53 protein-coding genes (2 of these 53 only partly in view) are annotated in these 56,376 nt (G+C 71.9%); 33 read left to right on the top strand and 20 right to left on the bottom strand.

Features of this window, described 5'->3' with window-relative positions:
* Positions 1-264: the start of a Nif3-like dinuclear metal center hexameric protein gene (locus ACZ4S3_RS04580; RefSeq protein WP_467925614.1), read on the bottom strand. 621 nt of this gene lie to the left of the window's left edge; the window shows 264 of its 885 coding nt (coding positions 1-264); it begins with the start codon at positions 262-264; its stop codon lies off the left edge, out of view.
* A 199-nt stretch (positions 265-463) separates the two neighbouring features.
* On the opposite strand from ACZ4S3_RS04580, the gene ACZ4S3_RS04575 reads away from it, so the two are divergent.
* Positions 464-1,864, top strand: coding sequence for a hypothetical protein (locus ACZ4S3_RS04575; protein WP_467925612.1), 1,401 nt, complete (start codon positions 464-466; stop codon positions 1,862-1,864).
* A gap of 8 nt (positions 1,865-1,872) precedes the next feature.
* On the top strand, positions 1,873-2,040 hold the full coding sequence (locus ACZ4S3_RS04570) for a hypothetical protein (RefSeq protein WP_467925610.1): 168 nt from the start codon (positions 1,873-1,875) through the stop codon (positions 2,038-2,040).
* Between the two features lie 111 nt (positions 2,041-2,151).
* Here the strand turns inward: ACZ4S3_RS04570 and ACZ4S3_RS04565 are convergent, their stop codons facing one another.
* From ACZ4S3_RS04565 to ACZ4S3_RS04555, 3 genes are read right to left on the bottom strand one after another with little or no spacing between them, the layout of a single operon-like run.
* Positions 2,152-3,108, bottom strand: a complete 957-nt coding sequence (locus ACZ4S3_RS04565; RefSeq protein ID WP_467925608.1) for a 3-oxoacyl-ACP reductase — start codon at positions 3,106-3,108, stop codon at positions 2,152-2,154.
* Positions 3,109-3,138: 30 nt separating this feature from the next.
* The gene (locus ACZ4S3_RS04560; RefSeq protein WP_467925606.1) at positions 3,139-4,215 is read right to left on the bottom strand and encodes a Zn-dependent alcohol dehydrogenase; all 1,077 of its coding nucleotides are present in this window, start codon (positions 4,213-4,215) and stop codon (positions 3,139-3,141) included.
* A gap of 37 nt (positions 4,216-4,252) precedes the next feature.
* On the bottom strand, positions 4,253-5,140 hold the full coding sequence (locus ACZ4S3_RS04555) for a MaoC/PaaZ C-terminal domain-containing protein (RefSeq protein ID WP_467925604.1): 888 nt from the start codon (positions 5,138-5,140) through the stop codon (positions 4,253-4,255).
* Between the two features lie 513 nt (positions 5,141-5,653).
* On the opposite strand from ACZ4S3_RS04555, the gene ACZ4S3_RS04550 reads away from it, so the two are divergent.
* From ACZ4S3_RS04550 to ACZ4S3_RS04535, 4 genes are all read left to right on the top strand, one after another.
* The gene (locus tag ACZ4S3_RS04550) at positions 5,654-6,562 is read left to right on the top strand and encodes an ABC transporter ATP-binding protein (protein WP_467927280.1); all 909 of its coding nucleotides are present in this window, start codon (positions 5,654-5,656) and stop codon (positions 6,560-6,562) included.
* Positions 6,562-7,290 (top strand): ABC transporter permease, encoded by a 729-nt coding sequence (locus ACZ4S3_RS04545; protein WP_467925602.1) that lies wholly within the window; start codon positions 6,562-6,564, stop codon positions 7,288-7,290. Before ACZ4S3_RS04550 ends, ACZ4S3_RS04545 begins: the two co-directional genes overlap by 1 nt.
* An 84-nt stretch (positions 7,291-7,374) precedes the next feature.
* Positions 7,375-8,703, top strand: a complete 1,329-nt coding sequence (locus tag ACZ4S3_RS04540) for a sensor histidine kinase (protein ID WP_467927277.1) — start codon at positions 7,375-7,377, stop codon at positions 8,701-8,703.
* The gene (locus ACZ4S3_RS04535) at positions 8,700-9,305 is read left to right on the top strand and encodes a response regulator (protein ID WP_467925601.1); all 606 of its coding nucleotides are present in this window, start codon (positions 8,700-8,702) and stop codon (positions 9,303-9,305) included. The genes ACZ4S3_RS04540 and ACZ4S3_RS04535 overlap by 4 nt, the downstream gene beginning before the upstream one ends.
* Before the next feature lie 70 nt (positions 9,306-9,375).
* Here the strand turns inward: ACZ4S3_RS04535 and ACZ4S3_RS04530 are convergent, their stop codons facing one another.
* The 3 genes from ACZ4S3_RS04530 to ACZ4S3_RS04520 all read right to left on the bottom strand — a co-directional run bounded on the left by ACZ4S3_RS04530 (position 9,376) and on the right by ACZ4S3_RS04520 (position 14,349).
* On the bottom strand, positions 9,376-10,821 hold the full coding sequence (locus ACZ4S3_RS04530) for an MFS transporter (RefSeq protein WP_467925599.1): 1,446 nt from the start codon (positions 10,819-10,821) through the stop codon (positions 9,376-9,378).
* A 103-nt stretch (positions 10,822-10,924) separates the two neighbouring features.
* Positions 10,925-12,118, bottom strand: coding sequence for a lipid-transfer protein (locus tag ACZ4S3_RS04525; protein WP_467925597.1), 1,194 nt, complete (start codon positions 12,116-12,118; stop codon positions 10,925-10,927).
* A gap of 41 nt (positions 12,119-12,159) precedes the next feature.
* A complete protein-coding gene (locus ACZ4S3_RS04520) occupies positions 12,160-14,349 on the bottom strand; it encodes an acyl-CoA dehydrogenase (protein ID WP_467925595.1) in 2,190 nt (729 codons plus the stop codon).
* Positions 14,350-14,729: 380 nt separating this feature from the next.
* On the opposite strand from ACZ4S3_RS04520, the gene ACZ4S3_RS04515 reads away from it, so the two are divergent.
* From ACZ4S3_RS04515 to ACZ4S3_RS04500, 4 genes are all read left to right on the top strand, one after another.
* A complete protein-coding gene (locus tag ACZ4S3_RS04515) occupies positions 14,730-15,398 on the top strand; it encodes a class I SAM-dependent methyltransferase (protein ID WP_467925592.1) in 669 nt (222 codons plus the stop codon).
* A 35-nt stretch (positions 15,399-15,433) separates the two neighbouring features.
* Positions 15,434-16,375, top strand: coding sequence for an N-acetylmuramoyl-L-alanine amidase (locus tag ACZ4S3_RS04510; RefSeq protein WP_467925590.1), 942 nt, complete (start codon positions 15,434-15,436; stop codon positions 16,373-16,375).
* A 214-nt stretch (positions 16,376-16,589) separates the two neighbouring features.
* Positions 16,590-17,501, top strand: coding sequence for a hypothetical protein (locus ACZ4S3_RS04505; RefSeq protein WP_467925588.1), 912 nt, complete (start codon positions 16,590-16,592; stop codon positions 17,499-17,501).
* Between the two features lie 229 nt (positions 17,502-17,730).
* The gene (locus ACZ4S3_RS04500) at positions 17,731-18,741 is read left to right on the top strand and encodes an LLM class F420-dependent oxidoreductase (protein ID WP_467925586.1); all 1,011 of its coding nucleotides are present in this window, start codon (positions 17,731-17,733) and stop codon (positions 18,739-18,741) included.
* Positions 18,742-18,757: 16 nt separating this feature from the next.
* On the opposite strand, the gene ACZ4S3_RS04495 is transcribed toward ACZ4S3_RS04500, so the two are convergent.
* From ACZ4S3_RS04495 to ACZ4S3_RS04480, 4 genes are all read right to left on the bottom strand, one after another.
* Positions 18,758-19,327 carry a hypothetical protein gene (locus ACZ4S3_RS04495; RefSeq protein WP_467925585.1) on the bottom strand — a complete coding sequence of 190 codons (570 nt, stop codon included), beginning with the start codon at positions 19,325-19,327 and terminating at the stop codon, positions 18,758-18,760.
* Between the two features lie 122 nt (positions 19,328-19,449).
* Positions 19,450-20,520 (bottom strand): prenyltransferase/squalene oxidase repeat-containing protein, encoded by a 1,071-nt coding sequence (locus ACZ4S3_RS04490; RefSeq protein WP_467925583.1) that lies wholly within the window; start codon positions 20,518-20,520, stop codon positions 19,450-19,452.
* A complete protein-coding gene (locus ACZ4S3_RS04485; RefSeq protein ID WP_467925581.1) occupies positions 20,517-21,356 on the bottom strand; it encodes a class I SAM-dependent methyltransferase in 840 nt (279 codons plus the stop codon). Before ACZ4S3_RS04485 ends, ACZ4S3_RS04490 begins: the two co-directional genes overlap by 4 nt.
* Positions 21,357-21,409: 53 nt before the next feature.
* The gene (locus ACZ4S3_RS04480) at positions 21,410-22,762 is read right to left on the bottom strand and encodes a glycosyltransferase family 4 protein (RefSeq protein WP_467925579.1); all 1,353 of its coding nucleotides are present in this window, start codon (positions 22,760-22,762) and stop codon (positions 21,410-21,412) included.
* 248 nt (positions 22,763-23,010) lie between these two features.
* On the opposite strand from ACZ4S3_RS04480, the gene ACZ4S3_RS04475 reads away from it, so the two are divergent.
* Positions 23,011-23,643 (top strand): TetR family transcriptional regulator, encoded by a 633-nt coding sequence (locus tag ACZ4S3_RS04475; protein WP_467925577.1) that lies wholly within the window; start codon positions 23,011-23,013, stop codon positions 23,641-23,643.
* 50 nt (positions 23,644-23,693) lie between these two features.
* Here ACZ4S3_RS04475 and ACZ4S3_RS04470 read toward each other — a convergent pair whose 3' ends face one another.
* Both ACZ4S3_RS04470 and ACZ4S3_RS04465 read right to left on the bottom strand, forming a co-directional pair.
* Positions 23,694-23,927: a ferredoxin gene (locus ACZ4S3_RS04470; RefSeq protein ID WP_467925575.1), complete on the bottom strand. Its 234-nt coding sequence runs from the start codon at positions 23,925-23,927 to the stop codon at positions 23,694-23,696.
* Complete coding sequence (locus ACZ4S3_RS04465) at positions 23,927-25,381, bottom strand: aldehyde dehydrogenase (RefSeq protein ID WP_467925573.1); 1,455 nt, start codon at positions 25,379-25,381, stop codon at positions 23,927-23,929. Before ACZ4S3_RS04465 ends, ACZ4S3_RS04470 begins: the two co-directional genes overlap by 1 nt.
* Before the next feature lie 209 nt (positions 25,382-25,590).
* Between ACZ4S3_RS04465 and ACZ4S3_RS04460 the strand changes: the two genes are divergently transcribed.
* From ACZ4S3_RS04460 to ACZ4S3_RS04435, 6 genes are all read left to right on the top strand, one after another.
* A complete protein-coding gene (locus tag ACZ4S3_RS04460) occupies positions 25,591-26,691 on the top strand; it encodes an MBL fold metallo-hydrolase (RefSeq protein ID WP_467925571.1) in 1,101 nt (366 codons plus the stop codon).
* Positions 26,692-27,202: 511 nt separating this feature from the next.
* Positions 27,203-28,483: a prenyltransferase/squalene oxidase repeat-containing protein gene (locus ACZ4S3_RS04455; protein WP_467925569.1), complete on the top strand. Its 1,281-nt coding sequence runs from the start codon at positions 27,203-27,205 to the stop codon at positions 28,481-28,483.
* Entirely contained in the window at positions 28,480-29,187 is a 708-nt protein-coding gene (locus ACZ4S3_RS04450) for an SCO2322 family protein (protein ID WP_467925567.1), read from the top strand. Before ACZ4S3_RS04455 ends, ACZ4S3_RS04450 begins: the two co-directional genes overlap by 4 nt.
* Entirely contained in the window at positions 29,184-30,410 is a 1,227-nt protein-coding gene (locus ACZ4S3_RS04445; RefSeq protein ID WP_467925565.1) for a CbiQ family ECF transporter T component, read from the top strand. Before ACZ4S3_RS04450 ends, ACZ4S3_RS04445 begins: the two co-directional genes overlap by 4 nt.
* Positions 30,407-32,062 carry an ABC transporter ATP-binding protein gene (locus ACZ4S3_RS04440; RefSeq protein ID WP_467925563.1) on the top strand — a complete coding sequence of 552 codons (1,656 nt, stop codon included), beginning with the start codon at positions 30,407-30,409 and terminating at the stop codon, positions 32,060-32,062. The genes ACZ4S3_RS04445 and ACZ4S3_RS04440 overlap by 4 nt, the downstream gene beginning before the upstream one ends.
* Entirely contained in the window at positions 32,059-32,955 is an 897-nt protein-coding gene (locus ACZ4S3_RS04435; RefSeq protein ID WP_467925561.1) for an ECF transporter S component, read from the top strand. Before ACZ4S3_RS04440 ends, ACZ4S3_RS04435 begins: the two co-directional genes overlap by 4 nt.
* A gap of 94 nt (positions 32,956-33,049) precedes the next feature.
* On the opposite strand, the gene ACZ4S3_RS04430 is transcribed toward ACZ4S3_RS04435, so the two are convergent.
* Positions 33,050-34,219, bottom strand: coding sequence for a steroid 3-ketoacyl-CoA thiolase (locus ACZ4S3_RS04430; RefSeq protein ID WP_467925558.1), 1,170 nt, complete (start codon positions 34,217-34,219; stop codon positions 33,050-33,052).
* A gap of 258 nt (positions 34,220-34,477) precedes the next feature.
* Here ACZ4S3_RS04430 and ACZ4S3_RS04425 point away from each other — a divergent pair, with 258 nt between their 5' ends.
* Positions 34,478-35,710: a cytochrome P450 gene (locus ACZ4S3_RS04425; protein ID WP_467925556.1), complete on the top strand. Its 1,233-nt coding sequence runs from the start codon at positions 34,478-34,480 to the stop codon at positions 35,708-35,710.
* Between the two features lie 124 nt (positions 35,711-35,834).
* On the opposite strand, the gene ACZ4S3_RS04420 is transcribed toward ACZ4S3_RS04425, so the two are convergent.
* Together ACZ4S3_RS04420 and ctaD are read right to left on the bottom strand one after the other, a co-directional pair.
* Positions 35,835-36,173, bottom strand: coding sequence for a hypothetical protein (locus ACZ4S3_RS04420; RefSeq protein ID WP_467925553.1), 339 nt, complete (start codon positions 36,171-36,173; stop codon positions 35,835-35,837).
* A 14-nt stretch (positions 36,174-36,187) separates the two neighbouring features.
* A complete protein-coding gene (ctaD, locus tag ACZ4S3_RS04415; RefSeq protein ID WP_467925550.1) occupies positions 36,188-37,861 on the bottom strand; it encodes an aa3-type cytochrome oxidase subunit I in 1,674 nt (557 codons plus the stop codon).
* A gap of 81 nt (positions 37,862-37,942) precedes the next feature.
* Between ctaD and ACZ4S3_RS04410 the strand changes: the two genes are divergently transcribed.
* From ACZ4S3_RS04410 to ACZ4S3_RS04395, 4 genes are all read left to right on the top strand, one after another.
* Positions 37,943-38,482, top strand: a complete 540-nt coding sequence (locus tag ACZ4S3_RS04410; protein WP_467925548.1) for an RNA polymerase sigma factor — start codon at positions 37,943-37,945, stop codon at positions 38,480-38,482.
* Entirely contained in the window at positions 38,475-39,482 is a 1,008-nt protein-coding gene (locus tag ACZ4S3_RS04405; protein WP_467925546.1) for a CU044_5270 family protein, read from the top strand. The genes ACZ4S3_RS04410 and ACZ4S3_RS04405 overlap by 8 nt, the downstream gene beginning before the upstream one ends.
* 427 nt (positions 39,483-39,909) lie before the next feature.
* Positions 39,910-41,394, top strand: coding sequence for a glycine betaine/L-proline transporter ProP (gene proP, locus ACZ4S3_RS04400; RefSeq protein ID WP_467925543.1), 1,485 nt, complete (start codon positions 39,910-39,912; stop codon positions 41,392-41,394).
* Between the two features lie 223 nt (positions 41,395-41,617).
* Entirely contained in the window at positions 41,618-42,766 is a 1,149-nt protein-coding gene (locus ACZ4S3_RS04395) for a DUF2330 domain-containing protein (RefSeq protein ID WP_467927274.1), read from the top strand.
* 25 nt (positions 42,767-42,791) lie between these two features.
* On the opposite strand, the gene ACZ4S3_RS04390 is transcribed toward ACZ4S3_RS04395, so the two are convergent.
* Positions 42,792-43,679, bottom strand: a complete 888-nt coding sequence (locus tag ACZ4S3_RS04390) for an AraC family transcriptional regulator (protein WP_467925542.1) — start codon at positions 43,677-43,679, stop codon at positions 42,792-42,794.
* A 67-nt stretch (positions 43,680-43,746) separates the two neighbouring features.
* On the opposite strand from ACZ4S3_RS04390, the gene ACZ4S3_RS04385 reads away from it, so the two are divergent.
* From ACZ4S3_RS04385 to ACZ4S3_RS04375, 3 genes are all read left to right on the top strand, one after another.
* Positions 43,747-44,244, top strand: a complete 498-nt coding sequence (locus tag ACZ4S3_RS04385; protein WP_467925541.1) for a DUF2000 family protein — start codon at positions 43,747-43,749, stop codon at positions 44,242-44,244.
* Between the two features lie 63 nt (positions 44,245-44,307).
* Positions 44,308-44,637, top strand: coding sequence for an antibiotic biosynthesis monooxygenase family protein (locus ACZ4S3_RS04380; RefSeq protein ID WP_467925538.1), 330 nt, complete (start codon positions 44,308-44,310; stop codon positions 44,635-44,637).
* A gap of 100 nt (positions 44,638-44,737) precedes the next feature.
* Positions 44,738-45,283: a GNAT family N-acetyltransferase gene (locus tag ACZ4S3_RS04375; RefSeq protein ID WP_467925536.1), complete on the top strand. Its 546-nt coding sequence runs from the start codon at positions 44,738-44,740 to the stop codon at positions 45,281-45,283.
* Between the two features lie 198 nt (positions 45,284-45,481).
* Here the strand turns inward: ACZ4S3_RS04375 and ACZ4S3_RS04370 are convergent, their stop codons facing one another.
* Positions 45,482-47,560 (bottom strand): MFS transporter, encoded by a 2,079-nt coding sequence (locus ACZ4S3_RS04370; protein WP_467925534.1) that lies wholly within the window; start codon positions 47,558-47,560, stop codon positions 45,482-45,484.
* A gap of 239 nt (positions 47,561-47,799) precedes the next feature.
* Between ACZ4S3_RS04370 and ACZ4S3_RS04365 the strand changes: the two genes are divergently transcribed.
* The 3 genes from ACZ4S3_RS04365 to ACZ4S3_RS04355 all read left to right on the top strand — a co-directional run bounded on the left by ACZ4S3_RS04365 (position 47,800) and on the right by ACZ4S3_RS04355 (position 50,161).
* Positions 47,800-48,771 (top strand): peptidoglycan-binding domain-containing protein, encoded by a 972-nt coding sequence (locus ACZ4S3_RS04365; RefSeq protein ID WP_467925532.1) that lies wholly within the window; start codon positions 47,800-47,802, stop codon positions 48,769-48,771.
* Positions 48,772-49,034: 263 nt separating this feature from the next.
* Positions 49,035-49,697 (top strand): HAD-IA family hydrolase, encoded by a 663-nt coding sequence (locus ACZ4S3_RS04360; RefSeq protein ID WP_467925530.1) that lies wholly within the window; start codon positions 49,035-49,037, stop codon positions 49,695-49,697.
* Complete coding sequence (locus tag ACZ4S3_RS04355) at positions 49,607-50,161, top strand: SRPBCC family protein (protein ID WP_467927272.1); 555 nt, start codon at positions 49,607-49,609, stop codon at positions 50,159-50,161. Before ACZ4S3_RS04360 ends, ACZ4S3_RS04355 begins: the two co-directional genes overlap by 91 nt.
* Before the next feature lie 45 nt (positions 50,162-50,206).
* On the opposite strand, the gene ACZ4S3_RS04350 is transcribed toward ACZ4S3_RS04355, so the two are convergent.
* Together ACZ4S3_RS04350 and ACZ4S3_RS04345 are read right to left on the bottom strand one after the other, a co-directional pair.
* A complete protein-coding gene (locus tag ACZ4S3_RS04350; protein ID WP_467925528.1) occupies positions 50,207-50,788 on the bottom strand; it encodes a TMEM165/GDT1 family protein in 582 nt (193 codons plus the stop codon).
* Positions 50,789-50,964: 176 nt separating this feature from the next.
* Positions 50,965-51,723 carry an ABC transporter permease gene (locus tag ACZ4S3_RS04345; RefSeq protein WP_467925526.1) on the bottom strand — a complete coding sequence of 253 codons (759 nt, stop codon included), beginning with the start codon at positions 51,721-51,723 and terminating at the stop codon, positions 50,965-50,967.
* 210 nt (positions 51,724-51,933) lie between these two features.
* On the opposite strand from ACZ4S3_RS04345, the gene ACZ4S3_RS04340 reads away from it, so the two are divergent.
* The 5 genes from ACZ4S3_RS04340 to ACZ4S3_RS04320 all read left to right on the top strand — a co-directional run.
* A complete protein-coding gene (locus ACZ4S3_RS04340) occupies positions 51,934-52,578 on the top strand; it encodes an HNH endonuclease family protein (protein ID WP_467925524.1) in 645 nt (214 codons plus the stop codon).
* 320 nt (positions 52,579-52,898) lie between these two features.
* Positions 52,899-54,824 (top strand): FAD/NAD(P)-binding protein, encoded by a 1,926-nt coding sequence (locus tag ACZ4S3_RS04335; protein ID WP_467925522.1) that lies wholly within the window; start codon positions 52,899-52,901, stop codon positions 54,822-54,824.
* 69 nt (positions 54,825-54,893) lie between these two features.
* A complete protein-coding gene (locus ACZ4S3_RS04330; protein ID WP_467925520.1) occupies positions 54,894-55,358 on the top strand; it encodes a DoxX family protein in 465 nt (154 codons plus the stop codon).
* A 249-nt stretch (positions 55,359-55,607) separates the two neighbouring features.
* Positions 55,608-56,261 carry a DedA family protein gene (locus ACZ4S3_RS04325; protein WP_467925518.1) on the top strand — a complete coding sequence of 218 codons (654 nt, stop codon included), beginning with the start codon at positions 55,608-55,610 and terminating at the stop codon, positions 56,259-56,261.
* Between the two features lie 64 nt (positions 56,262-56,325).
* On the top strand, positions 56,326-56,376 hold the beginning of the coding sequence (locus ACZ4S3_RS04320) for a GNAT family N-acetyltransferase (RefSeq protein ID WP_467925516.1). 540 nt of this gene lie beyond the right edge of the window; 51 of the gene's 591 nt are visible here — the first part of the coding sequence; its start codon is at positions 56,326-56,328; its stop codon lies beyond the right edge, outside the window.

Here is a 56,376-nt window from a genome sequence, read left to right as displayed (position 1 = left end):
GGTGTGGACGACCTTGCCCTTGAAGGTCGAGGCCGCGACCGTCGTCGTACCGCGCAGATAGAGCGGGTGGTGGGTGACGAGCAGATCGGCGTCGAGCCGCACCGCCTCGTCGACGATTGCCTGGACCGGGTCGACGGCGAACAGCACACGGCGGACCTCGGTGCCGGGTTCTCCGCAGACCGTGCCGACGGCGTCCCACCCTTCGGCCCGCTCGGGGGGCCAGAGGGCGTCGAGCGCGGTGAGGACTTCAGACAGTACGGGCACGGGTGGAAGGTTACCCCCCAGCTGTGACAGGACGCGGGGCCGATGCCCCAACACCGGACGCATGGGCGAAGCACAACCGCCCCACCCATGACCGGCGAACCGGACATCTGCCACCCTTATGCGTGAAGTGCGGCAACTCGCGTTGATCGGCCGGAAGTGCGAAAACTACCGTCGCTTCCTGACTGGAGGTGACCACTCGATGACGATCTGTGCCACTGAGGACGCCACGGCGCTCGGGAGCCCGTACCGCGCGGCGCTGACCATCGCCGCCGACGGCTCGTACGCCGCCCGGCTCGCCCGTCACGACGACGCCGCCGGGAGCCGGTTTCCGGAGCGCTGGACGCTGAGCGGCCCCGAGCCGTATGCCGTACCGCTGCCCGGCAGCCAGCCCGAGGAGCCGGACAGCGAACTGCTGCCGCTCGCCGACGGCCGGGTGCTGATCCTGCGCCGGGTCGCCGACCGCTTCGCCCTGTCCCTTCTCTATCCGACCGGCCCGGGAACGGGCGAACTCCTGCTGGGTGCCGTGCCGGCGCACGAGCTGACCCTGCTGCCGCCCACGCCGGGCGGCGCGCTCGGCTACGCCCTGGCGCCCGGCGAGCACAGCACCGTCCTGTGGCTGGTGCACGGCGGGGCGTACGGCCCCGAGCGGGTCACCGAGATCCCGGGGCGCTGCAAGGGCGGCGTCTGGCTGGATCGCGACGGCCGGCTGCTGGCCCTGGACCGGGAGCTGGCGGGCCGCACGAAGACCGTGGTGCTCGATCTGGAACGGGGCGGCGAGGCCAGCCCGCTGCTGCAGATCACCGAGGAGAGCAACGACCGTCTGCTGCTGGCCGATCCGGACAGCGGACTGCTGCTGCTGCGGTCGGACGCCCCCGGGCACGACCGGCTCGGCTGGGGCGTGCTGGGCAGCAGCCTGCCGGTGCGCTTCCCCGAATGCCTGCGTCCGGCCGACGGGTTCGTCACACCGTTCGCCGTACAGCCCGGCCAGATGCTGATGCCGGAGAGCTGCGCGGTGGCGTTCCGGATCGATACGGCGGACGGGACGCGGCTGGGCGTCTGGCGGCCCTCGGGACGGCAGTTGCGGCAGCTGCCGGTGCCGGAGGGGTGGCTGGCGGGGAGCGGGCTGTGGACAGCGGGCGGCGAACTGCTGCTGCCGTGCGCGACGGAGGCGGCGCCGTGCGGGGTGGCGCGGATGGCCGTACCGCCGGGGCCGGTACCGGGTTCGGGTTCGGGTGCGCGGCCGGGGCCGGGGCCGGGTTCCGGCTCGCACGTGGAGATCGCGGCGGCCGCCGGGGGCGGGATTGTCCCGGATGCAGGGGATGCCAACAACGACTCCACATCATCTGCACAACTTCCAGGCCTCGGCGCGGAACCGCCGGAAGTCCCCGCGCATCCCCAAACATGCAGGCCAGTACCCCTGCAACAGGCACCTCTGGCGACCCCGGAAGCCCCGTGGAGCGCCATTTCCCGCCAAGTTAGAATTCCGTCGGGGGCTACGCAGCCGGTTGACCCGGCCACCGACACTTCCGCTTGGGGGCAGCCCCGGCGGTTGCTGGGGGAGGTCCCGACGCGTACAGCTGTAAGCGATCTGACGGAGTGACTTTTTCCATGTCCGAAGCCCGAAACGACACGACCGAAGCGCGCCTCCACGAGGGGTCCGCCCAGGCCGCCGAGACGGCAAGCTCCGGCAGGCACCGTGGCCCGGCCGCCACGGAGCAGGCGCAGGCCGATGTGCACGGCCGGCACCGCCGGGAGAAGCAGACCCAGGGCGCGTAACGCGTCCGCTCCGGACCGGCGGTTTTCCGCCAAGGGGACGGACAACGGCCGTGGCCGCCGCATCCGGTTGATCCGGGCGGCGGCCACGGCCGTTGTGTGTCGGCCGACGTGTCACCCGTCGTGTTTGAGGCCCAGGACCTCGGCCGCCGCGAACGTCTCGTTCGGCGGCCGCTCGGCGTAGTACGGCGTGAGCAGACCGTCCAGCTCCTCGAAGCTGAAGGCGTCCTTCGCGGTGTCGAACTTGGCGGCGATCCTCGGGCGTTCGGCGATGGCGACCATGCCGCCGTGGACGACCAGCAGCTGGCCGTTGACCCGGGCGGCGGCCGGGGAGGCCAGATAACCCACGAGCGGCGAGACATGCTCGGGCGCGAGCGCGTCCAGCTTGCCCTCGGCCGGCTCACCGAAGCCCGCGAAGACGTCCTCGGTCATCCGGGTGCGGGCGCGCGGGCAGATGACGTTGGCGGTCACGCCGTACTTGGCGAGCGCCAGCGCCGTGGAGGTGGTCAGCCCCACGATGCCGCCCTTGGCCGCGGCGTAGTTGGGCTGGCCCGCCGAACCCGCGAGGAACGCCTCGGACGAGGTGTTGACGATCCGCCCGTAGACGGGGCCGCCGGCCTCCTTGGAGCGGGCGCGCCAGTGGACCGCGGCGAAGTGGGTGGTGTTGAAGTGGCCCTTGAGGTGGACGCGGATGACCGAGTCCCATTCGTCCTCGGTCATGGAGAACACCATCCGGTCGCGGAGTATGCCCGCGTTGTTGACCAGGATGTCGAGTTTTCCGTAGCTGTCGACGGCCAGCCGGACCAGCGCACGGGCCTGCTCGAAGTCGGCGACATCGCCCAGGTGGGCGACGGCCCGGCCGCCCGCCGCCCGGATTTCGGCGGCCACCTCCTCGGCCGGGGCGGCGGATGCCTCGCCGGTGCCGTCCCGGCCCGGCTGCCCGAAGTCGTTGACGACGACGGCGGCACCCAGGCGGGCGAGCTCGAGGGCCTCGGCGCGCCCCAGGCCGCGGCCGGCGCCGGTGACGATCGCGCTTTGGCCCTCAAGCGGCAGTGGCTGTGGCTGTGCCATTGCTGTCCTCTCCTTGGCAGACGGGGTGCGTCAGATCTCTATGCAGGTACGCAGCGCGGTGCCGGAACGCATCTGGTCGAGGGCGTCGTTGATCTCGGCGAGCTGAACGCGGTGGGTGATCAGGCCCTCGAGGTCGATCCGGCCGGCCCGCCACAGGGCGATCGCCCGCTCGTAGGAGCGCAGTACATCCGCGCCGCCGTAGAGCGAGGGCAGGATCCGCTTCTCGTCGAAGAACAGCTCGAACATATTGACCTGGAAGGTGTCGTCCATCGCACCCGCGCCGACCACGCACAGGGTGCCGCCGCGCCGGGTCGTCTCGTAGGCGGTGCGGGCGGTGGCGGACTTGCCGACCACCTCGAAGACGTAGTCGAAGCCCTCCCCCGCGGTGATCCGCTGCTTGGCGTCGGCGAGTTCGTCCGGTGCGACCGCCTCGGTGGCGCCGAAGCGGAGCGCGGCCTCGCGGCGGGCGGCCACCGGGTCGACGGCGATGATCTGGGCCGCGCCGCAGGCCTTCGCGCCCTGGATGACGGAGATACCGACGCCGCCGCAGCCGATCACCGCGACCGAGGACGCCGCCGCCACCTTGGCGGTGTTGATGGCGGCGCCGAGCCCGGTGGTGACGCCGCAGCCGATCAGGGCGGCGATCTCGTACGGGACGTCGTCCGGGATCGGGACCGCGCAGTTGGCGGCGACCACGACCTCCTCGGCGAAGGTGCCGGTGCCGGCGAAGCCGAAGACGTCCCCGCCGGGGCGCTTGAAGTTGGGGGTGCCGGCGTTCATGAATCCGGCCAGGCACAGATGGGTCTGGCCGCGTTTGCAGGACGGACAGCTGCCGCAGGCGGGCAGCCAGCACATCAGGACACGGTCGCCCTGTTTGAGGCCACTGACGCCGTCGCCGACGTCCAGGATCTCGCCGGCGCCCTCGTGCCCGGGGACGAACGGCGCGGGCTGCGGCAGCACCCCGTTCATCGCGGAGAGGTCGGAGTGGCACAGCCCGGTGGCCCGCACCCGCATCCTGACCTTGCCGGGCCCGAAGCCCACCGCCTCGACGTCGTCGAGAACTTCGAGTTTGTCCTGTCCTGTCTCGTGCTGTACGGCTGCGCGCATGTCACGGCTCCTCTCGGGTTGCGGGCTGTCCCCTGGCTCAGCTGTGCTCGACGACGGTGTCCGCCAGTACCGGCGCATCGTCCCGGTCGGCCGCCGTGACCGACACCTGCGTACGGCCCTCGCCCTCCCACATGCGGATCCGCAGCGTCTCGCCCGGGAAGACGACGCCCGCGAAGCGCGTGGTGTACGAGCGGACGCGCGCGACATCGCCGCCGAGCACGGTGTCGACGACGGCCTTGAGGGTGACGCCGTACGAGCACAGCCCGTGCAGGATCGGCCGGTCGAAGCCGGCGAGCTTGGCGAACTCCGGGTCGGCGTGCAGCGGGTTCCAGTCGCCGGACAGGCGGTAGAGCAGGGCCTGGTCCTCGCGGATGAGCCGTTCGGTGGTGCGGTCGGGGGCGCGGTCGGGCAGTGTGAGACGGGCCGAGGGGCCGCGGTCGCCGCCGAAGCCGCCCTCACCGCGGACGAAGATCTGGGTGTCGCAGGTCCACAACGGGCCGTCGTCGTCGGCGACTTCGGAGCGCAGCACGATGATGGCCGCGTTGCTCTTGGTGTTCCCCTTGTCGTAGACCGCGGGGACGGTGGAGGTCTGGGTGGCGCGGCCGCGGACCGGGATGGCGCGGTGGACGGTGACTTTCTGGCCGCCGTGCAGGACGGCGGCGAGGTCGACATCGATACCGGGGGCGGAAAGGCCGCCGGCCACCGCCATGCCTCCGCCCGCGACGGTCGCGAAGCTGGGCAGGACGTGCAGCGCGCTCTCGAGGGTGTAGCGCAGTTCGTCGGGGTCGGTGGCGGGGTGCGGCTTGCCGGGGGTGGCGGCGCCGGCGCCGATGCCGAGGTGGTAGAGCTGGATGTCCTTGTGATCCCAGGCGAGTTCGGTGGTCCGCGGCTCGGCGGAAGTGGCCTTGGCGGCGTCGATGGGCATGGGGCGGTCGCTCCTTCACCACGGGGGTGCACGGTGTGAAGACCCCGGCCCGGCCGTCCGCACCGTCGGCCGTGCCGGGGTCGTTTCGGGTCGGCCCGGCGGCGTCCGTCGCCGACGCACTTCTAGAACGCGTTCTAGCCGATGGCCCTCATGTATAGCCGATCCGCCGGGCACCCGGAAGACCCATGACGCGTTGTCAGAACGGGGGCGGGGGCCCGGTGCCCCTGACATCCGTCACGGTGCCCCCGAAACATCTGGGGGCGCCCCTGAGTGGTGGCCGGGGGACTCCTGACATCCGCCTGGCGGACCCCATGACATTTGTCAGGTCGGATCACACACATTCGCCTCTGCCGCCCCGCCGCAACTCTCCGTAACGTCATGGACAGGAAAACAACGGGGAGGTCGGACATGACATCGAGCATGGCGTCGGACATGACGTCGGATGCGTCGCCGGGCGGGACGCGGACGGCGGGGCCGGTGAGCGCGGCGCGGACGGCGGGCGGCGCGGCGGCGGTGGGGTTCTCGGGAGTGACCCGGAGTTACGGCGCGGTGCGTGCCGTACAGGGGCTGGACCTGGAGATCGCGGCCGGTGAGACGGTGGCACTGCTCGGGCGCAACGGCGCCGGGAAGTCCACCACCCTCAACATGCTGCTGGGGCTGCTGCCGCCCACCTCGGGGACGGTGCGGCTGTTCGGCGGCGAGCCCGAGGCGGCGGTGCGGGCGGGCAGGGTGGGCGCGATGCTGCAGGACGGGCGGCCCATTCCGCGGGTCACCGTCCGCGAACTGGTCACCTTCGTCGCCGCCACCTACCCCCGGCCCATGGACGTCACCGAGGCCCTGGAGCTGGCGGGCCTGGGCGAATTCGGCGGGCGCCGGGTGGACCGGCTGTCCGGCGGGCAGGCCCAGCGGGTCCGCTTCGCGGTCGCCCTGGCCGGCAATCCGGAGCTGCTGGTGCTCGACGAGCCGACCGCGGCGCTGGACGTCGAGGCGCGCCGCGCTTTCTGGCGCTCGATGCGGGCGTACGCGCGGCGCGGCAACACCATCGTGTTCTCCACCCACTACCTGGAGGAGGCGGACGACAACGCCGACCGGATCGTGGTGATCGACGGCGGCCGGGTGGTCGCCGACGGCAGCGGCGGAGAGATCAAGCGGCAGGCCGGCGGGGCGCTGGTCTCCTTCGACCTGGCGGGCGCGCCGAGCGAGCCGCTGCAGGCCCTGCCCGGTGTGAGCGCCGTGGAGATACGGGGCGACCGCGCGCTGCTGCGTACGGCGGACTCCGACGCGACGGTCCTGGCGCTGGCCGGGCTCGGTCTCGTACGGGGCCTGCAGGTCGCCCCCGCCAGCCTGGAGGACGCCTTCCTCACGCTCACGGCCCCGGCCTCGGCCCCGTCCGCCGCCCCGTCCCCGAAGGAGATCGCGTAATGCTCGACTACATCCGCCTCGAAGTCCGCCGCACGCTGCGCGACAGGGGCTTTGTCATCTTCGGTATCGGGATGCCGGTGCTGATGTATGTGCTGATGACCAACATCGGCGCCGGCCCCGGCGGCGCGGGCATGGAGTGGAAGACGGCCTCGATGGTCGGGATGGCCGCGTACGGCGCTCTGGGCGCGGCGATCGGCGCCGGCACCGGTGTCGCCGAGGACAAGCAGCTGGGCTGGCTGCGGCAGCTGCGCATCACTCCGCTGAGCCCGGTACGGGTGGTGGTGGGGCGCGGCCTGACCAGCACGGTGACGGTGCTGCCCGCGATCGCCTCCGTACTGCTGGTGGGTGCGCTGGTCAACGGCGTCCGGATGCCCGGCTGGCAGTGGGCGGCGCTGGCCGTACTGCTCTGGGTCGGCACGGCACCCTTCACCCTGCTCGGCCTCGGCAACGGCTATCGCCTCTCCTCGCAGTCCACCGGCGTCGTCAACACGGGCTGCATGCTGCTGATCTCGATCATCGGCGGTCTGTGGTTCCCGCCGGAGCTGTTCCCCGGCTGGCTGCGCTCGCTGTCCGCCTGGACGCCGGGCAACCGCTTCGCCGAGCTCGGCCAGAGCGTCACCCAGGGCGGCGCACCGGGCCTGGGCACGGTGGCGGTGCTGGCCGCCTGGCTGGCACTCTTCGGCGGTTACGCGGTGTACGCGTACCGTCGGGCCGCACGGACGGTGTGATCGACGATGGCGCAGACCTGGGAAGCGACAGTGCGAGACAAGAAGCGGCGGGACCTGGTCGGCGAAGACTGCGGCAACGACGCCATGGACGGCGCCTCCTGCACGGCGAAGGGGCCCGGAAAGGGGCCGGGGAGGAAGCCGGACAGGGGTCCCGGCAAGTACGCCTTCCTGCCGTGGCTGCTGATGGGCCTGGGGGCCTTCTCCAACATCGTCCAGGGCAAGACGGGCAGCCCCTGGCTGGCCGGCCTGGGTCTGCTCGCCTTCAACTCCCTCTACATCAGCGTCGTCTGGTCGTCGTTCAACCCCCGGCTGCGCGACTCCCGCCGTCCGCTGATCGCCCTGGGGCTGCTGACCGCCGTCACCTTCGCCATCGCGCTCGGGTTCCGTGGCAACTGGTTCCTGTTCTTCCCGCTGCTGTCGCTGGCCTCCGGCACGGTGCGTGCGCTGCGCGGCAAGAAGCTCGCCCTGTGGCTGGTCGCGCTCAGCGGCGCGGCCGGCTACTTCTCCGGCTGGCACGAGGGCAGTGGTCCCGGAGGCGCCTTCGGCATCGGGTACGGCACGTTCCTGTCCGGCACGGTGACGGCCACCGTCCTCAGCCTGTTCGACACCATCCAGGAGCTGAACACCACCCGCCAGGAGCTGGCCCGCAGCGCCGTGGAGAAGGAGCGGCTGCGCTTCTCCCGCGATCTGCACGACCTGCTGGGCCACACCCTGTCCGTGGTGGTGGTCAAGGCCGAGGCGGTCCGCCGGCTGGCGCCGCGCGATCTGGAGGCGGCGCTCGGGCAGGCCGCCGACATCGAGGCGGTCGGCCGGCAGGCGCTGACCGAGATCCGCGAGGCCGTCACCGGCTATCGCGAGGGCAGCCTGACCACCGAACTGGACCGGGCCCGCTCGGTGCTGGAGGCGGCCGGTATCGAGCCCGTCGTACGACAGGCCGGTCCGCCGCTGCCCACCCAGGCCGAGGCGCTGCTGGGCTGGGTGGTCCGTGAGGGCGTCACCAACACCGTCCGGCACAGCCGCGCCACCCGCTGCGAGATCGACGTGCATGCCGATGAGGAGCGGGTACGGCTGACGATCACGGACGACGGGCGCGGTCCCGTAAGCTCCGGTGCTGCCCCAGCACACGGCCTGTCCTGGATACGGGACCGGGTCCCGGGGCGCGGCGGCGAGGTGGACGGCGGCGCGGGTGGCGGCGGGGACGACCCGGCCGGCCCGGACGCTACGGGGCGCGCGGCGGGGCCGGGCCGTTCCGGTCCGGTGGGCGGCACGGGTCTGAAGGGGCTGGCCGAGCGGCTGGCCGTGGCGGGCGGCACACTGCGCACCGGCCCCGACGGCCGGCGCGGCTTCCGGGTCGCGGCCGAACTGCCGGTGGGCACGGGCGATATGGCGGATGCGGAGGAGTTGACCAGGTGATCAAGGTCCTGCTGGCAGAGGACCAGGGGATGATGCGGGGCGCGCTGGCGCTGCTGCTCGGCCTGGAGGAGGACATGGAGGTCGTGGCCCAGGTCGCGGCGGGCGATCAGATCGTCGCCGCCGCCCTGGACGCCCGCCCCGACATCGCGCTTCTGGACATCGAACTGCCGGGCCGCAGCGGCCTGGACGCCGCGGCCGACCTGCGCGGTCAACTGCCGTCCTGCAAGGTGCTGATCGTGACGACCTTCGGCCGGCCCGGCTATCTGCGCCGCGCGATGGAGGCCGGGGCGTCCGGATTCCTGGTCAAGGACGGCCCCGTGGAGGAGCTGGCGGCGGCGATCCGGCGGGTGCTGGCCGGGGAACGGGTCATCGACCCCGGCCTCGCCGCCGCTGCCCTGAGTGCGGGCCCCAACCCCCTCACCCAGCGCGAACGCGACGTCCTCACCGCGGCCGTGGACGGCGCCACGGTCGCCGACATCGCCACCAAGCTCCATCTGTCGCAGGCCACGGTCCGCAACTACCTGTCGGCGGCCATCGGGAAGACCGGCACCCGTAACCGCATGGAGGCCGTGCGGGCGGCCCGGCGCAACGGGTGGCTGTGAACGGGTGGCAGTGAACGGGTGGCAGTGAGCGGGTGGTTGCAGGGGCCGGCGTGGGGCCCGGCGGGGCCCGTCAGCCGGGCGCGACGTCCGGCCGGCGGCGCGGCAGGGCGATGATCATCAGCAGGATGCTGCCCAGCAGCACCACCGAACCGACCTGGAAGGCCAGGGCGTAACCGTCCGCCAGCGCGGTCCGGCCGTGGCCGGCGGCGATCCGGGTGGCGGCGATCGTGGAGAGGACCGACAGGCCGAGCGCGCCGCCCATCTGGCGGGAGGTGTTGATCAGGCCGGAGACCAGGCCCTGGTCGGCGGGGTCGGCGCCGGAGGTGGCGATGGAGGCGACCGGGGTGGCGGTCAGGCCCGCGCCGAGCGCCATCAGGATCCCGGGGCCCAGGAGGGTGGCGAGGTAGGTGCCGTCGGCGTCCATCGCGCCCTGCCAGACCATGCCGGACGCGGAGATCACCGCGCCCGTGACGGCCAGGCTCTTGGCGCCCACCCGGTTCATCAGGTGCGGCGCGGCCTTCGATCCCAGAACGATCGACAGCGAGTGCGGGATGAAGGAGAGCCCGGCCTGCAGGGGCGTGTAGGCCAGCACGTTCTGGGTGTAGAGCGACAGGAAGTACCACATGGAGAACATCGCGGCACCGGCCAGCACCATCGCCGCGTTGGCGGAGGAGACCGAGCGCAGCCGGAAGAGTCCCAGCGGCATCAGCGGGGCCTTGGCCCGCGCCTCGACGGCGATGAAGACGGCGAGGACGACGAGCCCGGCGGCCAGCGGCAGCAGCGCGGAGGCCGCGGTCCAGCCGTCCGTCTCGGTCTGCACGATGCCGTACGCCACCAGCCCGAGCCCGCCGGTCACCAGCAGCGCGCCGGGCACATCCAGCCGCCGCCCGGCGCCCTGACGGCTCTCGGTGAGCCACAGCACCGCGCCGGCCAGCACCAGCGCCCCGACCGGCACATTGATCAGCAGCACCCAGCGCCACGACAGATATTGCGTGAGCACCCCGCCGACCAGACCGCCCACCGCGCCGCCGCCCGCGCCGACCGCCGTCCAGGTGGCGATGGCCCTCGTACGGGCCGGGCCCGACGGGAACGACGTCGTCAGGATCGTGAGGGTGGCCGGCGAGAGCACCGCCGCGCCGACGCCCTGGACCGTACGGGCCGCGATCAGCTGCCAGGGCTGCTGAGCCAGCCCGCCGCCCAGGCTCGCGAGGGTGAAGAGCGCCAGCCCGACGACGAAGATCCGCTTGCGGCCGAAGAGGTCGGCGGCCCGGCCGCCGAGGAGCATGAAGCCCGCGAAGGTGATGACGTAGGCGTTGACGATCCACTGCAGGCCCAGTTCGCTCAGGCCGAGGCCGGTCCGCATGGCGGGCAGCGCCACGTTCACGACGGAGACGTCCAGCACGACGAGGAACTGCCCGGCGCAGACCAGCAGCATCACCAGCCAGGGCGGTGCGCCCGCGCGGCGTTCGGTGGCGGACAGCGTGGCGGGGCTGGCTATCGGGGGCATGCGGGCCATGCTCGCATTCGGCGCTTGCCCGGCGCATCGGGATATCGATGCACCCACCACCTGTCCCGAGTCCTAGGACCCGGGGCCGGCCCCTGTCTCATCCCCGCCCCTCTCACCCCCGCAACAACGTCACCACCGCCGCACCCCCCAGCCCGATGTTGTGCGCCAGCCCGACCCGGGCGCCCGGCACCTGCCGGTCCCCCGCCGTCCCCCGTAGCTGCCACACCAGCTCGGCGGCCTGGGCGAGGCCGGTCGCGCCCAGCGGGTGGCCCTTGGAGATCAGGCCCCCGGACGGATTGACGACCCAGCGTCCGCCGTACGTCGTGGCCCCGTCGGCGACGAGCTTGCCCGACTCCCCGTCCGCGCACATCCCCAGCGCCTCGTACGTCAGCAGCTCGTTGACCGAGAAGCAGTCGTGCAGCTCGATGACGTCCACGTCCTCGATGCCCAGTCCGCTCGCGGCGTAGACCTGGCGGGCCGCGGACCGCGACATCGGCTTGCCGACCACGTCGATGCAGGAACCGGAGCCGAAGCTCTCCTGTGTATCCGTCGTCATGGCCTGGGCCACGATCTCCACCGCCCGGTCGGCCAGCCCGTGTTCGCGGACGAACCGCTCGGAGGCGATGACGGCCGCGGCCGAGCCGTCGGAGGTCGGTGAGCACTGGAGCTTGGTCAGCGGGAGGTGGATCGTCCTGGCGGCCAGGATCTCGTCGACCGTGTAGACGTCCTGGAACTGGGCGTGGGGGTTGTGCGCCGAGTGGCGGTGGTTCTTGGCGGCGACCGCGGCGAGTTGTTCGGCGGTGGTGCCGTAGCGCTCCATGTGCTCGCGCGCCGCATTGCCGAAGATCTGGGCGGTGGGCGGGGTCATCTCGAAACCGTGGGCGGCGGCCATCACACCGTAGTGGCGGGCCACCGGGGAGGTACTGAAGTCGCCGGCGTCCGCGCCGCCGCCCAGTGCGCCACGCTTCATCTTCTCGAAGCCGAGGGCCAGGACACAGTCGTTGATACCCGACTCGACGAACTGGCGCGCCATCATCAGCGCCGTCGAGCCGGTCGCGCAGTTGTTGTTGACGTTGTAGACGGGGACGCCGGTCAACCCGAGTTCGTATGCGGCGCGCTGGCCGGCCGTCGAGGCCTGGTAGCAGTAGCCCACCGGTACCTGCTCGATGGCCTCGTAGCCGATCCCGGCGTCGGCCAGCGCCTTGCCGCCCGCCTCCTTCGCCATGTCCCAGTACTGCCAGTCGCGGGTCTCGGGCTTCTCGAATGTGGTCATCCCTACGCCGACGATGTACGCCTTGCCAGCCATGCGTGTCCTCCAGAAGTCACCGGTGAGTCGTCCGGGAGTCGTCAGATCAGGGGGCGGGGCTCGGGGTCGCGGGGCAGGCCGAGCAGCCGCTCCGCGACGACATTCAGCTGTACCTGGGTGGTGCCGCCCGCGATGGTCAGGCAGCGCGACATCAAGAAGCCGTGCAGCGCCCGTTCGCCGGCTTCCTCGCGCACCGCGCCGTCCGGCCCGAGCAGTTCCAGCGCCAGCTCGGCGACCTTCTGCTGGTGCGGGGTCTGCACCAGCTTGCGGATGCTGGCCCCGGCACCCGGTTCCAGGCCCGACACCTGCCGGAGGGTGGTGCGCAGTCCGATGCAGCCCAGCGCGTGCGCCTCGGCGGCCAGCGCGCCCACCCGTGCCCGTACGGATCCGTCCAGCTGCGCCGAGCGGTCGATGAGCGCCTGAAGGCCCGTGTCGAAGGTCAACTGGTCGGCCATGTGGACGCGTTCGTTGTCCAGGGTGGTGCGGGCGACCTTCCAGCCGTTGTCGACCTCGCCGACCACGGCGTCGGCGGGCAGCAGTACGTCGTCGAAGTAGACCTCGTTGAAGAGCGCGTCGCCGGTGATCTCCTTCAGCGGGCGGATGTCGATCCCCGGGGTCTTCATGTCGACGACGAAGAAGGTCAGCCCCTTGTGCTTGGGCGCCTGGGGATCCGTACGGGCGAGCAGGATGCCGTGGCTCGACCACTGGGCGGCCGAGGTCCATACCTTCTGGCCGTTGATCCGCCAGCCGCCGCCGGGACCGTCCACCCGCTCGGCGCGGGTCCGCAGCGAGGCGAGGTCGGAGCCGGCCTCGGGCTCGGAGAACAGCTGGCACCAGAGCAGATCGCCGCGCAGGGAGGGCAGCAGATACCGGTCCTTCTGCTCCTGGGTGCCGTGGGCGATGAGGGAGGGCACCACCCAGGTGGCGATGCCCAGATCGCTGATCTTGACCCCGGCCGCCGCCAGCTCCTGCTGGATGGCCAGTTGCCGGACGGGGTCGGCGCCCAGTCCGTAGGGCTGGGGGAGGTGGGGGGCGGCGTATCCGGTGGGGGCGAGTGCGCGGCGTACGGCCGCCGGGTCGAGACCACGTACGCCGTCGATGACGGTACGGGCCTCCTCCCGGTATGCCGCCGCCGTTGCCGGGAGTTCCAGGCGCAGTTCGCGGCGGGCGCCGTCCGCGCCGTAGCGGGCGGCCCGCAGGCGGTGGGTGTCGCCGCTGCCGAGCAGCTGGCGGGCCACGGTGGCCCGGCGCAGGTGGAGGTGGAGGTCGTGTTCCCAGGTGAAGCCGATGCCGCCGAGGATCTGGAGGCAGTCCTTGGCGCAGGTGTGGGCGGCGTCCAGGGCGGTGGCGGTGGCCAGCGCGGCGACCAGGCCGCGGACCTCGGGCGCCTCGTCGAGGGCGCGGGCGGCGTCCCAGGCCAGGGCGCGGGCCTGTTCGCAGCGGACGAGCATGTCGGCGCACAGGTGCTTGACCGCCTGGAACTGGCCGATGGGGCGACCGAACTGCTCGCGTACCGCGGCGTGTTCGGCGGCGGTGGCCAGCGCCCAGGCGGCGGTGCCGCAGCCCTCGGCGGCGAACAGCACCCCGGCCAGATCGCGGACGAGCGCGCTGTCGACGGCCAGGAGCCGCCCGGCGGGTACCAGGACGCCGTCCGCGCTCACCTCGGCGGTCGGCCGGGTGGGGTCGGCGCTCTCCTGGACGCGTACGGACAGCGTCCCGGCGTCGGCCGCCAGCCATACCGTGCCCGTGGCGGCCTTCGCGGCCAGCACGATCAGATCCGCGTCGCCGCCGGCCAGGACCGGGGGTGCGGTGCCGTCCAGGACATAGCCGCCGGCCCCTTCGACGGCGGTGAGCGAGCCGGCGCCCAGTGCGACGGCGCCGAGGAGTTCGCCCGTCGCGAGGGCGCGGACGAGGTCGTGGTGGCCGCCGCGGCGGAGCAGTTCGGCGGCCAGGGTGGTGGGCAGATACGGGCCCGGGAGGGCGGCGCGGCCCATCTCCTCCAGTACGACGGCGAGGTCGAGGAGTTCGCCGCCGCCTCCGCCGTCGGCCTCGGGCAGGTGCGGTCCGAGCAGGCCCTGCGCGGCGAGCTGGTCCCAGTACGCGGGCCGGCCGTGCCGCCCCGGCGCGCTGTCGAGCAGCTTGCGGACCTCTTCGGGCGGCACGGCCCGTGCGGCCCAGCCACGCGTCGCCTCTGCCAGGTCACGGTGATCTTGCGTGATTCCGATGCCCATGCCGGGCAGAGTAGAACACGTTCCATTCTGACGGAAGGCCGGATGCCGTCCCGGGGCGGCGGGCCCGGCTCCCTGAACCCTGCACATTCGGCGGGAAACGGTCCGGAGCCGAAGAGGAAACAGTTCGGTGAATTTCCGTCACCGGCCGCCAATACCCGCTTACCGCCCCGCCTGCCGCCCACCGCGAATTCCCCGTATTCGGGCATCCGGGAATCGACCGGCAGAAAATACGGTCCGGTATGTCGATATCCAGAATCGGAATGCATGATTCCGGCCGGACTCCGCTATACCGTCCGCCGGGGTACCCGCACACCGCCCGCCCCGCCCCGTACGGCAGCATGAGCCACCCGAGCCCCGACCGCACCATCAGGAGGAAGCCCATGGCCGCTCCCACCGCTCCCACCCCGCCGACCGCTCCGCAGCCGGAGATTCTCGCCGCGTTCGAGGCGGCGAAGGGCTTCATGCCGGTCGACGAGGGGCTCGCGCTCTACGGGGCGGCGGTCGAGGCGGCGGGGCTCGGGCTGCCGCTGGTGGAGGTCGGCACCTACTGCGGCCGGTCCACGATCCTGCTCGCGGACGCGGCGCGCGGCGCGGGCGTGATAGCCGTCACCGTCGACCACCACCGGGGCAGCGAGGAGCAGCAGCCGGGCTGGGAGTACCACGACACGACGGTCGTCGACCCCGAGGCCGGCCGGATGGACACGCTGCCCACGTTCCGCCGCACCCTGCACGCCGCGGGCCTGGAGGAGCATGTGATCGCCCTGGTGGGCCGGTCTCCGCAGGCCGCGGCCCTCTGGCAGGCGCCGGTGGGCCTGGTGTTCATCGACGGCGGGCACACCGACGAGCACGCCGGCGCCGACTACGAGGGCTGGGCGCCGCATCTCGCACCCGGCGGCCTCCTGGTCATCCACGACGTCTTCGCCGACCCGGCGGACGGCGGCCAGGCCCCGTACCGCATCTACCGCCGGGCCCTGGAGTCCGGCGCCTTCACCGAGGTCGCGGCGCACCGTTCGCTGCATGTGCTGCGGCGTACCGGGTCCGGGATCTGAGCAGGCCACGCGGAGGCCGGGCTACGATCGCGGACGTGTCGAACGGCAGTACATTCCCCCCGCACCGCCGCCTGCGCGGCACCACCGTCCTCGTCGTCCTGGCTGCCGTCCTGGTGGCCGCCGGCGCGGGCTATCTGGCCCTCCGGTCGCTGAGAGGCAACGGCGGTGAGCCGCCACGGGCCGCGCACCCCGCGCCTAGCGGGTCCGCCGACGGCAGCAAGGCCGCTCACGGCGGCGGCACGCCGCGGAAGAACGGCGGCAAGGACGGCAAGGGCGACGGGGGCAGCAAGGGGAACCCGCACGGCAGCCTCAAGGGGATGACCGTGGTCCTCGACCCCGGGCACAATCCGCACAACCGCGATCACGGCCGGGAGATCGCCCACCTGGTGAACATCGGCAACGACCGCAAGGAGTGCGACACCACCGGCACCTCCACCAACGCCGGTTACGCCGAGGCGTCCTTCACCCTGGACGTCGCCCGCCGGGCCCGCACCCTCCTGCAGAACGAGGGCGCCAAGGTCGTCTTCACCCAGGACGGCGACCGCCCCTACGGCCCGTGCGTGGACGAGCGCGCCGCCACCGGGAACAAGAAGCACGCCGACGCCGCGGTCTCCATTCACGCGGACGGTTCGGCCGTCGGCAACCGCGGTTTCCATGTCATCCTCCCCGCTCGCGTCAGGGCGGGCGCGGCCGACACCTCCGCGATCGTCGCGCCCTCGCGCCGGCTGGGCGAGCGGCTGGCCGGACGCTTCGTCGCGGTCACCGGAAGCGCGCCGTCCAATTACATCGGCGGCGGCACGGGACTTGACGTACGCTCCGATCTCGGCGGACTCAACCTCTCCACGGTGCCGAAGGTGTTCATCGAGTGCGGCAATATGCGCGACCCGAAGGACGCCGCGCATTTGACCGACGCACAGTGGCGGCAAAAGGCGGCGCGCGGGATCACCGAGGGCATTACGGACTTCCTGACGAGCTGACGACCCGACCAGCCGGCGAAGCCCCGGATACCGTCGTCGCGGGGCATCCCTACGGCACCTTGTACGGCATTCCGTACGAGAACCGATACCAAGAAGACGGCCCGGCGGATTCGGCGATAGGTTCCCCTTTACGATGGGGCCCTGCCGTGCCTCGCACCGCGCGCGCCAGCGACAGCGTCGACCCGTTCCACGAAAACAACAAAGGACCCTTTACGTGAACATCCGCTCCCTCACTCGAGGCGACGGCGTGGTGATCGGAGCAGCGGTGTTGCTGTTCATCGCCTCGTTCCTCAACTTCGTCTCCGCGAGCTGCCCCGGAGACTGCGGCACCGACAACGGCAAGCTGCCCAACGGCTGGGACTCCAGCATCTTCCCCGTCCTCCCCTCGATCTTTCTCGCCGGCATCATCGCCGCGGTGCTGATCGTCGTCGGCCGCGGGCTGGGCGACCGCAAGTTCCTCGGCCTGGAGCTCGGCCAGCTGGGCACCGGTTTCGCCCTGTTCGCCGCCTGGTCCTCGCTGTGGACGCTGTTCGACGGTCCGCTGCGCGGCAGCGGCGGCGGCTACAGCATCAGCCTCGGCGTCGGCGGCATCCTCGCCTTCATCGCCCTGCTGGCGATGGCCGGTGCTGCGGTGGCCACCGGCCAGGTGCCCGCGCTCAAGGCCCAGCTGATCCCGGACAAGCCGGCCGGCGGCCCCTCTCCGTACGGCGTGAACCCCAACCCCGGCTACGGCTACCCCGGCGCCCAGCAGCAGCAGCCCCAGCCCGGCCAGGGCTACGGCTACCCGGCCGCCCAGCAGCAGCCGCAGCCCGGCCAGCCCCAGCCCGGTCAGCCCTACGGCCAGCAGCCCCCGGCCGACGCCACGGCCGGCGGCCCGCAGGGTGCGGCGGCCCCGGCGGGTGCCACCCAGGCGGCCGGCGGCCAGGCCGACTTCGCGCCGTTCTGGTTCGCGGTGCCCGTCGCCCGTCCGCTCTACGGCGAGGACGGCTCCCCGGCGCCGATCGCCGAACTGGCGCCCGGCACCTGGTACCTGGCGGTCGAGCAGCGCGGCCAGGCCCTGATCGCGCAGACCCAGGATGGCCGGCGCGGTGTCCTGCAGGACACCACCGGCATCCAGCGCGGCTGACACCGGACGCACGCGGCTGACACCGGACGCAACAGTTCGGACGCACACGGTCCTTTCGCGGCCCCTCGCCCCTCACGGGCGGGGGGCCGTTGCCATGTCCGCGGCCCGGTCGTACAGTTCGCGGACACGGGATATCTGACGTAGCGTCAGGAAATCGCTGTCGTGGTCACCGTCACTGTCACCGTCACTGTCACCGTCACTGTCACCGTCGTCGGAGAGAGGCGATCCTGTGCGACTCGGTCTGGCACTGGGCTACTGGGGCCGCGGCCCCGACCCCCGGCACCTCGAACTCGCCCGCGAGGCCGAGCGGCTGGGCTATGACTCGGTATGGACCGCGGAGGCCTGGGGCTCGGACGCCTTCACCGCGCTGACCTGGATCGCCGCCCACACCTCCCGTATCAAACTCGGCACCGGCATCGCCCAGATGGCCGCCCGCACCCCCACCGCCACCGCCATGCACGCGCTCACCCTCGACCATCTCTCCGGCGGCCGGATGCTACTGGGGCTGGGGCTGTCCGGGCCGCAGGTCGTCGAGGGGTGGTACGGGCGGCCGTTCCCCAGGAGTCCGCTGACCGCGACCCGCGAATATGTGGCGGTGATCCGCCAAGTGCTGCGCAGGGAGGGCCCGGTGGAGGCGGACGGGCTCTTCCACCCGCACCCCTACCGCGGCGCGGACGGCACCGGCCTCGGCAAGCCGCTCAAGCCCATCACACATCCGCTGCGCGCCCACCTGCCGCTCCTCCTGGGCGCCGAGGGCCCCAAGAACATCGCCCAGACGGCCCGGATCGCCGACGGCTGGCTGCCGCTGTACTGGTCACCGTTGCGCGGCGACGTCTATCAGGCATCCCTGAAGGACGCCCCGGACGGCTTCCTCATCGCCCCCATGGCGCGCGCCGTGGTCTGCGACGACATCGCCGAGGGGCTGCTGCCGGTCAAGGCGATGCTCGGCTTCTACATCGGCGGGATGGGGCACGCGGCCAAGAACTTCCACGCCGACCTGATGGCCCGGATGGGATACGAGGCCGAGGCACGCCGGATCCAGGAGATGTTCCTCCAGGGGCGCAAGGAGGAGGCGGTGCTGGCCGTACCGGATGCCTTCGCGGACGAGATCTCGCTGGTCGGTCCGCGCGAACGGATCGCGGAGCGGCTGGAGTTGTGGCGCCGGGGGCCGGTCACCGACCTGCTGGTCACCGCCCCGGACCCGCACACGCTACGGGTCCTGGCCGAACTGAACTCCTGACGGCGGCGCCCGCCCCTCAGCCGCCCAGTTGCGAGAGGGACGGGACCTTGTCCGTCACCTGGGCGCCCGCGCTCTTGCCCGCCCCCTTGACGTCGTTGATGACGTTCTGGAACGAGCCGACATCGGTGCCGTTCACCTCGCCCTTGCGCAGTTTGGTGCCCAGGTTCTTGAGCGAGTCGATGCCGCTGGAGAGCGGGGCGACGGCCTTGGACAGCGTCGGGTCGCCCTTGGCGTTGGTCACGGCGGCCTTGAGCCTGTTGTAGGTGAACACACCCGCCAGCCCCGCCTTGACCAGCGCGAACGTCCGCCCGTCCGCGCCTTTCTTGAACTTGCCGGCCCGGAACGGCTTGACGATCCACTGGTAGGTGGCGCCCGCCGCCAGGCCCGCGTTGGTGACGAACCGCGTTTTGGCGAACTTCTGCCGCTCCGCGGAGCTGGTGCCGCTGGGCGTCGTACCGGAACCCGTCGACTTGTCCTTGGGCCCGCAGGCCGCGGTGCCCAGCGTCAGGGTGCAGGCCAGCAGCAGCGCGGCGGCGGCCCGGCGCAGGGGCCGGCGGGCATCGGTACGGGGCGGGGAGAAGGGCACGGCACGCCTCCGGCGGGCTCGGTCGTCTGCGGTCACACGTCCGCAGCCTGACCCGCCCGCCGGACCGCCGCCACCCGGCGCCCGCCGAACAGGCGAGCCGGGGGCCGGGTGCCGGACAGGCCCTAGCGGCAGCAGTCGGGGGCGAGGCCCTCCGGCAGCCGTTCCCCGCCGAACACCGACGTGGTCGCCTCGTCGCCGCCCAGCGCGGCCACGGCGAGCAGCATCGAACCGGCGGTCCAGGAGGTCAGCTCGCGCGGCCAGATCGCGTCGTCCTCGAAGACATAGCCGGTCCAGTACATGCCGTCCTCGGCGCGCAGATGCTGGATCCACTTGAGGATCTGCACCGCCCGCTCCGACTCCCCCATCGCCCACAGTGCCAGCGCCAGCTCCGCGCTCTCGCCGCCGGTGACCCAGGGGTTGGGCAGCACACAGCGCACGCCCAGGCCCGGTACGACGAAGCGGTCCCAGCCCTCGTCGATGCGGGCCACGGCGTCCGCGCCGCGCACCGCGCCGCCCAGGACCGGGTAGTACCAGTCCATGGAGTAGCGGGCCTTGTCCAGGAACCGTTCGGGGTGGCTGCGTAGCGCATGGCCCAGGCGGCCGACGGCCAGCTCCCAGTCGGGCTGCGGCTCCTCGCGCTGGTCGGCGAGGGCGAGCGCGCAGCGCAGTGCCTGGTAGACGGAGGACGAGCCGGTCAGGAGCGCGTCGTTGACGGGGGTGCCGTCGTCCTCGCGCTTCCAGCCGATCTCGCCGCCGGGCTGCTGCAGCTCCAGGACGTACTCGATGGCCGCGTAGACGGCGGGCCACATCCGGTCGAGGAAGGTCTCGTCGCCGGTGGACAGGAAGTGGTGCCAGACACCGACCGCTATATAGGCGCAGAAGTTGGTCTCCCGGCCGCGGTCGGTGGGCGCCCCGGCGTCGCCGTCGGCGTAGGCCGCGTACCAGGAGCCGTCGGGATTCTGATGCCGTACCAGCCAGTCGTAGGCGGCCTCGGCGCGCTCGTGTTCACCGGCCGCGTCCAGGGCCATGGCGGCCTCGGTGTGGTCCCACGGGTCGAGGTGATGGCCGCGGAACCACGGGATCGCGCCGTCCTCGCGCTGGGTCGCCAGGATGCCCGCGACCGTACGCGCCGCCTGTTCGGCGGTGAGCACCCCCGGCAGGACGAGGCGTTCGGTACGCCCGGGACTCGTCACTTGGCGGCCCCGGCGGAGGTCTTGGCGGAGGTCTTGGCGGCACGCTTGGCGGCGGGCTTGGCGGTCTTCTTCGCGGCGGGCTCGGCGGTCTCCTCGGCGGCGGGCGCGGCGGCCGTCCCGGGAAGGTGCGGCTTGGTGGCGTAGGCGACGAAGCTCTTGCCGATGACGGGGTTGAGCGCCTGCTCGGCGAGCCGGGTGGCCAGCGGCTTCTTCATGATGTCCCAGACCAGCAGCTTGTGGTACGCCTTCACCGGCAGCGCCTTGTCGTTGTCCACGCCGAACGCGCACTTGAGCCACCAGTAGGGGCTGTGCAGGCCGTGCGCGTGGTGGGTCCCGTACGGCTCGAGCCCCGCCTCCCGCATCTTGCCGAGCAGTTCGTCACCGCGGTAGATGCGGATATGGCCACCCTCGACCTCGTGGTAGGCGTCGCTGAGCGCCCAGCAGATCTTCTCGGGGCCGTAGCGGGGGACGGTGATGGCGATCCGGCCGCCGGGCCGCAGGACGCGGACCATCTCGGCGAGTACGCCCTTGTCGTCCGGGATGTGCTCCATGACCTCGGAGATGATTACGACGTCGAAGCTGTCGTCGGGGAAGGGCAGGGCCAGCGCGTCGCCCTCCATGGCGGTGGCGGAGGCCCCGGCCGGGGCCTCGCCGGCTTCCTTCATCGCGGCGAACCACTTGGCGACCTCGCGGATCTCCTCGCCGTTCTGGTCGAGGGCGACGACCTGCGCGCCGCGCCGGTAACACTCGAAGGCGTGCCGGCCGGCGCCGCAGCCCAGGTCGAGTACGCGGTCGCCCGGGGCGAGCGGGAAGCGGGAAAAGTCGACGGTCAGCACGGCGTTCAGCTTTCGTCCGGCGGTTGGTGGCGGTGGTGGCTGCGAAGGGGGTGCTAGGTGCGGCGGGCGGCGGCGGTCCGGCCGCCCTGGAGGGCGATGGCCTCGCGGTAGCGCTCGGCGGTGCCGATGGCGGCCTGCCGCCAGGTGAAGCGGGCCAGGACGCGTTCCCGGCCGGACACGCCGAGGCGCCGGCGGAGCGTGGCGTCGCCCAGGAGGCGGAGCAGCCCGGCGGCGAGCGCACCGGCGTCGCCCGGGGGCACCGCCAGGCAGGTCTCGCCGTCGGGGCCGGCGACCTCGGGGATCGCGCCGCCGGTGGTGGCCAGCAGCGGCGTCCCGGTGGCCATCGCCTCGGCGGCGGGCAGCGAGAAGCCCTCGTAGAGGGAGGGGACGCAGGCGATCTGGGCGCCGCGGACCAGGTCGACGAGTTCGGCGTCGGTGATGCCCTTGACGAACTCGATGGCGCCGGACAGGCCGAGCCGTTCGATGGCGGCCGCGACCGGCCCGTCGTCGGCGCGCCTGCCGACGACCACCAGGTGCGCTTCGGGATTCTCGGTGCGGACCTTGGCGAGCGCCTCGACGAGGTGGATCAGTCCCTTGAGGGGGACGTCGGCGCTGGAGGTGGTGACGATCCGGCCCGGCACCTCGGGGACGGCCGGGTCGGGCGAGAAGAGGTCGGTGTCGGCACCGATGTGCACGACGTGGATCCGGCCGGGGTGCACGCCGAGGTCGTCGACGATCTCCTGGCGGGAGGAGCCGGAGACGGTGAGCACCGAGGGCAGCCGGCGGGCGACGCGCTTCTGCATCCGGGTGAAGCCGTACCAGCGGCGGACGGACGCGCGGCGCTTCCAGCCGTCGGCGGCGTCCAGGTCGAGGCGCCGGTCGACGGTGATGGGGTGGTGGATGGTGGTCACCAGCGGGGCGCCGAGCGCGCCGGGGCCGCCGAGCAGGCCGTAGCCGAGGGTCTGGTTGTCGTGGACGACGTCGAACCGGCCGCGGCGGGCGGCGAGATGGCGCCGGGCGCGCAGCGAGAAGGTCAGCGGTTCGGGGAAGCCGCCGGTCCACATCGTGCCGACCTCGAGGGCGTCGATCCAGTCGCGGTACTCGCCGCGCCCCGGCGTACGGAACGGGTCGGGCTGGCGGTAGAGGTCGAGGCTGGGCAGCTCGGTGAGCGGCACTCCCTCGTCGAGGACGGGGTAGGGCTGGGCGCCGATGACCTCGACGCTGTGGCCGAGCCGCGCAAGCTCGCGCGAGAGGTGCCGTACGTAGACACCCTGTCCGCCGCAGAACGGGTTCCCCTTATAGGTGAGCATCGCGATGCTCAGGGGGCGGTCACCGTCGGTCGGGGCGGAGGCCGAGAGGGCCTCTGCCGGGCGGGGCGCGGCTGCCTGGACGGCCTCTGCGGTCACGCTCGGCCCCCTTCTCACTGGACTTTCGCCGGAGCGTAACCGCTGGCGGTAATCTAGAACAAGTTTCAGAACTGATCGGCCGACGATTGGCTACTGATCAGTTCAGGAAGCCTCGAATCTACCGGCCGAGCACGACGCGAACAGAGGCGCACCAGGTGATTCGCGCCACGACCCGACCCCTGCCATGCTGTGCCGATCACACCACCGGCACCTACCGCATCGCGGACGGAAGCCACGGAATGGGACATATGACTACGGAATCCAAGGCGGCCAAGCCGGCGCTTCCCGCGAGTCCTCCCCTGACCGAGCGTCAGGAGGCCCGGCGCCGCCGCATCCTGCACACCAGCGCCAAGCTGGCCGGCCGTGGCGGCTTCGACGCCGTGCAGATGCGGGAAGTCGCCGAGCTCTCGGGCGTCGCGCTCGGCACCCTCTACCGCTACTTCCCCTCCAAGGTGCATCTGCTGGTCGCCACCATGCAGGACCAGCTCCAGCACATGCACGAGACGCTGCGCAAGCGCCCGCCGTCGGAGGAGGACCCGGGCGCGCGGGTCGCCCAGACCCTGATGCGGGCGTTCCGCGCCCTGCAGCGGGAGCCGCATCTGGCGGACGCCATGGTGCGCGCACTGACCTTCGCCGACCGCTCCGTGAGCCCCGAGGTGGACACCGTCTCCCGGCTGACCACCGCGATCATCCTCGACGCGATGGGCCTGGACGGTCCCCCCACCCCCGAACAGCTCTCGGCGGTCCGGGTCATCGAGCACACCTGGCACTCGGCGCTGATCACCTGGCTGTCGGGGCGGGCCTCCATCGCCCAGGTGAAAATCGACATCGAGACGGTGTGCCGACTGATCGCGGTCACGGCGCCGGGGGCGCGGGACTGAAGGCCGGGGGGCGAGGGCGAGCGGTCCGGGGCCCCGCCTCGCCCCCTCACTCAGTCCTCCGGCGGGAAGACCGCCTCACCGCTGTCCGCGTCGGTGATGAGGATCGCCTCGACCGGACACCCCTCGGCCGCCGCCAGCACGCCCTCGGAGGCGTCCGCATCCGGTGCCACCGGATGCGACTGCCGCGCCGGGTCCAGCCGGAAGCCGTCCGGCGCCGCGGCCGCGCACATGCCGGACCCGATGCACACGCTCCGGTCCACCTCCACCCGCCAGCGGTCCCCCATCACGCACCCGCCGGCAGATGGATCATCTTGTGCTCCAGATACTCGCCGAAACCCTCCGGCCCGAACTCCCGCCCGATCCCGGAGTTCTTGTAGCCGCCGAACGGGCCGAGCATGTCGATACTGAAGGTGTTGACCGAATACGTACCGGTGCGCACCTGCCGCGCGATCTCGATGCCGCGGTCGACGTCGGCCGTCCACACCGAGCCGGAGAGCCCGTAGTCGGAGTCGTTGGCGATCCGTACCGCCTCCGCCTCGTCGTCGTACGGCAGCAGGCAGATGACCGGCCCGAAGATCTCCTCGCGGGCGATCCGCATGGAGTTGGCGACGTCGCCGAAGAGGGTCGGCTCGACGTACCAGCCGGTGGCCTGCTCCTTCGGCCGGCCGCCGCCGGTCAGGACCTTGGCGCCCTCCCGCTGACCGAGCGCGATGTAGTCCAGCGAGCGCTGCTGCTGGCGGCGGGCGACCAGCGGGCCCAGTTCCGTGGCCGGATCGAGTGGGTCACCGACCTTCAGCGCGGCCGCCGCCGCGGTGAACCGTTCGGCGATCTCGTCGTAGCGGCTGCGCGGCGCGAGGATCCGCGTCTGGGCCACACAGGCCTGGCCGTTGATCATCCAGGCGAACGGCACGATGCCGGCCACCGCCGCGTCCAGATCCGCGTCCGGCAGGATCACCGCCGCGGACTTGCCGCCCAGTTCGAGGGTGACCCGGCTGAGATTGCGGGCCGCCACCTCCATGACCCGCTTGCCCGCCGCCACCGACCCGGTGAACGACACCTTGTCCACGCCGGGGTGCCCGACCAGGTACTCGCTCACCTCGCGGTCCGCGGGCAGGATCGACAGCACGCCCTCCGGCAGCCCGGCCTCGGTCGCGATCTCCGCGAGGACGTACGCATCGAGCGGGGTCTCCGGCGACACCTTCAGCACCACCGAACAGCCGGCCAGCAGCGCCGGCGCGAGCTTGGCGGCGGCGGTGAACTGCGGGACGTTCCACGGCACCACGGCCGCGACCACGCCGGCCGGCTCGCGCCGTACCAGCAGCGGCCCCAGCACCCCGGCCCGCCGCTCCTCGAAGGGGAAGTCGCGGGCCACCGTGAGCATCGCGTCCCACACCAGCATCGCGGCCAGCGACTGCACCATGACGCCGGAGGTGAACGGGGTCCCGTTCTGCGAGCCAATGATCCTGGCGAGCTCCTCGCTGCGCACCGCGATGGCGTCCTTGATACGGGTCACCACCGCGATCCGGTCCTCCAGAGGGGCGTTCGCCCAGACCCCGGACTCGAAGGACGTACGGGCCGCGGCCACCGCACGGTCGACATCGGCCCGCGAGGCGTGCGGGACGCGGCCGATGACCTGTTCGGTGTGTGGTGAGACGACCTCGATCGTGTCGCTGCCGGCCGGATCGACCAGCTCACCGCCTATGTAGAGCTTTCCGTGCTCGACCAGGTCGTCGCTCATCGCTGCCGCCTCCCGACGGGTTCGGAGGGTTCCTGCCCTGGGTGCTGTGCCGGTTCCGCCCACTGCACAGGAACTGATACCAGTTCTAGTTGGAGGAGTCCACGGCACCGACCGAATCCCAACTCCCTCTCCACCGGAGTAACTTCCGGCCGCTTTGAAACCAGTTCTAGTTATAGTGACGTGGTACGGCACACCGAGAGGGGACCGGGATGAGGGCTCAGGTGACCGATCACAAGGGCGGGGTGTGGAGCATCGCCGTTCCCATCCCGGACAACCCGCTCGGCCACACCCTCGTACACCTCCTGGAGACCGGCCGCGGGCCGGTGCTGATCGACACCGGCTGGGACGACCCGGACTCCTGGGACATCCTCGTCGCGGGAGTCGCCGCCTGCGGCTTCGGCATCGCCGATATCCACGGCGTACTGATCACCCACCACCATCCCGATCACCACGGGCTGTCGGCCAAGGTGCGGGAGGCGTCCGGCGCCTGGATCGCGATGCATGCGGCCGATACGGCGGTGGTCCGGCGCACCCGGGAGGCCGTACCGGGCCAGTGGCTCGACTACCTGCTCGCCAAGCTCACGACGGCGGGGGCGCCGGAGGATCATCTGGCGCCGCTGCGCGAGGCGCGGGCCGGCGGGCGCGGCCGGAAGCTGCCCGGCCGGCGGGCGGCGCTGCCGGACCGTGAGATCGAGCCCGGTGAACTGCTGGATCTGCCGGGGCGGCGGCTGCGCGCCATCTGGACGCCGGGGCATACGCCGGGGCATGTGTGTCTGCATCTGGAGGAGGAGCACCCGGGGGCGGGGGCCGGGCCTTCGCGACGGGCCGGCGGCTTCGGGCGGCTCTTCTCCGGCGATCATCTTCTCCCCGGCATCACACCGCACATCGGTCTGTACGAGGACCCGGCCGATGCCACTGTCACCGACCCTCCCCCAAGCTCTCAACTCCGTTCGAGCAGCGGGGACCCCCTCGGCGACTATCTCGACTCCCTGGAGCGGATCGCGCGCCTGGCGCCCGCCGAGGTGCTGCCCGCCCATCAGCATGCGTTCGGCGACGCGGAGGGACGCGTACGCGAGCTCATCGCTCACCACGAGGAGCGGCTGTCCGGATTGAGAGCACTGCTCCGCGAACCGCTCACCACATGGCAGCTCGCCGAGTCCATGGAGTGGAACCGCCCCTGGGAACAGATCCCCTACAGCTCCCGGAACATCGCCGTCTCGGAGGCCGAGGCGCATCTGCGGCGCCTGGTGAAGCTGGGGCACGCCGAGATGATCCCGGGCTCCGACCCCGCGACCTATCTGGCCGTGTGAGGACCATCGGCCGTCGTCCCCGGCGGCGGTGACTTCCGCAACAGCGCGATCACGGCCGTGGGCGGCGCGCTGCCGTCGACGGGGCGGTCGGGGCCCGGACAGCGGGCCCGGACAGCGGGGCGTTCGGCGCCGTACGGGAGGGTGAGGTGCCGCCGGCCGCCGGTTAGGGTGTGCGGGACAACTTCATCCGTGCCCGATCGGGGGAAGCCGGTGCAAATCCGGCGCTGACCCTCCCCCAAGCTCTCGGCTTCGCTCGAGCCCGGGGGCACCCCCATCCGTGAGGGCGGCCCGGCCGTCCGAGCCGGAACACCCGCTGGGGCACGGCCAAGGCTCCCGCCACCGAGGCCGCCCCCGGCGGTCGGTGTGCGGCACCGTCGAGGTATACGGAGCTGAGCCCGGTGCCACCGCATGCGATCCGCCGGTCGCCGCGCGGGTGGTCGGCCGAGCGCGGCTGCGTACACCGCTGCGAACCGACCCGAGAGGCACCGACCCGATGGCCACCATGGCTCCCATGGCGCATTCCCTCGCCGTCCTGGCACGCCGCGCCGCCCCGGCGCTGGCCACCGCGGCCCTGCTGGGCGCGACCGCTGCCCCCGCCGCGTACGCCGACGCCGCCGCCCCGTCCGCGTCGCCGGCGAAGCTGCCGGCCGGGCTGTACGGGACCAAGGACCCGCAGTACGACGGTGTCTGGCGGCAGTCGCTGGCGCTGCTGGCCCAGAACACCGCGGGCGTGCGGCCCGCGGCGTCCGGCATCGACTGGCTCACCGGGCAGCAGTGCGCCGACGGTTCGTTCACCGCCTTCCGTGCCGATCCGGGCAAGGCCTGCGATGCCAAGACGATGCGGGACACCAACCAGACGAGCGCCGCGGTGCAGGCGCTGGCCGCGCTCGGCGGGCACGACGACGCCGTCAAGAAGGCCGTCGGCTGGCTGAAGTCCGTGCAGAACAAGGACGGCAGCTGGAGCTCCCTGCCCGGCTCGGCCGGCGACGCCAACTCCACCTCGGTGGTCATCGGCGCGCTCGCCTCCGCCGGCCAGAAGCCCGCGTCCGTCACCGCGAAGAAGAGCGGCAAGAGCCCCTACGACGCCCTGCTCGCCTTCCAGCTGGGCTGTGACGCCAAGGAGGGCGAGCGCGGTGCGTTCGCCTTCCAGCCCAAGGACGGCAAGCTGGCCCCGAACGACGACGCCACCGCGGCCGCCGCGCTGGGCGCCCTGGGCAAGGGCTTTGTCGTGGTGCCCGCGGGCAAGGAAGTGAACGAGCCGGTCGAGGCGCTGACCTGCAAGGACGGCAAGCCCGGCGCGAAGAACGACCCGGATCGGGCCGCGTCGGCCGCGGACGCCTACCTCGTCGGGCAGCTCGATGCGCACGGGCAGCATCTGCTGTCCGTGATGCCGGGCGCGGAGCAGCAGCCCGATGTCGGCAACACGGCGGATGCGGTCGTGGCGCTGGCGGCCGGTTCGCACGGCGCCGCCGCGCAGAAGCCCCTGAAGTGGCTGCAGAAGCACTCGGCGGACTGGGCGAAGCAAAGCGGTCCGGCCGCGTACGCCCAGTTGGTGCTGGCCGCGCACGCCACCGGTGCCGACCCGCGGTCCTTCGGCGGCACCGACCTGGTGGCCGCGCTGAACGCCACCGGGCCCAAGCCGGCCGGCAGCGCGGCGCCGTCGGCCGCCCCGGAGAAGGACGCCGAGGACAACGACAACGGCATCAGCGTGTGGTGGATCATCGGCATCGGGCTCGCCTTCGGTGCCGGTATCGGCTTCCTGATCAGCGGCCGCAGGAAGAACCAGCCGTGAGGGAACCGGCTGTGGCCGGACCGGCCGGCCGGCGGCGGACCGGTCCCCTGCGGCCCCGTACGGCCCTCGGCGCGCTGCTGCTGGCCGGTGCGGTCACCGCCGGCGCGGCCGCGCCCGCACAGGCGCAGGAGTACCGGTACTGGTCGTTCTGGGACAGCAAGGGCGGCTCCTGGTCGTACGCGTCCGAGGGCCCGGCCACCATGCGCCCGGCCGACGGCGCCGTCCAGGGCTTCCGCTTCACCGTCAGCGCCGACTCCGCCGCGGCCGCCAAGCCGCGCGCCGCCGCCGACTTCGACGCGCTGTGCCACGGCACGCCCGCCAAGGCCGGCAGCAAACGGATCGGCGTCGTCATCGACTTCGGCACCACGGCGGACGCGCCCGACGGCGAGGCGCCGCCCAAGGCCCGTACGGCATGCGCCCGGGTGCCCGAGGACGGCTCGGCGGGCGATGCGCTGGCCGCGGTCGCCCGGCAGCTGCGCTACGACTCCAACGCGCTGCTGTGCGCGATAGCCGGCTACCCGAAATCGGGGTGTGCGGACCAGGTGGGCGGGTCGAAGGAACCCCGTCACCCGGCGTCGCCGGCCTCGGGGAAGGCGGCGGACGAGGACGGCGGGGGCCCCTCGGCCGGGCTGCTCGGCGGCATCGCGGCCGTCGTCGTACTGGGCGCGGCCGCCGTGTGGCAGGCACGCCGCCGGCGCGGATGAGCGCCCCGCAGACGACCCGTGGCAACGCGCTGCACGCCGGCGCGTGGTGGCTGTGGGCGCTCGGCCTGGCGACCGCGGCCTCCCGGACCACCAATCCGCTGCTGCTCGGGCTGCTGGTCGGCGTGGCCGGGTATGTCGTCGCGGCCCGCCGTACCCACGCGCCGTGGGCCCGCTCCTACGGCGCGTTCGTCAAGCTCGGTCTGCTGGTGATCGTCATCCGGCTGGTCTTCGCCTTCGTCCTCGGCTCGCCGGTCCCCGGTACGCACACCCTGGTCACGCTGCCCGAACTGCCGCTTCCCGACTGGGCGAAGGGGGTACGGATCGGCGGCCGGGTCACCGCGGAGGGCATGGTTTTCGCCCTCTACGACGGGCTGAAGCTGGCCACCCTGCTGATCTGCGTCGGCGCCGCCAACGCCCTCGCCAACCCCGCCCGGCTCCTGAAGTCCCTGCCCGGCGCGCTGTACGAGGCGGGCGTCGCGGTGGTCGTCGCGATGACCTTCGCGCCGAACCTGGTCGCCGATGTGCAGCGGCTGCGGGCGGCCCGGCGGCTGCGCGGCCGCCCCGACCGCGGGTTCACGGCGCTGCTCCAAGTGGGGCTGCCGGTGCTGGAGGGCGCGCTGGAGCGGTCCGTCGCGCTGGCCGCGGCGATGGACGCCCGCGGCTACGGCCGCAGCGCCCAGGTCCCGCCCGCCGTACGGCACACCACGTCCGTCCTCACCCTCGGCGGGCTGCTCGGCGTCTGCGCCGGCACCTACGGGCTGCTGTCGGACACCGGCGCAGGTTACGGGCTGCCGGTGCTGCTCACCGGGCTCGCGGCCGCGCTCGCCGGGCTCCGGCTCGGCGGCCGGCGCTCCGTACGCACCCGCTACCGGCCCGAGCGCTGGGGACTGCGCGCCTGGCTGGTCGCCGGCTCCGGCATCGCCGTGGCCGCCCTGATGATCTGGGCCACCGCCTACGCGCCCGCCGCCCTCCACCCGCCCGCCGTCCCCCTCACCGCCCCGGTCCTCCCCCTCTGGCCGGCCGCCTCCCTCCTCCTCGGTCTGCTGCCGGCGTTCGTCGCCCCACTGCCGCCCGGGACGGAACGCGGCACCGACGGCGGGGCGGAACGCGAGACGCAACGCGGGGCGCGGGCGGAGCGGCCGCGTGCCGGGGGGACCGGGGCCGGGTCCGTAACCGAGGCACCGCAGCCCTCCGCACCGTTGAAGAAGGAGCCCAACCAGTGATCCGGTTCGAGCAGGTCTCGGTCACCTACGGGGACGCCGCGGCGCCCGCCGTCCAGGGCATCGACCTGACCGTCCCCGAGGGCGAACTGTGCCTGCTGGTCGGCCCCTCCGGCGTCGGCAAGTCCACCGTCCTGAACGCCGTCTGCGGGCTCGTACCGCACTTCACCGGCGGGACCCTGCGCGGCCGCGTCACCGTCGACGGCCGCGACACCCGCACCCACAAGCCGCGCGAACTCGCCGATGTCGTCGGCACCGTGGGCCAGGACCCGCTCTCCCATTTCGTCACCGACACCGTCGAGGACGAGCTCGCCTACGGCATGGAATCGCTCGGCCTCGCCGCGGACGTGATGCGCCGCCGCGTCGAGGAAACCCTGGACCTCCTGGGCCTGGCCGACCTCCGCGACCGTGCCATCACCACCCTCTCCGGCGGCCAGATGCAGCGGGTGGCGATCGGCTCGGTCCTCACCACCCACCCCAAGGTCCTGGTCCTGGACGAGCCGACCTCGGCCCTCGACCCGGCCGCCGCCGAAGAGGTCCTCGCCGTCCTCCAGCGCCTGGTCCACGACCTCGGTACGACGGTCCTGCTGGCCGAACACCGCCTGGAGCGCGTCGTCCAGTACGCGGACCAGGTCATCCTGCTGCCCTCCCCCGGCGCGGCCCCGCTGATGGGCGACCCCGCCGACATCATGGCCGTCTCCCCCGTACACCCGCCGGTCGTGGCCCTCGGCCGCCTGGCCCACTGGTCCCCGCTGCCGCTGTCCGTACGCGACGCCCGCCGCAAGGCGGCAGCGCTCCGCGAGCGGCTGGCGGACGTGTCACCTGATGGTGTGGGGGGTTCTGACGGGGGGCGCGGTCCTGGTGGTGCGTCGAGTCCTGGTGATGTGCCCCCCGGCCCCTCTGCGGTGGTCTCGGGGCTCGGCGTCCGGCGAGGGCGAATCGATGCCCTGCACCGTGTGGACCTCACCGTTCAACCGGGCGAGACCCTCGCCCTGATGGGCCGCAACGGTGCGGGCAAGTCCACGCTCCTCACCACCCTCGTCGGCATGCACGAACCGTCCTCCGGCACGGTCCGCGTCGGCGGCGTCACTCCGCACCGCACCGGTCCCCGCACCCTCCTCAAGCACGTCGGCCTCGTCCCCCAGGAACCCCGCGACCTCCTCTACGCCGACACCGTCGCCGCCGAATGCGCCGCCGCCGACCACGACGCGGGCGCCGCCGCGGGCACCTGCCGGGAGCTCGTCACCCGGCTGCTGCCCGACGTGCCGGACTCCGTCCACCCCCGCGACCTCTCCGAGGGCCAACGCCTCGCCCTCGCCCTCGCGGTCGTCCTCACCGCCGGTCCGCCGCTCCTCCTTCTCGACGAGCCCACCCGCGGCCTGGACTACGCCGCGAAGGCCCGGCTGATCGGCATACTGCGCACCCTGGCCACCGAAGGGCACGCCATCGTCCTGGCCACCCATGACGTCGAACTGGCCGCTGAACTCTCCCATCGCGTCGTGATCCTCGCCGACGGCGAGATCGTCGCCGACGGCCCCACCAGCGAGGTCGTGGTTTCCTCCCCCTCCTTCGCCCCTCAGGTCTCCAAGGTCCTCGCACCTCTCCCCTACCTGACCGTCCCCCAGGTCGCCCACGCCCTGGAGGCCACCCCATGACCCGGTCCACCACCGACTCCCCTGCCGGGCGCGAGCCGGGGCCCGACGCACCGCGCCGCGGCCGCCGCCCGGCCGGGCAGCCGACCACCGGCCGCCAGGCCCGCGCCGTACGCCTCGGCCCCCGCTCCATCGCCGCCCTGGCCCTCATCTCGGCCATCGGCGTCATGGCGTTCGGCTGGCCGCTGCTCGCCGACTCCGCCTCCGGGCTCGCCCATTCCAAGGACGCGCCGTGGCTCTTCGCCGCGCTGCTGCCGATGCTGCTCGCCGTGGTCGTGGCGACCATCGCCGACGCCGGACTGGATGCCAAGGCCATCGCCATGCTCGGCGTACTGGCCGCGGCGGGGGCCACCATGCGCCCCCTGGGTGCGGGCACCGCCGGCATCGAGCCGATGTTCTTCCTGATGGTGCTGGCCGGCCGGGTGCTCGGCCCCGGTTTCGGCTTCGTCCTGGGTTCCGTGGCGATGTTCGCCTCGGCACTGCTGACCGGCGGTGTCGGCCCCTGGATGCCGTTCCAGATGCTGACCATGGGCTGGGTGTCCATGGGCGCGGGCCTGCTGCCCGGCCCCGACCGGCTGCGCGGCCGCCGCGAACTGGCCCTGCTGTCCGTCTACGGAGCGGTCTCCGCCGTCCTCTACGGCCTGATCATGAATCTCCAGGGCTGGCCGTACATCGCCGGAATGACCTCAGGAGTCTCCTTCGTCCCGGGGGACCCGCTCAACGAAAACCTCGCCCGCTTCCTCGCCTACTGCCTTGCCACGTCCCTCGGCTGGGACCTCCCCCGAGCCCTGGTCACCGTGATCCTCACGTTCACCCTCGGCGGCACCATCCTCAAGGCCCTTCGCCGCGCCACCCGACGCGCCGCCTTCGACACCCCCGTCTCCTTCACTCCCTGAGGCCGGCGCCCGCCCGAGGCGCGGCGAGTTCTTCGCAGCACCCCTTTCGACCGGCCGTCCGGTCTGCACAGCTCACATACAGGCGGGGATTTCCCTACAACCGCTGGATGATCGTCCCCGTCGCGAGCGCGCCCCCCGCGCACATCGTGATCAGCGCGAACTCCTTGTCCCTGCGCTCGAGTTCATGCAGTGCGGTCGTGATGAGGCGGGCACCGGTGGCTCCGACCGGGTGGCCGAGGGCGATGGCACCGCCGTTCACATTCACCTTCTCCAGGTCCTGTTCGAAGACCTGGGCCCATGAGAGGACGACGGACGCGAAGGCCTCGTTGATCTCGACGAGGTCGATGTCCCTGAGGGACATACCGGCCTTGCCGAGTACGGCGCGGGTCGCGTCGATGGGTCCGTCGAGGTGGAAGTGCGGATCGGAGCCGACCAGCGCCTGGGCCACGATCCGCGCCCGCGGCTTGAGTTTGAGGGCCCGCGCCATGCGCTTGGAGGCCCACATCACCGCGCTCGCGCCGTCGGAGATCTGTGAGGAGTTGCCCGCGGTGTGGACGGCGGTCGGCATCACCGGCTTGAGGCCGCCGAGTGCGTCCATGGTGGTGTCGCGCAGCCCCTCGTCGCGGTCGACCAGCCGCCACATGCCCTGGCCCGCGGCCTGTTCGTCCTCGGTGGTGGGGACCTGGACGGCGAAGGTCTCACGTTTGAAGCGTTCCTCGGACCAGGCGACGGCCGCCCGTTCCTGTGAGATCAGGCCGAGCGAGTCGACGTTCTCGCGGGTCAGGCCGCGGTTGCGGGCGATGCGTTCGGCCGCCTCGAACTGGTTGGGCAGGTCGACGTTCCACTCGTCGGGCCAGGGCTTGCCGGGGCCGTGCTTGGAGCCGCTGCCCAGCGGCACCCGGGACATCGCCTCGACGCCACAGCCGATGCCGATGTCGATCACGCCGCCCGCGATCATGTTGGCGACCATGTGGTTGGCCTGCTGGGAGGACCCGCACTGGCAGTCCACGGTGGTGGCCGCGGTCTCGTACGGGAGGCCCATCGTGAGCCAGGCGTTGCGCGCGGGGTTCATGGACTGCTCGCCGGCGTGGGTGACGGTGCCGCCGACGATCTGCTCGATGCAGTCGGGCTGGATGGCGGTGCGCGCGAGGAGTTCGCGGTAGGTCTCGCCCAGGAGGTAGGCGGGGTGAAGGTTGGCGAGAGCGCCTCCGCGCTTGCCGATGGGGGTGCGTACGGCTTCGACGATGACGGGTTCCGCGGCCATGACTGACTCGTCCTCTCCTCGCGTCCGCGGGGCGTCCCGGCACCCACGGAAGAAGAACTAGTACGCGTTCTACTTCTACAAACAGTCTTATGAGACCCGCCCCGGGGCGCAAGGGTCGTGCACCACCCTTGTCCGCAACAGGTCTCGCCGCGACCCTTGCCACTTATAGAACTCGTTACTACCTTCACCGCGACCAACACACCTGATGCACCGTCAGAATTCAGCACTCTCGGATGTCAGATGGACCAGGAGTCGCCCATGTCATGCCCAGCGTTGCCCGAGGGGTTCGACTTCACCGACCCCGACGTCTACCAAAACCGCGTCCCGCTCCCGGAGTTCGCGCAGCTGCGGCAGACCGCTCCCGTGTGGTGGAACGCCCAGCCGCATGGCATCGCAGGCTTCGGCGACGACGGCTACTGGGTCGTCACCCGCCACGAGGACGTCAAGGAGGTGTCCACCAAGCCGGACATCTTCTCCGCCAACCTCAACACCTCGATCATCCGCTTCAACGAGTCCATGACCCGCGACCAGATCGACGTACAGAAGCTGATCATGCTGAACATGGACCCGCCGGAGCACACCCGGGTCCGTCAGATCGTGCAGCGCGGCTTCACCCCGCGGGCCATCCGCGCCCTGGAGGATGCGCTGCGCCACCGGGCGGCGCGGATCGTCGACGAGGCGCGGCAGAAGGGGTCCGGGGACTTCGTCACGGACATCGCCTGCGAACTCCCCCTCCAGGCCATCGCCGAACTCATCGGCATTCCCCAGGACGACCGGGCCCGCATCTTCGACTGGTCGAACAAGATGATCGCGTACGACGATCCGGAACTGGCCATCACCGAGGAGGTCGGCACCAACGCGGCCATGGAGCTGATCTCGTACGCGATGAACCTCGCCGCGGCACGCAAGGAGTGTCCGGCCAAGGACATCGTCAGCCGGCTGGTCGCGGCGGAGGACGAGGGCAACCTCGGGTCCGACGAATTCGGCTTCTTCGTCCTGCTGTTGGCCGTCGCCGGCAACGAGACGACCCGGAACGCCATCACGCACGGCATGCATGCCTTCCTCACCCACCCCGACCAGTGGGAGCTCTACAAACGCGAGCGCCCCGCGACCGCGGCAGAGGAGATCGTGCGGTGGGGGACGCCGGTGGTCTCCTTCCAGCGGACCGCCACCCAGGACACCGAACTGGGCGGCTCGAAGATCAAGCAGGGGCAGCGGGTCGGCATTTTCTACTCTTCCGCCAACAACGACCCGGAGGTCTTCGACCGCCCAGAGGTCTTCGACATCACCCGCGACCCCAATCCCCACCTGGGATTCGGGGGCGGCGGCCCGCACTTCTGCCTCGGCAAGTCCCTCGCGGTCCTGGAGATCAACCTGATCTTCGATGCCATCGCGGACGCCCTGCCCGGCATCTCCTTGGCGGGCGACCCGCGCCGGCTCCGCTCCGCCTGGCTCAACGGCGTCAAGGAGCTGCAGGTGCGGTACGGGTGACGCAGGACGGCCGGCGACGCAGGACAGCCGGCGCAGTACGGCCGATGCAGTACGCCGATGCAGTACGGCTGACACGGTGCGGGCGGCGCAGTACCTCCCCATGGCGGGGCGGCTGCCCGGCCGCTCAGTGTGCGGTGAAGCCGGCGGCCGCCAGGGCCACCAGTGCCGCCACGGCCACCATTGCGCTGAGGCAGGCCGTGATCAGGCGTCGCCGCAGGGCCTGGTACGCGCCGTCGTATTCGGCCCGCAGCGAGGCGCTGCGGACGGCGATGCGTTCCAGATAGGCCTGCGACGTGTCCCGCTGGTCCTGGCAATAGCGCAGTTCCACCTCCCTGCGCTGGGTATCGGTCAGCCACGGCAGACCGGCACAGAATGCGTCCGCCCGGGTGCGTGCCCGCTCCTTCTCCGCCTCCCAGAGCAGATATCCCTCGATCTCGTTGATGAATTCTCCCGCTTCGTTCATCCGCATTCCCTCGCTCATCGGCGCGCCCCGATCTCGGGGGCACGGGCGACCGCCACCTCGCGCGCGATCTCCGGGTGGTGCAGGTCGAACGCCGGGGATTCGGAGCGGATACGGGGCAGCGTACGGAAGTTGTGCCGCGGCGGGGGGCAGGAGGTCGCCCATTCCAGCGAACGGCCGTATCCCCAGGGGTCGTCGGACTCGACCTTCTTGCCGTACTTGGCGGTCTTCCAGACGTTGTAGAAGAACGGCAGGATCGACAGGCCGAGGAGGAAGGAGAAGATGCTGGAGACGGTGTTGAGGGTGGTGAAGCCGTCGGCGGCCAGGTAATCGGGGATACGGCGCAGCATGCCTCCCGCGCCGAGCCAGTGCTGGACGAGAAAGGTGCCGTGGAAGCCGGTGAACAGCGTCCAGAAGGTGATCTTGCCGAGGCGTTCGTCCAGCATCTTGCCGGTGAACTTCGGCCACCAGAAGTGGAAGCCGGCGAACATCGCGAAGACGACCGTGCCGAAGACGACATAGTGGAAGTGCGCCACGACGAAGTACGAGTCGGAGACGTGGAAGTCCATCGGCGGCGAGGCCAGGATGACGCCGGTCAGACCACCGAAGACGAAGGTGATCAGGAAGCCGACCGTCCACAGCATCGGCGTTTCGAAGGACAGTGAGCCCTTCCACATCGTGCCGATCCAGTTGAAGAACTTCACACCGGTCGGGACCGCGATCAGGAACGTCATGAAGGAGAAGAACGGCAGTAGCACGCCGCCTGTCACATACATGTGGTGCGCCCACACCGTGACCGAAAGGCCGGCAATCGAAATCGTCGCCGCGATCAGACCGATGTAACCGAACATCGGCTTCCGGGAGAACACCGGAATGACCTCGGAAATGATGCCGAAGAACGGCAGCGCAATGATGTACACCTCTGGATGGCCGAAGAACCAGAAGAGGTGCTGCCAGAGCAACGCTCCGCCATTTGCCGCATCGAATACATGGGCACCGAATTTACGGTCCGCCTCCAGGGCGAACAGCGCGGCGGCCAGCACCGGGAAGGCCAGCAGGACCAGCACACCGGTCAGCAGGACGTTCCAGGTGAAGATCGGCATCCGGAACATCGTCATGCCCGGCGCGCGCATGCAGATGATCGTGGTGATGAAGTTGACCGAACCGAGGATCGTGCCGAAGCCGGAGAAGGCCAGACCCATGATCCACATATCGGAGCCGATACCGGGGGAATGCACGGCGTCAGAGAGCGGCGCATACGCGAACCAGCCGAAATCCGCGGCTCCTTGCGGGGTGAGGAAACCGCCCACCGCGATCAGTGAACCGAAGAGGTAGAGCCAGTAGGCGAGCATGTTCAGCCGCGGGAACGCCACATCCGGTGCGCCGATCTGCAGCGGCATGATCCAGTTCGCGAACCCGGCGAACAGCGGCGTCGCGAACATCAGCAGCATGATCGTGCCGTGCATCGTGAACGCCTGGTTGAACTGCTCGTTGGACATGATCTGGTGGCCGGGGCGGGCCAGTTCGGCGCGCATGAGCAGCGCCAGCAGGCCACCGACGCAGAAGAAGGCGAATGCGGTGACCAGGTAGAGCGTGCCGATGGTTTTGTGGTCGGTGGTCGTCAGCCACTTCACCGTTGACTGTTTCGCGGGGGACTGCCGGGACGTGGGAGCCGTCGTGAGGACCTTCATGCCCGGTAGGTGTCCGGGAGCCCGGAAATATTCACCGGTACGGGGTGTGAAGATCGGGGCCATGCCGGACACCAACGGTTCATGAGCACGGACGACGCCTTCGCCGATGCCTATCGCGCGCACTACTGGGCGGTCAGCCGCTTTGTGGCGCGGCGGCTGGACGGGCAGGCACATGAGGTGGAGGAAGTGGTGACGGAGGTCTTCTCCATAGCCTGGAGACGCCGCGCCGAACTTCCCCACGCCCCGCTGCCGTGGCTGTACGGGGTGGCCCGGAACTGCCTGGCCAACACGGTGCGCGGGCTCGGGCGTTACCGGCGGCTGCTGCACCGGATCGGCAACCACGAGGCGGCACATCGCAAGCAGACGGTGGACAGCCCGGACACGGAACGGCCCGGCTCCTGGGTGCACGACGTGCTGGCCCGCCTCTCGGCCGCCGACCAGGAGGTGCTGCGGCTGACGGCCTGGGAGGAGCTGACCGTCGAGGAGCTGGCGGTGACGCTGGGGTGCGGCCCGAGCGCGGCGGCCATGCGGCTGCACCGTGCGCGGCGGCGGCTTCGCGCGGAGATCGACCGTATGCGGATGACCGTGTCCGTACGAGCAGGAGGCGACCGCAATGAGTGACGAACTGGATCTGCTGCGCGCGGCCAATCCCGTACGGGCCGGCGAAGGCCCCTGGCGAGACCGCCCCCTGGACACCCGCGCCGAACGCGGCCTCAACCGCCTGCTGCACAGCAAGCGGACGAAGAAGGCCAGGCGGCGCCTCGTCCTGCGGGCCGAAGCGGCGGTGCTCGCCCTCGGCGCCGTGCTCGCCTTCACCTTCTCCGACGCCGGCACCAGCACGGCCGTGGCGATGCCCGTCGCGCTCGCCGCGCATGCCGATGCGCCCTCCGTGTCGCTGACCGAGCTCGCCCGTAGGGCGCAGGCCAGGGCGCGGACGGCCGGCGCCGCGGACGGGCCGCACCGGGGCAGCCATCTGCAGAGCTGGCAGATGAGCATGGAGGCGGGCCCCGGGGCCGCGCGGCCCGTGACCGTGCCCGAGGAGCGCCTCACCCGCTGGCGCGCGGACGGCAGCGGCTCCGAACTGGTCGTGGCCACCGACCCGCGGCATCCCGGCCGTCCGGTGATCGACGACACCGGTGGCAGCTGGCGCACCGTCAATGACGGCAAGGTGCTGCACCGAAAGACCTATCCGGCGGGTTCCGGAGGGCATCGCAGCCTCGCCGCCCGTACGAGGCCGCCGACCGATCCCCAGGCACTGCGCGACCAGCTCGCCGCGCTGTACGGGGGCGCGGGCAGCGAGACGCCGCAACTGCTCATGGCGCTCTCGTCGTTGCTCGAGGAATGGACTCCGGGGCCGCGGGAGACCGCGGCCATCGTCCAGGTGCTGGCCGATGCGGACGGGCTGCGTCCGGCGGGCGCGGTCACCGACCGCCTGGGGCGCCGCGGCCAGGCATTCCTCTACGACGGCCCGGACGGCGGCATGAACGCCACCCGGCAGATGGTGATCCTCGACCCCCGGACCGGGCAACTCCTGGGCAGCGAGGTCACCTTCACCAAGGACCTGCCCGAATTCCGGGTCAGGTCGGGGGAAGTGCTGTCGTACGAGGCGTGGATGCCGTGACCCGTAGCCGGTAACCCGTAATCCGCCGCACCCGCGCCCCGCCCCTTACCGCCGCGCCCAAGTGGCGGGGCCTGCGCGGATGACCGATCCTTGAGGAACGCGACGATCCATCGGCGCGGTGGCCCGGTGGGCCGCCGCGCCGTTTTTCTGCCCGGAACCATGACGCGTGGGGCGTGCCGCGCGTCACAGAGCGTCATGGTTGCAGCGAATCGCCGCGAGATGGATCACAGACGGAAGTCCCCCGGAAATCCGTCCGAGAGCGCGTTTGCCCAGCAAGGAGCGGGTATACGACCCACCGCGCGGTCATCCGTGCACCGTCCGTGATGACCCGGTCTGCCCCTATGGTCGACCTTTGCTCCCGTGTCACTCCATGGCGCCGGCGGGCAATGTCATGCAGTCGTCCAAGAGAGCGCAGGCGAGCGAACACGTGCCGACGCAGTCCCCCGTCGCACCCGGGCCCCTTTCCCACGGCCGCGGCCGTACCGACGCCGCACCCGACCTGGAGAAGCGGGCGTCGGACGAGGTCACCGTCGTCGATCCCACGATGGTCAAGCGCGCGGTGTCCGCGGCTGCCCTCGGCAATGCGATGGAGTGGTTCGACTTCGGCGTCTACAGCTACATCGCGGTCACCCTCGGACATGTCTTCTTCCCGTCCGGGAACCCGACCGCGCAGTTGCTGTCGACGTTCGGTGCGTTCGCGGCGGCGTTCTTGATCCGGCCCGTGGGCGGCATGGTCTTCGGCCCGCTCGGCGACCGCATCGGCCGGCAGAAGGTGCTGGCCATCACCATGATCATGATGGCGGCGGGCACCTTCGCCATCGGCCTGATCCCCTCCTACGCCACCATCGGCGTCGGGGCGCCCATCCTGCTGCTCGTCGCGCGTCTGGTGCAGGGCTTCTCCACCGGTGGTGAGTACGGCGGCGCGTCCACCTTCATCGCCGAGTACGCGCCCGACAAGAAGCGCGGTTTCCTCGGCAGCTGGCTGGAGTTCGGGACGCTGGCCGGCTACGTCGGCGGCGCCGGCCTCGTGACACTGATGACCGCACTGCTGTCCACCCACGACCTGAACGCGTGGGGCTGGCGGATTCCGTTCCTGGTCGCGGGCCCGATGGGCATCATCGGCCTCTACCTGCGGATGCGCCTCGAGGAGACCCCGGCCTTCGCCCGGCTGGAGCAGGAGGCGCGGACGAAGGAGAAGGCGCGCCGCGAGGCCGAGAAGCGGATCGGCGTGCGCGAGATGATCTTCGGCCAGTGGCGTTCGATGCTGCTGTGCGTCGGGCTGGTCCTGGTCTTCAACGTCACCGACTACATGCTGCTGTCGTACATGCCGAGCTATCTGACCTCGGAGCTGAAGTACGACGAGACGCACGGGCTGCTGGTCGTGCTCGGCGTGATGGTCGTGATGATGGGTGTCCAGCCGTTCGCGGGCAAGCTGTCCGACCGCTTCGGGCGCCGCCCGGTCATCGCGGCGGGCTGCGCCGGCTTCCTGGTGCTCTCCGTTCCGGCGCTGCTGCTGATCCGGCAGGGCTCGCTGGTGGCCATCGCGCTGGGTATGGCCGCGCTGGGCCTGCTGCTGGTGTGCTTCACCGCCACGATGCCGTCGACGCTGCCCGCGCTCTTCCCGACCAAGGTGCGCTACGGGTCACTGTCGATCGGCTTCAACATCTCGGTCTCGCTCTTCGGCGGTACGACTCCCCTGGTGGTCACCGCCCTCATCGGCGCGACCGGCAACAAGATGATGCCCGCCTACTACATGATGGCGGCGGCCGTGATCGGCGGAATCGCCGTCTGGCTGATGTCCGAGAGCGCCCGCAAGCCGCTGCCCGGCTCGCCGCCGGCCGTCGAAACGGAGGCCGAGGCCCGCGAGATCGTGCGCGCGTCCTGTCGCGCCACGGTCGGATCGGCGTCCTGAGCCAGGGGCCCAGGGGCCGCCACCACCACCGACGTCACGGCGTCACCGTCCGCCGAGCGGCCGGCCTGCGGGCCGGCCGCTCGGCGGTTCAGGACGGGGAACCGGAAGAGGATCCGGAGCGGAAACCGGAACCGGAAGGGGAACCGTCCCTGCCGTCGCGTCCGTCTGTGTCGCTGCCGACCGCGTTGATCGGCGAGAAGCGAAACGGGGGACGACGGTGAGCGTGGATACGGGGCCGGGGCACCGGGGAGTGCTGCGGCGAAAAGCCCTGCTGGTGGTGCTGCTCCTGCTTGCCGTACAGCTGGTATCGCTGGCCAGGCCGGCGTACGCCTGCGGCTGCGGTGCGATGGTGGTCGACCCGAGGACCACGATGGCGGTGGACCGGGAGACCTCGGCGGTGCGCTGGGACGGCAAGACCGAGCAGATCGTGATGAGCCTGACGGTGGACGGGACCGCTCCGGACGCCGCGTGGATCATGCCGGTGCCGCACCGCGCCACGGTGAAGCTGGGCGATTCCCACCTGTTCGACGAGCTCGCCGCGCTCACGGCGCCGGCCGAAAAGGAGCGCCACTACTTCTGGCCGCGCAGCGGCGACTGGCCGTTCGACTGGGGCGGCATGGACGGCGCCGGGGACCCCGCGCCCGGCGCCGGCGCGCCCGGGGTCGGCGTTGTCGGCCGCGAGCGCCTGGGCCCGTTCGATGTGGCGCGGCTGACCGCCACCGACCCCGAGGATCTGCGCGGCTGGCTCAAGTCCCACGGCTTCCGGCTGCCGGCCGCGCTCGCGACCGAACTGCGCCCGTACGTGGCACAGCACTGGGAGTACGTCGCGGTCCGGCTGGCCCCGGCCGAGCAACACGGCTTTCTGCGCGGCACCCTCGATCCGCTGCGGCTGTCCTTCGCCAGCGACCGGCTGGTCTATCCGATGCGGCTGTCCCGGCTCGCCAGAACGCCGCAGTCGCTGGGGCTCTACGTGCTCGCGCCGCACCGGATGGAACCGCGCGGCGCCATCGGCGGGTCGGCGCCTGAGGTCTTCTTCGCGGGCCGCATCAAGCCCAGGGGGACCGCGGTCGGTGACCTCACCGGAGCCGGCGGAGCTTTTCTGACCGCCATCGACCAGCGCTTTCCGCGTCCGGAGCGGATCACCGGCGATCATGAGCTGCGGCGGACGGCCGCCGACACGCCGTATCAGCGGGTCAACTACACGTACTCCCTGATGAGGGTGGGCGACATCCCCGCCTGGGTCCTTGCGGTGAGCGGGGCGCTGGTGCTGATGGTGATGGTGGCGGCAGCGGTGGCTGTGCTGGTGGTACGGGCACGCAGGCGGCGCCGCGGGGTGGCGTCGCCCCTGGAGCCGGTGCCGCCGCCCACCTGACCGGGGCGGGCCGGGACGGGGTTCGTCATGTGCGGGCGGCGCCCGCGCGGCGGAAGGCGCCCGGTGTGATGCCGAAGCAGCGGACGAACCAGCGGTGGAAGTGCGCCTGGTCGGCGAAGCCGGCCTCGGTGGCCGCCTCGGAGGCAGGGCGGCCACCGATGAGCAGCGTGCGGGCGCGGCGCAGCCGGAGCAGCCGCTGGTAGTCACTGGGCGCCATGCCGTACTCGGCGTGGAAGGCCCGGTAGAGCGCGAAGCGGCTGCACCCGGCGGCGTCGGCGAGGTCCCGGGCGGTCAGCGGCTGGTCGTAGGCGGCCGTCAGAAGGTCGCGTACCCGACGGGCCGTCCCGGTCCGGGCGCCGGCGGGCAGCTCCCGGGGCCCCGCCTGGGCGGCGTTCCTGGTGGCGTTGCGCCGCACCATGGCCTCGACGGCGGCGCTGAGCCGCTCCTCCCGTACCAGCGGGTCGGCGGCACCGACGAGCGCGGGGTGCAGTCTGCGGAGCGCCCGTGCCAGCACCGGGTCGTCGACCACCGGCTGGGCGAAAAGCGGCATGGCGCCGCGTCCGCCGGTGACATCGTCGAGGACATCGCGGACGACGTCGGGGCCGATGTGCATGATCCGGTAGGTGAAGCCGAGTTCGCCGGCCGACTTTCCGTCATGCGGGTCGTCCGGGTTGAACGCCATGACCATGCCGGCGGCGCTGGTGTGGTCCGCGCCGCGGCAGGTGAAGCGCTGGGCGCCGGTCTCGGTCACGGCGAACGAGTACGCGTCGTGGCTGTGCGGGTGGAAGACGTGCCGGACGAAGTGGGCGTGCATCGCTTCCAGGGGCCGGTCGGGGTCACGCCAGTACCGCGCCCAGTCGCCGCCGTCCCCCTCGCCGCGGGGCCCGTCGTTCCCGTTCCGCTGCCGGCTCATCTCCCCAGTGTGCCGCGCCGCACCAGCGTTCAAGACGGCGGTCCGGATGCCGGACGAGACTCCCGCCATGACTACTCCGACCACGACCGCTTCCACCACGGCCACTTCCACCACGGCCACCGCGATCACGGCCACGCCCGCCGCCGGGGCCGCCCAGCGCTTCGAGACCAAGATCGCCGTCATCGTCCGCGACGACCTCGCCGGATGGCAGAAGCTCAATGTCACCGCGTTCCTGGCGAGCGGCATCGCCCATTCCTGCGACGACATCATGGGCAAGCGCTACGAGGACGCCTCCGGGAACGACTACCTGGCGCTGTTCCGCGAACCGGTGCTCTGCTTCACGGCCGATGCCCGATCGCTGCCCCGTACGCACGCCCGCGCCCTCGGCCGCGGCGTGCCGACCGCCCTCTACACCGCCGAGATGTTCCGTAGCGGCAATGACGACGACAACCGGGCGGCGGTGCGGGCCGTGGCCGCCGGTGATCTCGATCTGGTGGGGCTGGCCGTGTACGCGCCGCGCGGCACCGTCGACAAGATCACCAAGGGGCTGAAGCTGCACGGGTGAGCCCGGCGACGGGGCCCGGCCCTGGTCCGCAACGCCGGTGCGCCATACGGCACGATGGTCGGCATGAGCATCGTGAAGATCAACGTACTGGCCGTCCCCGCTGAACAGCGGGAAACCCTCGAGAAGCGCTTCGCCTCCCGCGCACACGCGGTTGAGAACTCGGACGGCTTCGAGTGGTTCGAGCTGCTGCGCCCCGTGGAGGGCACCGACCAGTACCTCGTCTACACCCGCTGGCGGGACGAGGAGTCCTTCCAGGCCTGGATGGAGGGCCCGATGAAGGCGGCCCACCAGGGCGGTGCCACCGAGGGCGGCGAGCGGCCGAAGCCCGCCGCGTCCGGGTCCACCCTGTGGTCCTTCGAGGTCGCGCAGCAGGCGGGTCCGCGGAAGGGCTGACGGCCGGCGTCGGGGCGGGCATCCGGTCGCCCGCCCCGGCGCGTTCCCGTCCGCTGAATTCCCTTGCGCATCGCCTCTCTCCAACGGCCACAATGCCGCCATGAACGACACCGCCGCCCCCCGGATTCCCTGGGCGATTTCCGCCGAGCCGTTCGACTCGCCGGACGCCTGGGCACTGCTGCGGGAGTACTACACCGAAGTGGCCGACCGCTACTACACGCTGCACGAGGGGCGCCGCGCGACGGCCGAGGAGGTCGAGCAGGGGCTGGCGGGATATCCGAAGGACCATCTGACGCCCCCCGACGGCGTGCTGCTGGTGGCCCGGCACGGCGGTACCGCCGTCGGCTGTGCCGGGGTGCGGCTGCTGGACGAGCGGACCGCGGAGCTCAAGCAGATGTTCGTACGGGTCCCCCGGCGCGGCCTGGGCGGCGGGGGCGGACTGCTGGCGGCCGCCGAGACGACCGCGGCCCGGATGGGCGCCGCGCGCATCCGGCTGGACACCCGGCTGGATCTGCTGGAGGCGATCGCGCTCTACCGGCGGCACGGCTTCGTCGAGATCGCGCCGTATCACGACGACCCCTATGCGGAGATCTTCTTCGAGAAGCGGCTGCATGGGGGCGACGGGCCGGACGGCCAGGTCACCTGAGCCGCTGCGGCGGCCGCTCCCGCAGACCGCCGCACGCGTGTGCGCGGTTCCGCGCCGTGTCTCACGCGCCGTCAGTTTCCTTTCCCCGCCCACCGCTTCCGCCCCTCCCCCGCAGCGCCCCACAACGCACCGTCACATCCGCTCCCGAACGTAACCGACGCCACTGACAATCCCGGGAGCCTCCGGTCGTCCGGGTGCTCACTTCGTCACGCCAGGCGGGCGCGGTGCCCGGTGCGGTGTGCGGGTGACGGTCTGGCGGGCATCGCCGTTGTGCGGTTCCTCCGCGTCCGAGCCGCACAGCTCTGCCGTCAGCTCGCGGACGAGTTCGGTCAGGTCGGTGGGGCGGTCCTTGGTCCACCAGTCACCCAGCAGCTCCGCCAGTGATTCCTGGCGGGCGGCCGAGAGCCGGGCGGCCACGTCGCGTCCGAGGTCGGTGAGCATCAGCATCAGGCCTTCGCGCTCGGCGAGGCCGCGCTCCTCGATCTGGCGGATGCCCTCGGTGATCACGCCGAGCGGCACATTGGTGCGTTCGGCGAGCAGGGCCGCTTCCACCGATCCGTAGCGGTAGATGCGCAGCACCAGCCAGCCGGCGGCCGGTTTGAGGTCGAGGCCGGCGCGCGCGGTGATCTTCTCGTAGATGTGCTTGCGGCCTTCCATGCTGCCCAGTTTGGACAGCGCGCGGGCGCACTCGTCGCGCGAGGACCGCTCGACGGGGTTGGAGGAGACCACCTCGCTGGTGTCGGGGGCGGTGACGCTGGCGCGCAGCGGCTCTTCCTTGAGGAACCAGGCCAGGGCGAAGGCGACGAGGACGACCGGGACGGCGTAGAGGAAGACGTCGGTGATGGAGACGGAGTAGGCGTTCAGGACGCCGGCGGCCTGGCGGGCCGGCAGCCGGGCGATGGTGCGCGGGTCCTCGGCGATCTTCAACGGGTCCATGCCGGCCGGCAGTTGCTGCCCGGCGAGGGCCTGGGCGATCCGAGGGCCCAGCTTGTTGGCGAAGAGCGCGCCGAAGATGGAGACGCCGAACGAGGCGCCGATGGAGCGGAAGAAGGTGGCGCCGGAGGTGGCGACCCCCAGGTCCTGGTAGGGGACGGCGTTCTGCACGATGAGCACCAGGACCTGCATGACCAGGCCGAGTCCGAAGCCGAAGACGAAGAAGTAGGCACTCATTTCGGCGACGCCGCTGGCCGGGGTGAGTTGGTGGAGAAGCAGCAGGCCGAGGGCCACCACGCCGGTACCGGCGATCGGGAAGACCTTGTAGCGGCCGGTGCGGGAGACGATCTGCCCGGAGCCGGTGGAGGAAATCAGCATGCCGAGCACCATCGGCAGCATGTGCACACCGGACAATGTCGGCGTAACCCCCTGCACGACCTGCAGGAACGTCGGCAGGAACGTCATCGATCCGAACATCGCGAAGCCGATGACAAAGCCGATGACGGCGCAGAGCGTGAAGGTGCGCAGGGTGAACAGGCGCAGCGGGAGTACGGGTTCGGCGGCCCGGCGCTCCACCAGGATGAACGCGGCCAGGAGTACGACGCCGAGCACCCCGAATCCCACGATCTGCCAGGAGCCCCAGGGGAAACTGACGCCACCGAGCGAGGTCATCAGCACGAAGCACACGGCGACTGCGGCGATCAGGGCGGTGCCCACGTAGTCGATCCGGTGCGGGGTCCGGCGGCGCGGGATGTGCAGCACGGCGGCGATGACCGCCAGCGCGATGATGCCGACGGGGACATTGATGTAGAAGACCCAGCGCCAGCTGAGCTGGTCGACGAACAGCCCGCCCAGCAGCGGCCCGAGGACGCTGGTGCCGCCGAAGACGGCACCGAACAGGCCCTGGTACTTGCCGCGTTCGCGGGGCGGCACGATGTCGCCGACGATCGCCATGGACAGCACGATCAGGCCACCGCCGCCCAGGCCCTGGATGGCCCGGAAGGCGATCAGCTCGCCCATGTTCTGCGCGATGCCGCACAGCACCGAGCCGATCAGGAAGATGACGATCGCGGTCTGGAACAGCTTCTTGCGGCCGTACTGGTCGCCTAGCTTGCCCCACAGCGGGGTCGCGGCCGTCGAGGCCAGGAGGTAGGCGGTGACCACCCAGGAGAGGTGGTCCAGGCCACCGAGATCGCTGACGATGGTGGGCAGCGCGGTGGCGACGATGGTCTGGTCGAGCGCCGCGATCAGCATGCCGAGCAGCAGCGCGCCGATCGCGACGAGGACCGTCCGTTGGGACTGGCCCTCGCCGGGTATGGCCGGAGCGCTGGTGTCCTGCGCCATGAGCGCCTCCCTCTGTTCGGGGCGGCCCTCCCCCGGGACGGACCGCCCTTCGCGTCCCTTCCATCGTGGTGGGTTCCGCCCGATATGGCCCGCCGAGAGCCGATCCGGCGGCCACGGTCGCCCGGGGGTCACCCGGGGGACGCCCCCTGGATGTCCCCGAGTGCCTGTGCAGACCCTGGCGGGCTCTGGATAATCGCTGCCTGTTCGAGCGCTCTATGGCCCCATGGAGGCGACCATTCGTGACGGCACAGACCTGCCCGCACTGCTTTGCCCCCGTACGCGGCGACGGCCGGCCGGCCTGTCTGTGCGCGGCGGCCGGCGCGGAGAACTTTGATCCGCTGCGCATACGGCCTTATGTGACGTTGGCCGGCCAGGGAGAGGGCGATGACCCATTAGGCGGCTCGGATGGCCCGTTAGGCGGCTCGGGTGACCCATCAGGCAGCCCCGCCGGCCTGTTGGACGGCCCCGGCGAAGGCCCTGAGGCCCGTACGGGAACGCCCGCCCCCGTCATGGAGGCGCCGCCCGCCGTCCCCGGGCCGCGCCGTTTCGGCCCCACCTCCAGAACGTTCACCTCGTCCGAGGACCCCCCGGCCGCTCTGGCCGGAGCGGCTGGCCCCGCCGCACCCCGCAGGCGCGCGTTACCGGCAGTACTGGCCGTCACCGGGGCGACGCTGGCGGCCACGGCAGTGCTCATCGGCAGCGATGTCCTCTCCGGCGGCGAGCGGGACCGGGCCGTGCCGCCCGACCACGGCACGGTCGCCCCCACCGCCGCCTTCCCCACACACGACAGCCCGCGCCCCTCCCCATCCGGCACCCCCACCGCCCCGCCCACGGATCACGCGCCGTCGCGGCACCCCGGCTCCGGCCCGACTCCCCGCGACACCCGCACGGCGTACCGCACGGCGACGCCGCCGCCCGCCCCCACCCGGGCCGCCGGCAGCGTCGGCCAGGCCCCCGGCGGGCGGCCGAGCACCGCGCCCACCGGCCCGATCGTGCTGCGGGAGGGGTCCGGCGGCCCTGAGGTGGCGGAGCTGCAGAACCGGCTGCGGCAGCTGGGCCGCTATCCGGGCCTCGATGACGGGCGCTATGACGCGGACGTACGGGCCGCGGTATCGCGCTATCAGGAGGCGTACGGGGTGACGGGCGATCCGGACGGCGTCTACGGGGCGCAGACCCGGGCGTCCCTGGAGGCGCGGACCCAGGAGCCGTAGCGGGCAGTCGGGCCCTCTGCGGTCAGGCGCTCGGGAGGGGCCCGTACGGGATGCCACAAGGGGTGCCGCAAGGGGTGCCACGAGGAGTGCCACGAGGGCCGGATCCCGACGCTGACCAGGGCAGTTGTCGGAACCCCCCACCGCTTTGTATCTTGTAGGAACAAAGTGGTTCCGCCCGCACTCCCTGACCGGCGGGCGGGACCGCTTGGTGTTCTCGCACGTCCTGCCTGTCCCTCTTGTCCGTAGCGCCCAGGAGCCCGCCGATGACGGCCACCACCACGCTCACCGCTCGCGCCCTGCTGCTGGACATGGACAGCACGATCGTGAACTCCGAGGCCGTGGTCGAGCGCTGCTGGCGCCGCTGGGCGGCCGAGCAGGGGCTGGAAGCGGACGAGGTGCTCAAGGTGGTGCACGGGCGGCAGGGCTGGGCCACCATGGCCGCGCTGCTCCCGGACCGCCCGATGGAGCTCAACCTGGCGGACAACCGCCGGATGCTGGCACAGGAGACCGCCGATACGGACGGCGTGGTACCGGTCCCCGGTGCGCCCGCGTTCATGGCCGCCATAGCCCGGCTGCCGCACGCCCTGGTGACCTCCGCCGATATCGCCCTCTCCGACGCCCGGATGGGCGCGGCCGGGCTGGCCATGCCGTCCGTACGGATCACCGCGGAGTGCGTCAGCGCCAGCAAGCCGGACCCGGAGGGCTTCCTCAAGGGCGCCGCCGAGCTGGGCCACCGCCCCGAGGACTGCCTCGTCTTCGAGGACTCCGAGGCGGGCATCCTGGCCGGCCGGGCGGCGGGGATGCGGGTCGTCGGGGTCGGCGACCGTGCCGCCGCATTCGCCCCCACAGTCCACGTACGCGACCTGACCGGGATTCGCGTCGAGGCGCTGCCGGACGGCCTGATGGCGCTGCACCTCGCGCCCTGAGCGGACGGCCGGTCTCCTCGGCGGCGGCCAGGGCAGAGCCGGATCAGCCGCTGCTGGACCGCGGCCAGGTGTGGGCGGGCCTGCTGCGCAAGGCCGAGAACGCGGTGCCGTTCGTCCCCGGAATGGAAGCCTGCACGGTCGTGGCGCGGACTTCCGACGGCCTGGTGCGGGAGGTCGTCGTCAAGGGCGAGGCCTTCCGTGAGGACGTCGTCCTCACTCCCGGAGAACGGATTACCTTCACCCGCGCCGACGACCGGACCACCTGGGTGATCCACAACGTGATCGGCGAGGACGCCACCGGGGCGCTCACCCTCACCTTCGCCGCCGAGATGGCGGACGGACCGGCCGTGGACGCCGGCGATGACGTCGACGCTCCGGAGCGGATGCGGGCCGCTGTGCGCCGCACGATGCACACCACCCTGGACGTCATCCGCCGCGCAGCGGCCGCCCCGGCGCATTCCTGAGAGGCCGGGGCGAGGGAGGCTCGCCCGCCCGCGCCCCCGCAGACCTCAGCCCGAGATCGCCTCGTACAGGCTGAACCCCGCCAGCAGCAGCATCACACCGGCCGCGACCTTGGTGATCAGCTTGAGCGGTACGTACTTCATCAGCGTGCGGCCGCCGAGAATGCCCAGCCCCGCCACGGCCCACAGGCCCAGAACGGCGCCGACGCCGACCGACAGCGGGTCGTCGTAACGGGCGGCGAGGTTGGCGGTCATGATCTGGGTCAGATCACCGAACTCGGCCACCAGGATCATCGTGAAGCCCGCCCCGGAGACCTTCCAGAAGCTCTGGTCGGCGGGCTTCTTCACCTCTTCCTCGTCGTCGTCCTTCTTGAACAGCAGGACGGCGGCGCCCGCCAGGAAGAGCACCCCGACCACCGCCTGGACGAGGCGGTGCGGGAGCAGGGTGAGCACGCTGCCCGCGGCGATGGCCAGCGCGACATGCACCAGGAAGGCGGCGGCGACGCCGACGAAGACGTACGAGGCGCGGTAGCGGGTGCCGAGCATCAGGCCCGCGAGGGCGGTCTTGTCGGGCAGTTCGGCAAGGAAGATGACGCCGAAGACCACGGCGGCAACGGTAAGGCTGAACACGGGCTGAATACCTCGATCGGTCGGGCCGCACCAAAGGGGCCCGGAAAAGGGATCGCTTCGGCACGGCAGCGTCGAACACTGCGGCCGAAGGTCTCGCTGGCCAGGTACGTACGTACCGGGCTCCGGGCGCCGGCGCGCCACGAGGGCGCGCAGTATGTCGACGGTCCGGCGGAGAGCTACTCCCCTTCTGCTGCCGCCAAGGGTACGCGGTGCATCAATCCGCGGGCGACCAGTTCCAGCACCGTCGCGCACGCCGCGGCCTGCACCGCGAGCAGGGCGACCAGCACGAACAGCTGCACCGCACCGGCCTGTACGGGCGAGGCGCCGCCCAGCAGCATCCCGACGAAGGCACCGGGGAGCGTGACCAACCCCACAGTCCTGGTCTGGTCCAGCCCCGGCAGCAGCGCGTCCGACGCGGCCGGCCGGGCCACCTCCATCCGCGCATCGCGGTCCAGCAGACCGAGCGCGAGGCCCGCCTCGAACTCCCCGCGCCGGGTCTCCAGCTCGTCCAGTGCGCGCCGCCCGCCGAGGACGGTGGCGGTCAGCGCGCCGCCGATGAGGATGCCGGTGACGGGGATGAGGGTGAGGCCGCGCGGCGGGAGGAGGCCGGTGAGCAGCAGGAGGCCGACGACCGGGACGACCGCGACGGCGATCGGCACCGCGGCCCACTGCCAGGTGTGGTTCTGGGTGATCCGGCGGCCCGCGGTGCGTACCGCCACCGCGAACATCAGCACGAGGAAACACAGCAGCCAGGGGAGCGCCCCGACCACCCAGCCGATGAGGTACGAGACGGCCGCCAGCTGAGCGGCGGCGCGCAGGCCCGCGAGGGCGATGGCCCTGGCGTGGCCGAGGCGTGCCACGGCGGCGATGGCCACGGCGACGGCCAACAGGACGGCGAGAACGACCCCGAGGGTGAGGTTGACCGGCAGCAGCACGCGCTCACTGTAGGGGGGCGTACACGCGGGAGCACCCCAACCAGACTGCCCCGACACGCTCATGGCGGTCCGTCACGGCTTCCGCCAAGCCCTTGAACTGACGTGGGCATGTCGCCACTCTGTTACCTGGAGCCCACCCGGTGGAAACCCCACGTCGCCACCATGGGCCCGCACCGCACGTCAACTTCCCCCCACATCAAGGGAGTTCCGATGTCAAAGGTCTACGCGCGTCGAGCGTCCCTCGCCGCGGGCGCGGCCACGGCGCTGGTCTGCACACTGATGCTGAGCGGCCAGACCGCCCAGGCCGCCCCGCCCAGCCCGCCGAATGCGGCCACCGCCCGGACATACCTCGCCGAGATCAAGGAGCAGCCCGAGGGCCCGCAGGACGGATACAGCCGCGCCAAGTTCCCCCACTGGATCGACCAGGGAAAGAACTGCAACACCCGCGAGGTCGTCCTCAAGCGGGACGGTACGAACGTGCAGCAGGACGGCAGCTGTGCGGCGGTGAGCGGCACCTGGGTCTCGGCGTACGACGGGGCGACCTGGACCAAGGCGTCCGACCTGGACATCGACCATGTCGTACCGCTGTCGGAGGCGTGGAAGTCCGGCGCCGCGCAGTGGACGACGGCGCGCCGCCAGGCGCTCGCCAACGATCTGACGCACTCCCAGCTGATCGCCGTCACCGACAACGTCAACCAGGAAAAGGGCGACAAGGACCCGGCGAAGTGGCTGCCGCCGAAGGCCTCGTACCACTGTGAGTACGCCCGGATGTGGGTGTGGGTGAAGCACGAGTACGGCATGACCGCGGACTCCGCGGAGAAGGCCGCGCTGAAGAAGATCCTCGACGGCTGCTGAGGCCTCCTGGAGATTCCGCGCGCCCGTCGGCCGGGTCCACGGCCGGCGGGCGCGCCGCGTCCGGGAGGTGGTGAGGCACCGTTCGGACGGTGTCGGGGCGGTTCGGATTGCCTCGCTACGGCGGGGTTCGCCCGGCCCGCGCACGGGTTGCCGGGGAAAGCGGCGATGCGGGCGGTTCGGCGCCCGCAGGGGCTCCGGCCACCGGGCAGGCGGCCCGCGGATCCGGCGTGTTGCGTGGGCCGACCCGGGTGCCGCTCCCCGGCGGCGGGCGGTGATGATGGGGCGCACGCTTCGCCCCGCCGCCCCAGGGAGTGCCCCTCTTGGCCGCCGACCACATCGCCGACCGCCACGCCCGTCCCGCCATCGCCGTCGTCGGCGCGGGGCCGCGCGGGACGAGTGTGCTGGAGCGGATCTGTGCCTCGGCCGCCGACCTGGCTCCGGGCGCCCGGCCGACCGTGCATCTCATCGACCCCGCGCCGCCCGGGGCGGGCCAGGTGTGGCGCACCGCCCAGCCGCCCGAGCTCCTGATGAACACCGTGGCGTCGCAGGTCACGCTGTTCACCGACGAGAGCGTGGAGTGCGCGGGGCCGATACGTACCGGGCCGAGCCTGTACGCATGGGAGGGCTGCGACGTCGGCCCGGACGACTATCCGGGGCGGGCGCTGTACGGCCGCTATCTGGAGTGGTTCTACCGCCAGGTCGTGCGCACCGCCCCCGAGGGGATGACGGTGGTGCCGCACACCGCACGCGCGGTGCGCCTGACGGAGGCGCCCGACGGCACGCAGTCGCTCCACCTGGACGACGGCCGGGTGCTGCACGGCCTGGGTGCGGTGGTGCTCGCCCAGGGCCATCTGCCGGCGACGGCCGCCCCGGAGCAGCGGCGGCTCGCCGACCACGCCGCCGCGCACGGCCTGCGCTACCTCCCGCCGGCCAACCCCGCCGACCTCGCCGCGGACCTGTCGGCGCTGGCCCCGGGCCGCCCCGTGCTGCTGCGCGGGCTCGGTCTGAACTTCTTCGATCACATGGCGCTGCTGACGACGGCCCGCGGCGGACGGTTCGTACGCGATGCGGACGGCACGCTGACGTACCAGCCGTCGGGGCGCGAGCCCCGCTTGTACGCGGGTTCCCGGCGCGGCGTCCCGTACCACGCGCGCGGCGACAACGCGAAGGGCGCGCACGGCCGTCACCTGCCGCTGCTGCTCACACCGGACGTGATCGCCGCCTTCCGCAAGCGCGCCGACAGCGGTGATCTGCCCGACTTCCTGACGGAGGTGTGGCCCCTGGTGGCCAAGGAGGTGGAGGCGGTCTATTACCAGGCGCTGCTGGCCCGCCGCGCGCCGGACGGCACGCCGGTGCAGGAACGATTCCGCGCGCGCTTCCCGGTCAGCGCGCACCGCAGCCCCGAAGAGGCCGCCGCCCTCGAGGCGTTCGGTATCGCGCCCGCCGACCGCTGGGACTGGGACCGGGTCTGCCGGCCGCACGCGGGCCGGCGTTTCACCGACCGCGCCGCCTTCCGGGACTGGCTGCTGGCGAGGCTGCGGCAGGACGTCGCGGACGCCCGGCAGGGCAATGTCGCGGGTCCGGTCAAGGCGGCGCTGGACGTGCTGCGGGATCTGCGCAACGAGCTGCGGCAGATCGTCGACCACGGCGGGCTGCGGGGCGCGTCCCGCCGCGACCACCTGGACCGCTGGTACACCCCGCTCAACGCCTTCTTGTCCATCGGGCCGCCGCGCCGCCGCCTGGAGGAGATGGCGGCGCTGATCGAGGCGGGGGTGCTGGAGGTGATCGGGCCCCGTATGGAGGTGCGGCCGGTCGCCGCGGACGGCGGCGGGCCGGGCTTCACGGCACGCTCACAGGACGTTCCGGGGTCCGAGGTGACGGCGCCGGCCCTGATAGAGGCGCGGCTGCCGGAGCCGGATGTGCGGCGCACCGCCGATGCGCTGCTGGCCCGCCTGCTGGCCGACGGGGGCTGCCGGCCGCACACGGTGGACGGTTACGAGACCGGTGGGCTGGATGTGTCGCCGAGCCCGTACCACCTCATCGAGTCCGACGGCCGGCACCATCCGCGGCGCTTCGCGGTCGGGGTGCCGACGGAGGGGGTGCACTGGGTGACGGCGGCGGGAGCGCGCCCCGGGGTGGGGTCGGTGACGCTGGCCGATACGGACGCGGTGGCGCGGGCCGCGCTCCAGGCGGCGGTGCGGCTGTCGGCAATTCGGCCAAATGTTGAACTTGCAAGTATAGATTAGGCACCCCTAACCTATGCCTTCAGCGGTTCTCTCGTCCCCAGAAACCGCAGAAACCGTAGGAGTCCCCTTATGTCCGCTCCCCTCACGTCGTTCACCCAGAGATCCACCCCGCACATACTCGCGCTGTTCCGTGTCGTCGTCGGGCTGCTTTTCGCCTCCCACGGTGCGGCTTCGCTCTTCGGCGTCCTCGGCGGCGCCATGGGTACCGGCGCCGCCGTCCCGACCGGCGTCTGGCCGTTCTGGTACGCCGCGGTCATCCAGCTCGGCGGCGGCATCCTCGTGATGCTCGGCCTCAGCACCCGCGCGGCGGCGCTCGTCAGCTCCGGCTCGATGGCGTACGCGTACTTCTCCACCCACCAGGGCTCGGCGCTGTGGCCGATTCAGAACGGTGGCGAGGCGTCCGCGATGTTCTGCTGGGCCTTCCTGCTGATCGCCTTCATCGGCCCCGGCGCCTGGTCGCTCGACCGCCTCTTCTTCGGCGACCGCCAGACGGCGCAGGTCCCCGCCGTCCAGCGCGAGCCGAGCGCCGCCTGACACTCGCGGCAGGCCGTCCGGCGCCTTCGGACTCCGGTGCTCTCGCGGCCCGTACGGCACCGCTGCTGTACGGGCCGCGCCGTCGTTCCGGGCCCTCCACAGGGCCCGGCGCCCCACAACCGTGACCCGCATTACACCTACCGCCCCAGGTCAGACGGCCACGAAGGCCAGGCGTACGCTGTATGGCTGTAGAGCCGCCCCTGCCGCACCGAGCGACGTCGCGGCGGGGTCCGGACCGGGAGTGGCACGTTGTTGGAAAACCTGGGGTCCCTCAGTGGCACCCCGTGGGTGTATGTGATCGTCAGCCTCTCCGTCGTCCTCGACGTCTTCGTGCCGATCCTCCCCAGCGGGTTCCTGGTGATCGCCGCGGCCACCACGGCCGCCGGCACCAGCACCGCCGCCGGCGCGGTCGACCCCGTGCGCGTCGGCGCCTCCGTACACGGCGGGACCCACCTGGCCGAAATGTTGTCCCTGGTGCTGTGCGCGGCCACCGCCTCGGTGCTCGGCGACATGGTCGCCTACCGACTGGCCTGGCGCGGCGGCGACCGCTTCGACCGGGCCATCGGCCGCTCCCGCCGCCTGTCCGCCGCGCAGGAACGTCTCGGCACGGCGCTCACCCGCGGGGGCGGCGGCATCGTCGTCCTCGCCCGCTTCGCGCCCGCCGGACGCTCGGTGGTCAGCCTCGGCGCCGGCGTCGCGCACCGTACGGTCCGCGAGTTCCTCCCCTGGTCGGCGCTGGCCGGCCTCGCCTGGGCGGCGTACAGCGTGAGCCTGGGCTACTTCGGCGGCCAGTGGCTCGGCACGTCCTGGGTGGGCACCGCGCTGTCCGTGTTCGCCCTCTTCGCGGCAGGGTCGGTGGCGGTGTTCGTGATGCGGCGCCCGGAGCGCCGGACGGCCCACTGAGGCGAGCGGCGTCGGGCGGAAAACGCATCGCCCGCTGTCAGACCCTGGTGCGACGATTGCCTGCATGAGCGGTTCGAACGGTTTGAGCGAGGCAAGCGGCACGAGCGACCTGCGC

The sequence above is a fragment of the Streptomyces sp. NPDC028368 genome (assembly GCF_055565615.1).
Note: the sequence above shows the minus strand (reverse complement) of the source record. Positions and strands in the feature narration are given on the sequence as shown.

Bases quoted from the DNA above. Each gene is read 5' to 3' on its own strand.
- ACZ4S3_RS04575 (WP_467925612.1), top strand. From the start codon at position 464: ATGACGATCTGTGCCACTGAGGACGCCACGGCGCTCGGGAGCCCGTAC.
- ACZ4S3_RS04570 (WP_467925610.1), top strand. From the start codon at position 1,873: ATGTCCGAAGCCCGAAACGACACGACCGAAGCGCGCCTCCACGAGGGG.
- ACZ4S3_RS04565 (WP_467925608.1), bottom strand. From the start codon at position 3,108: ATGGCACAGCCACAGCCACTGCCGCTTGAGGGCCAAAGCGCGATCGTC.
- ACZ4S3_RS04560 (WP_467925606.1), bottom strand. From the start codon at position 4,215: ATGCGCGCAGCCGTACAGCACGAGACAGGACAGGACAAACTCGAAGTT.
- ACZ4S3_RS04555 (WP_467925604.1), bottom strand. From the start codon at position 5,140: ATGCCCATCGACGCCGCCAAGGCCACTTCCGCCGAGCCGCGGACCACC.
- ACZ4S3_RS04545 (WP_467925602.1), top strand. From the start codon at position 6,562: ATGCTCGACTACATCCGCCTCGAAGTCCGCCGCACGCTGCGCGACAGG.
- ACZ4S3_RS04540 (WP_467927277.1), top strand. From the start codon at position 7,375: ATGGACGGCGCCTCCTGCACGGCGAAGGGGCCCGGAAAGGGGCCGGGG.
- ACZ4S3_RS04530 (WP_467925599.1), bottom strand. From the start codon at position 10,821: ATGGCCCGCATGCCCCCGATAGCCAGCCCCGCCACGCTGTCCGCCACC.
- ACZ4S3_RS04525 (WP_467925597.1), bottom strand. From the start codon at position 12,118: ATGGCTGGCAAGGCGTACATCGTCGGCGTAGGGATGACCACATTCGAG.
- ACZ4S3_RS04520 (WP_467925595.1), bottom strand. From the start codon at position 14,349: ATGGGCATCGGAATCACGCAAGATCACCGTGACCTGGCAGAGGCGACG.
- ACZ4S3_RS04515 (WP_467925592.1), top strand. From the start codon at position 14,730: ATGGCCGCTCCCACCGCTCCCACCCCGCCGACCGCTCCGCAGCCGGAG.
- ACZ4S3_RS04475 (WP_467925577.1), top strand. From the start codon at position 23,011: ATGACTACGGAATCCAAGGCGGCCAAGCCGGCGCTTCCCGCGAGTCCT.
- ACZ4S3_RS04470 (WP_467925575.1), bottom strand. From the start codon at position 23,927: ATGGGGGACCGCTGGCGGGTGGAGGTGGACCGGAGCGTGTGCATCGGG.
- ACZ4S3_RS04465 (WP_467925573.1), bottom strand. From the start codon at position 25,381: ATGAGCGACGACCTGGTCGAGCACGGAAAGCTCTACATAGGCGGTGAG.
- ACZ4S3_RS04460 (WP_467925571.1), top strand. From the start codon at position 25,591: ATGAGGGCTCAGGTGACCGATCACAAGGGCGGGGTGTGGAGCATCGCC.
- ACZ4S3_RS04455 (WP_467925569.1), top strand. From the start codon at position 27,203: ATGGCGCATTCCCTCGCCGTCCTGGCACGCCGCGCCGCCCCGGCGCTG.
- ACZ4S3_RS04445 (WP_467925565.1), top strand. From the start codon at position 29,184: ATGAGCGCCCCGCAGACGACCCGTGGCAACGCGCTGCACGCCGGCGCG.
- ACZ4S3_RS04435 (WP_467925561.1), top strand. From the start codon at position 32,059: ATGACCCGGTCCACCACCGACTCCCCTGCCGGGCGCGAGCCGGGGCCC.
- ACZ4S3_RS04430 (WP_467925558.1), bottom strand. From the start codon at position 34,219: ATGGCCGCGGAACCCGTCATCGTCGAAGCCGTACGCACCCCCATCGGC.
- ACZ4S3_RS04425 (WP_467925556.1), top strand. From the start codon at position 34,478: ATGTCATGCCCAGCGTTGCCCGAGGGGTTCGACTTCACCGACCCCGAC.
- ACZ4S3_RS04420 (WP_467925553.1), bottom strand. From the start codon at position 36,173: ATGAACGAAGCGGGAGAATTCATCAACGAGATCGAGGGATATCTGCTC.
- ctaD (WP_467925550.1), bottom strand. From the start codon at position 37,861: ATGAAGGTCCTCACGACGGCTCCCACGTCCCGGCAGTCCCCCGCGAAA.
- ACZ4S3_RS04410 (WP_467925548.1), top strand. From the start codon at position 37,943: ATGAGCACGGACGACGCCTTCGCCGATGCCTATCGCGCGCACTACTGG.
- ACZ4S3_RS04405 (WP_467925546.1), top strand. From the start codon at position 38,475: ATGAGTGACGAACTGGATCTGCTGCGCGCGGCCAATCCCGTACGGGCC.
- ACZ4S3_RS04390 (WP_467925542.1), bottom strand. From the start codon at position 43,679: ATGAGCCGGCAGCGGAACGGGAACGACGGGCCCCGCGGCGAGGGGGAC.
- ACZ4S3_RS04385 (WP_467925541.1), top strand. From the start codon at position 43,747: ATGACTACTCCGACCACGACCGCTTCCACCACGGCCACTTCCACCACG.
- ACZ4S3_RS04380 (WP_467925538.1), top strand. From the start codon at position 44,308: ATGAGCATCGTGAAGATCAACGTACTGGCCGTCCCCGCTGAACAGCGG.
- ACZ4S3_RS04375 (WP_467925536.1), top strand. From the start codon at position 44,738: ATGAACGACACCGCCGCCCCCCGGATTCCCTGGGCGATTTCCGCCGAG.
- ACZ4S3_RS04370 (WP_467925534.1), bottom strand. From the start codon at position 47,560: ATGGCGCAGGACACCAGCGCTCCGGCCATACCCGGCGAGGGCCAGTCC.
- ACZ4S3_RS04360 (WP_467925530.1), top strand. From the start codon at position 49,035: ATGACGGCCACCACCACGCTCACCGCTCGCGCCCTGCTGCTGGACATG.
- ACZ4S3_RS04340 (WP_467925524.1), top strand. From the start codon at position 51,934: ATGTCAAAGGTCTACGCGCGTCGAGCGTCCCTCGCCGCGGGCGCGGCC.
- ACZ4S3_RS04330 (WP_467925520.1), top strand. From the start codon at position 54,894: ATGTCCGCTCCCCTCACGTCGTTCACCCAGAGATCCACCCCGCACATA.